This window comes from Dyadobacter sp. Leaf189 (genome assembly GCF_001424405.1).
Taxonomy (GTDB): domain Bacteria; phylum Bacteroidota; class Bacteroidia; order Cytophagales; family Spirosomataceae; genus Dyadobacter.
On sequence record NZ_LMPS01000007.1, the window covers coordinates 115,343 to 173,013 of the forward strand.

At 46.6% G+C, this 57,671-nt stretch carries 48 protein-coding genes (2 of these 48 running past the window's edge); 25 read left to right on the forward strand and 23 right to left on the reverse strand.

Annotated features, from left to right (window positions below; genetic code table 11):
• On the forward strand, nucleotides 1-3,558 hold the 3' portion of the coding sequence (locus ASG33_RS22050) for an alpha-2-macroglobulin (RefSeq protein WP_056290837.1). Its footprint begins 1,896 nt before the window's first position; 3,558 of the gene's 5,454 nt are visible here — the last part of the coding sequence; the start codon falls outside the window, past its left edge; the stop codon is at nucleotides 3,556-3,558.
• 5 nt (nucleotides 3,559-3,563) lie between these two features.
• Here the strand turns inward: ASG33_RS22050 and ASG33_RS22055 are convergent, their stop codons facing one another.
• The gene (locus tag ASG33_RS22055) at nucleotides 3,564-4,304 is read right to left on the reverse strand and encodes an MIP/aquaporin family protein (RefSeq protein WP_056290839.1); all 741 of its coding nucleotides are present in this window, start codon (nucleotides 4,302-4,304) and stop codon (nucleotides 3,564-3,566) included.
• A 155-nt stretch (nucleotides 4,305-4,459) separates the two neighbouring features.
• Here ASG33_RS22055 and purB point away from each other — a divergent pair, with 155 nt between their 5' ends.
• Nucleotides 4,460-5,815 carry an adenylosuccinate lyase gene (gene purB, locus ASG33_RS22060; RefSeq protein WP_056290841.1) on the forward strand — a complete coding sequence of 452 codons (1,356 nt, stop codon included), beginning with the start codon at nucleotides 4,460-4,462 and terminating at the stop codon, nucleotides 5,813-5,815.
• Between the two features lie 83 nt (nucleotides 5,816-5,898).
• Here the strand turns inward: purB and ASG33_RS22065 are convergent, their stop codons facing one another.
• The 5 genes from ASG33_RS22065 to ASG33_RS22085 all read right to left on the reverse strand — a co-directional run bounded on the left by ASG33_RS22065 (nucleotide 5,899) and on the right by ASG33_RS22085 (nucleotide 12,536).
• A complete protein-coding gene (locus ASG33_RS22065; protein ID WP_056290843.1) occupies nucleotides 5,899-8,451 on the reverse strand; it encodes an adenosylcobalamin-dependent ribonucleoside-diphosphate reductase in 2,553 nt (850 codons plus the stop codon).
• Between the two features lie 268 nt (nucleotides 8,452-8,719).
• Nucleotides 8,720-9,769, reverse strand: a complete 1,050-nt coding sequence (locus tag ASG33_RS22070) for a hemin-degrading factor (RefSeq protein WP_056290844.1) — start codon at nucleotides 9,767-9,769, stop codon at nucleotides 8,720-8,722.
• Nucleotides 9,770-9,793: 24 nt separating this feature from the next.
• Nucleotides 9,794-10,597 carry a heme ABC transporter ATP-binding protein gene (locus ASG33_RS22075; protein WP_056290847.1) on the reverse strand — a complete coding sequence of 268 codons (804 nt, stop codon included), beginning with the start codon at nucleotides 10,595-10,597 and terminating at the stop codon, nucleotides 9,794-9,796.
• On the reverse strand, nucleotides 10,594-11,700 hold the full coding sequence (locus ASG33_RS22080) for an iron ABC transporter permease (protein ID WP_056290849.1): 1,107 nt from the start codon (nucleotides 11,698-11,700) through the stop codon (nucleotides 10,594-10,596). Before ASG33_RS22080 ends, ASG33_RS22075 begins: the two co-directional genes overlap by 4 nt.
• Before the next feature lie 5 nt (nucleotides 11,701-11,705).
• Nucleotides 11,706-12,536 carry a hemin ABC transporter substrate-binding protein gene (locus ASG33_RS22085; RefSeq protein WP_056290851.1) on the reverse strand — a complete coding sequence of 277 codons (831 nt, stop codon included), beginning with the start codon at nucleotides 12,534-12,536 and terminating at the stop codon, nucleotides 11,706-11,708.
• A gap of 230 nt (nucleotides 12,537-12,766) precedes the next feature.
• Between ASG33_RS22085 and dctA the strand changes: the two genes are divergently transcribed.
• From dctA to ASG33_RS22125, 8 genes are all read left to right on the forward strand, one after another.
• The gene (gene dctA, locus ASG33_RS22090) at nucleotides 12,767-14,038 is read left to right on the forward strand and encodes a C4-dicarboxylate transporter DctA (RefSeq protein WP_056290853.1); all 1,272 of its coding nucleotides are present in this window, start codon (nucleotides 12,767-12,769) and stop codon (nucleotides 14,036-14,038) included.
• 38 nt (nucleotides 14,039-14,076) lie between these two features.
• Nucleotides 14,077-14,307 carry a DUF433 domain-containing protein gene (locus ASG33_RS22095; RefSeq protein WP_056290856.1) on the forward strand — a complete coding sequence of 77 codons (231 nt, stop codon included), beginning with the start codon at nucleotides 14,077-14,079 and terminating at the stop codon, nucleotides 14,305-14,307.
• Nucleotides 14,304-14,654, forward strand: a complete 351-nt coding sequence (locus tag ASG33_RS26320) for a DUF5615 family PIN-like protein (RefSeq protein ID WP_056290858.1) — start codon at nucleotides 14,304-14,306, stop codon at nucleotides 14,652-14,654. Before ASG33_RS22095 ends, ASG33_RS26320 begins: the two co-directional genes overlap by 4 nt.
• Nucleotides 14,655-14,696: 42 nt before the next feature.
• Nucleotides 14,697-16,430: a M3 family oligoendopeptidase gene (locus ASG33_RS22105; protein WP_056290859.1), complete on the forward strand. Its 1,734-nt coding sequence runs from the start codon at nucleotides 14,697-14,699 to the stop codon at nucleotides 16,428-16,430.
• A gap of 78 nt (nucleotides 16,431-16,508) precedes the next feature.
• Complete coding sequence (locus ASG33_RS22110; RefSeq protein ID WP_056290861.1) at nucleotides 16,509-16,760, forward strand: hypothetical protein; 252 nt, start codon at nucleotides 16,509-16,511, stop codon at nucleotides 16,758-16,760.
• Nucleotides 16,761-16,986: 226 nt separating this feature from the next.
• A complete protein-coding gene (locus ASG33_RS22115) occupies nucleotides 16,987-18,063 on the forward strand; it encodes an NAD-dependent epimerase/dehydratase family protein (protein WP_056290864.1) in 1,077 nt (358 codons plus the stop codon).
• A 57-nt stretch (nucleotides 18,064-18,120) separates the two neighbouring features.
• Nucleotides 18,121-19,068 carry a glycosyltransferase gene (locus ASG33_RS22120; RefSeq protein WP_056290867.1) on the forward strand — a complete coding sequence of 316 codons (948 nt, stop codon included), beginning with the start codon at nucleotides 18,121-18,123 and terminating at the stop codon, nucleotides 19,066-19,068.
• 6 nt (nucleotides 19,069-19,074) lie between these two features.
• Entirely contained in the window at nucleotides 19,075-20,688 is a 1,614-nt protein-coding gene (locus tag ASG33_RS22125; protein ID WP_056290869.1) for a hypothetical protein, read from the forward strand.
• Here ASG33_RS22125 and ASG33_RS22130 read toward each other — a convergent pair.
• From ASG33_RS22130 to ASG33_RS22145, 4 genes are all read right to left on the reverse strand, one after another.
• Nucleotides 20,680-21,120 (reverse strand): Rrf2 family transcriptional regulator, encoded by a 441-nt coding sequence (locus ASG33_RS22130; protein WP_056290871.1) that lies wholly within the window; start codon nucleotides 21,118-21,120, stop codon nucleotides 20,680-20,682. The genes ASG33_RS22125 and ASG33_RS22130 overlap by 9 nt on opposite strands.
• A gap of 165 nt (nucleotides 21,121-21,285) precedes the next feature.
• Nucleotides 21,286-23,691, reverse strand: coding sequence for a 3-hydroxyacyl-CoA dehydrogenase/enoyl-CoA hydratase family protein (locus ASG33_RS22135; RefSeq protein WP_056290873.1), 2,406 nt, complete (start codon nucleotides 23,689-23,691; stop codon nucleotides 21,286-21,288).
• A gap of 37 nt (nucleotides 23,692-23,728) precedes the next feature.
• A complete protein-coding gene (locus ASG33_RS22140; protein WP_056290875.1) occupies nucleotides 23,729-24,199 on the reverse strand; it encodes a MarR family winged helix-turn-helix transcriptional regulator in 471 nt (156 codons plus the stop codon).
• Nucleotides 24,200-24,337: 138 nt separating this feature from the next.
• The gene (locus ASG33_RS22145; RefSeq protein ID WP_056290876.1) at nucleotides 24,338-25,582 is read right to left on the reverse strand and encodes a TlpA disulfide reductase family protein; all 1,245 of its coding nucleotides are present in this window, start codon (nucleotides 25,580-25,582) and stop codon (nucleotides 24,338-24,340) included.
• A gap of 139 nt (nucleotides 25,583-25,721) precedes the next feature.
• Between ASG33_RS22145 and rsmH the strand changes: the two genes are divergently transcribed.
• From rsmH to mraY, 5 genes are all read left to right on the forward strand, one after another.
• Complete coding sequence (gene rsmH, locus ASG33_RS22150) at nucleotides 25,722-26,654, forward strand: 16S rRNA (cytosine(1402)-N(4))-methyltransferase RsmH (protein ID WP_082489373.1); 933 nt, start codon at nucleotides 25,722-25,724, stop codon at nucleotides 26,652-26,654.
• 22 nt (nucleotides 26,655-26,676) lie between these two features.
• Nucleotides 26,677-27,090: an FtsL-like putative cell division protein gene (locus ASG33_RS22155; RefSeq protein ID WP_056290878.1), complete on the forward strand. Its 414-nt coding sequence runs from the start codon at nucleotides 26,677-26,679 to the stop codon at nucleotides 27,088-27,090.
• 48 nt (nucleotides 27,091-27,138) lie between these two features.
• Nucleotides 27,139-29,283, forward strand: a complete 2,145-nt coding sequence (locus ASG33_RS22160; protein ID WP_056290880.1) for a penicillin-binding protein — start codon at nucleotides 27,139-27,141, stop codon at nucleotides 29,281-29,283.
• 7 nt (nucleotides 29,284-29,290) lie between these two features.
• A complete protein-coding gene (locus ASG33_RS22165; RefSeq protein WP_056290882.1) occupies nucleotides 29,291-30,772 on the forward strand; it encodes a UDP-N-acetylmuramoyl-L-alanyl-D-glutamate--2,6-diaminopimelate ligase in 1,482 nt (493 codons plus the stop codon).
• A 72-nt stretch (nucleotides 30,773-30,844) separates the two neighbouring features.
• Nucleotides 30,845-32,059, forward strand: a complete 1,215-nt coding sequence (gene mraY / locus ASG33_RS22170) for a phospho-N-acetylmuramoyl-pentapeptide-transferase (protein ID WP_056290883.1) — start codon at nucleotides 30,845-30,847, stop codon at nucleotides 32,057-32,059.
• 137 nt (nucleotides 32,060-32,196) lie between these two features.
• On the opposite strand, the gene ASG33_RS22175 is transcribed toward mraY, so the two are convergent.
• Both ASG33_RS22175 and aroB read right to left on the reverse strand, forming a co-directional pair.
• On the reverse strand, nucleotides 32,197-32,766 hold the full coding sequence (locus ASG33_RS22175) for a DUF4136 domain-containing protein (RefSeq protein WP_056290885.1): 570 nt from the start codon (nucleotides 32,764-32,766) through the stop codon (nucleotides 32,197-32,199).
• A gap of 94 nt (nucleotides 32,767-32,860) precedes the next feature.
• A complete protein-coding gene (aroB, locus tag ASG33_RS22180) occupies nucleotides 32,861-33,895 on the reverse strand; it encodes a 3-dehydroquinate synthase (RefSeq protein ID WP_056290887.1) in 1,035 nt (344 codons plus the stop codon).
• 276 nt (nucleotides 33,896-34,171) lie between these two features.
• On the opposite strand from aroB, the gene ASG33_RS22185 reads away from it, so the two are divergent.
• A complete protein-coding gene (locus ASG33_RS22185; protein WP_056290889.1) occupies nucleotides 34,172-35,227 on the forward strand; it encodes a VOC family protein in 1,056 nt (351 codons plus the stop codon).
• Here ASG33_RS22185 and ASG33_RS22190 read toward each other — a convergent pair.
• Nucleotides 35,224-36,216, reverse strand: a complete 993-nt coding sequence (locus tag ASG33_RS22190; RefSeq protein WP_056290891.1) for a 1-acyl-sn-glycerol-3-phosphate acyltransferase — start codon at nucleotides 36,214-36,216, stop codon at nucleotides 35,224-35,226. The two genes, ASG33_RS22185 and ASG33_RS22190, sit on opposite strands and share 4 nt — an antisense overlap.
• Nucleotides 36,217-36,369: 153 nt before the next feature.
• Here ASG33_RS22190 and ASG33_RS22195 point away from each other — a divergent pair, with 153 nt between their 5' ends.
• The 3 genes from ASG33_RS22195 (at nucleotide 36,370) to ASG33_RS22205 (ending at nucleotide 40,017) form a co-directional block, all read left to right on the forward strand.
• Nucleotides 36,370-37,410: a hypothetical protein gene (locus ASG33_RS22195; RefSeq protein WP_056290893.1), complete on the forward strand. Its 1,041-nt coding sequence runs from the start codon at nucleotides 36,370-36,372 to the stop codon at nucleotides 37,408-37,410.
• Nucleotides 37,411-37,443: 33 nt separating this feature from the next.
• On the forward strand, nucleotides 37,444-38,292 hold the full coding sequence (locus tag ASG33_RS22200) for a TIGR01459 family HAD-type hydrolase (protein ID WP_056290895.1): 849 nt from the start codon (nucleotides 37,444-37,446) through the stop codon (nucleotides 38,290-38,292).
• A gap of 183 nt (nucleotides 38,293-38,475) precedes the next feature.
• Entirely contained in the window at nucleotides 38,476-40,017 is a 1,542-nt protein-coding gene (locus ASG33_RS22205; protein WP_056290897.1) for a YifB family Mg chelatase-like AAA ATPase, read from the forward strand.
• A gap of 91 nt (nucleotides 40,018-40,108) precedes the next feature.
• On the opposite strand, the gene ASG33_RS22210 is transcribed toward ASG33_RS22205, so the two are convergent.
• The 3 genes from ASG33_RS22210 to ASG33_RS22220 form a co-directional block, all read right to left on the reverse strand.
• Nucleotides 40,109-40,897, reverse strand: coding sequence for a hypothetical protein (locus ASG33_RS22210; RefSeq protein ID WP_229238808.1), 789 nt, complete (start codon nucleotides 40,895-40,897; stop codon nucleotides 40,109-40,111).
• A gap of 193 nt (nucleotides 40,898-41,090) precedes the next feature.
• Nucleotides 41,091-41,912 carry an enoyl-ACP reductase gene (locus ASG33_RS22215; protein WP_056290901.1) on the reverse strand — a complete coding sequence of 274 codons (822 nt, stop codon included), beginning with the start codon at nucleotides 41,910-41,912 and terminating at the stop codon, nucleotides 41,091-41,093.
• A 79-nt stretch (nucleotides 41,913-41,991) separates the two neighbouring features.
• On the reverse strand, nucleotides 41,992-43,032 hold the full coding sequence (locus tag ASG33_RS22220; RefSeq protein WP_056290903.1) for a carboxylesterase: 1,041 nt from the start codon (nucleotides 43,030-43,032) through the stop codon (nucleotides 41,992-41,994).
• Nucleotides 43,033-43,093: 61 nt separating this feature from the next.
• On the opposite strand from ASG33_RS22220, the gene ASG33_RS22225 reads away from it, so the two are divergent.
• The 3 genes from ASG33_RS22225 to ASG33_RS22235 all read left to right on the forward strand — a co-directional run bounded on the left by ASG33_RS22225 (nucleotide 43,094) and on the right by ASG33_RS22235 (nucleotide 46,491).
• The gene (locus ASG33_RS22225) at nucleotides 43,094-43,780 is read left to right on the forward strand and encodes a response regulator transcription factor (protein WP_056290905.1); all 687 of its coding nucleotides are present in this window, start codon (nucleotides 43,094-43,096) and stop codon (nucleotides 43,778-43,780) included.
• 130 nt (nucleotides 43,781-43,910) lie between these two features.
• Nucleotides 43,911-44,891, forward strand: coding sequence for a porphobilinogen synthase (hemB, locus tag ASG33_RS22230; RefSeq protein WP_200942853.1), 981 nt, complete (start codon nucleotides 43,911-43,913; stop codon nucleotides 44,889-44,891).
• 76 nt (nucleotides 44,892-44,967) lie between these two features.
• The gene (locus tag ASG33_RS22235) at nucleotides 44,968-46,491 is read left to right on the forward strand and encodes a M20/M25/M40 family metallo-hydrolase (protein WP_056290907.1); all 1,524 of its coding nucleotides are present in this window, start codon (nucleotides 44,968-44,970) and stop codon (nucleotides 46,489-46,491) included.
• Between the two features lie 75 nt (nucleotides 46,492-46,566).
• Here the strand turns inward: ASG33_RS22235 and ASG33_RS22240 are convergent, their stop codons facing one another.
• From ASG33_RS22240 to ASG33_RS22255, 4 genes are all read right to left on the reverse strand, one after another.
• Nucleotides 46,567-48,747, reverse strand: a complete 2,181-nt coding sequence (locus ASG33_RS22240; protein WP_056290909.1) for a DPP IV N-terminal domain-containing protein — start codon at nucleotides 48,745-48,747, stop codon at nucleotides 46,567-46,569.
• A 54-nt stretch (nucleotides 48,748-48,801) separates the two neighbouring features.
• Nucleotides 48,802-48,984, reverse strand: coding sequence for an Arc family DNA-binding protein (locus ASG33_RS22245; RefSeq protein WP_056290912.1), 183 nt, complete (start codon nucleotides 48,982-48,984; stop codon nucleotides 48,802-48,804).
• 1 nt (nucleotide 48,985) lies between these two features.
• Nucleotides 48,986-49,849, reverse strand: coding sequence for an SPFH domain-containing protein (locus tag ASG33_RS22250; protein ID WP_056290913.1), 864 nt, complete (start codon nucleotides 49,847-49,849; stop codon nucleotides 48,986-48,988).
• Nucleotides 49,850-49,981: 132 nt separating this feature from the next.
• Nucleotides 49,982-51,430 (reverse strand): energy transducer TonB, encoded by a 1,449-nt coding sequence (locus ASG33_RS22255; RefSeq protein WP_056290916.1) that lies wholly within the window; start codon nucleotides 51,428-51,430, stop codon nucleotides 49,982-49,984.
• Nucleotides 51,431-51,606: 176 nt separating this feature from the next.
• Between ASG33_RS22255 and ASG33_RS22260 the strand changes: the two genes are divergently transcribed.
• Together ASG33_RS22260 and ASG33_RS22265 are read left to right on the forward strand one after the other, a co-directional pair.
• On the forward strand, nucleotides 51,607-52,470 hold the full coding sequence (locus ASG33_RS22260; protein ID WP_056290917.1) for a UDP-2,3-diacylglucosamine diphosphatase: 864 nt from the start codon (nucleotides 51,607-51,609) through the stop codon (nucleotides 52,468-52,470).
• Between the two features lies 1 nt (nucleotide 52,471).
• On the forward strand, nucleotides 52,472-53,638 hold the full coding sequence (locus ASG33_RS22265; protein WP_082489374.1) for a glycosyltransferase family protein: 1,167 nt from the start codon (nucleotides 52,472-52,474) through the stop codon (nucleotides 53,636-53,638).
• A gap of 81 nt (nucleotides 53,639-53,719) precedes the next feature.
• On the opposite strand, the gene ASG33_RS22270 is transcribed toward ASG33_RS22265, so the two are convergent.
• From ASG33_RS22270 to ASG33_RS22280, 3 genes are all read right to left on the reverse strand, one after another.
• Complete coding sequence (locus ASG33_RS22270) at nucleotides 53,720-54,949, reverse strand: serpin family protein (RefSeq protein WP_056290919.1); 1,230 nt, start codon at nucleotides 54,947-54,949, stop codon at nucleotides 53,720-53,722.
• Between the two features lie 120 nt (nucleotides 54,950-55,069).
• Complete coding sequence (locus tag ASG33_RS22275) at nucleotides 55,070-56,557, reverse strand: outer membrane beta-barrel protein (RefSeq protein ID WP_056290921.1); 1,488 nt, start codon at nucleotides 56,555-56,557, stop codon at nucleotides 55,070-55,072.
• Nucleotides 56,529-57,098 carry an RNA polymerase sigma factor gene (locus ASG33_RS22280; protein WP_056290923.1) on the reverse strand — a complete coding sequence of 190 codons (570 nt, stop codon included), beginning with the start codon at nucleotides 57,096-57,098 and terminating at the stop codon, nucleotides 56,529-56,531. Before ASG33_RS22280 ends, ASG33_RS22275 begins: the two co-directional genes overlap by 29 nt.
• 280 nt (nucleotides 57,099-57,378) lie before the next feature.
• Between ASG33_RS22280 and ASG33_RS22285 the strand changes: the two genes are divergently transcribed.
• On the forward strand, nucleotides 57,379-57,671 hold the 5' portion of the coding sequence (locus tag ASG33_RS22285; RefSeq protein WP_056290925.1) for a muconolactone Delta-isomerase family protein. 4 nt of this gene lie beyond the right edge of the window; only the first 293 of its 297 coding nucleotides appear in the window; it begins with the start codon at nucleotides 57,379-57,381; its stop codon lies off the right edge, out of view.

The following is a 57,671-nucleotide window of genomic DNA, read 5'->3' on the forward strand; positions in this document are numbered from 1 at the left end:
CAGGGTGCTGTAGAGACTGAAGTGCAAATGGACAGGGCTGCATTAACCGGAACTTACGTTTTGGAAGTTTATAATGCCAATGATATTCTGCTCGGCTCGCATTCAATAAGTCTGGAAGAATTTATGCCCGACCGGATCAAGGTTGACCTGAGTGGCGCAAAGAAGGAATATGTTTCCGGAAGTACCGTTTCGCTTACAGCCACAGCCGTCAATTTGTTTGGTCCGCTTGCGGCAAACCGTACTTACGAAATGGAGTCGCAGCTTTCACGAAAGAGCTTTTTTGCAAAAGGATTTCCTGAATACACATTCGATATACCCGCTGAAACGTCATTTGCAAAAGAAACCCGGCAGGGTAGTACCAATGAGAATGGCCAGGCAAGCGAAAACTTTGTATTAGGTGCCGGGCTGAAAGACATAGGTGTGCTGGAAGGGAAAATTTACGTGACTGTTTTTGATGAAAATGGCAGGCCCGTAAATCGCATGCAGCGGTTCGACGTATTTACCCAACCTGTGTTTTATGGCATCCGCCTGCCTGATACCTACGTGGGTACCAATGCGCCCGTCCAGGTGGAAATCGTAGGGGTAAATGGAAAGGGGCAGCTGCAAAATGGAAGTAGTGTAAATGTGGAGGTGGTGAGACTGGAATACCAGACTGTGGTAGAGAAAAAATATGAACAGCTGCGGTACACCTCCCGAAAAAAGGAAAAGCTCGTTTATTCCAATACAATGCGTTTGCCTGGTGGGAAGGCTACTTTCCGGTATGCGCCCACTGTTTCAGGTGAATATGAAGTAAGAGTAAAAAGGCCTGGGGCAGAGCACTATACGCTAGCCAGCTTTTATGCTTATGGTTACGGGAATACGCAGTACTCCTCATTTGAGGTAAGCAATGAAGGGAGGGTTTTGATGGAAACCGACAAAGCAGTTTATAAAACAGGTGAGGAGGCGAAAGTGCTGTTCAAAACACCTTTCGACGGCCGGTTGCTTGTAACCGTGGAGCGCAATCAGGTTTTGGAACAGCATATCCTTACTACCGACAAAAAAGCAGCAGAACTTACCTTTAAAATCAAGGATGAACATTTACCGAATGTGTTTGTTACAGCCACGCTGATCCGCAAAATGGAGGATTCTGATATGCCGCTGACCGTTGCGCACGGTTTCACACCTGTGGTAGTGGAAGATCCCGACCGAAAGCTGCCGGTTTCCATTTCAGTAGCTGAAAGCTCACGTTCGAAAGTCCGGCAGCAGATCAGGATTAAGACCGCTCCCAATGCACAAGTCACGGTGTCAGTTGTGGATGAAGGGATATTGCAGATCAAGAATTTTAAAACGCCTGACATTTATAATCATTTTTATCAAAAAAGGGCACTGGAAGTAACCAGCCATGATTTATATGCGCAATTGTTCCCTGAGCTTTCATTAAGTAAGTCCAGTTTCGGGGGGGATGGTTTTGACCTTGAAAAAAGGATTAATCCGCTGAGTAATGGAAGGACTGAGCTGGTTTCTTTCTGGAGTAAAATCATTACGGCCAATGGAAGCGGCGAAGCTAATTTCAACATTGATGTGCCTCAATTCAGCGGCGACTTGCGGGTAATGGCGGTTGCATACAAAGACAATGCGTTTGGCTCGGCGGCGAAGAATATGAAAGTGGCAGATCCGATTGTGATCAGCGCAGCCGTACCACGGTTTTTCAGTCCGAGCGACGAGCTTATGCTGCCGGTAAATATCAGTAACACGACCAAAGCAGCTGCGAATGCAACCGTGACTTTGCAGTTGCAGGGCCCGCTGTCGGCTGGTGCCCAGCCTGTGCAAACGGTCTCAGTACCCGCAGGTAAGGAGAGCAGGGCTATATTTTCGGTGAAAGCCGCGCAGGCAATCGGACTGGCAAAGCTGACGGTAAAGGTGAATGCATTCGGTGAAACTTTCGTCAATGAGACGGAAGTGACAATCCGCCCCGCTTCACCACTTTTGAAAACAAGCAAATCCGGCCTGATAACGGGTGAAAAGCAAGGATTGGTCGATCTGAGCTCATCTTTTATTCCTGCCACAAGCCGCAGCCAGATTGTGCTGAGCCGGTCGCCGCTTGTACAGGGCGGCGGGAAGGCGCTCTCGACGCTGCTCGGCTACCCTTATGGTTGTCTGGAACAAACGATTTCAAAAGCATTCCCGCAGCTATACTTTGCCGATCTTGTCAAAGCAATGGCGGCACCGGTGTACATGGTGCGGAATATGGAAAGTGATTTTAACCCCATGACCAATATTCAGCAGGCGATTAGAAAGGTTGAATCGCAGCAGCTTTACAATGGCGGAATGGGAATGTGGCCGGGCGCGACGCAGGAAGATTGGTGGGCTACTGCCTATGCCGTGCACTTTCTGGAAGAAGCAAGAAGGGCAGGGTTTGAGGTTAATCCAAAAACCGTGAGCCGCGCGCTGGAATATCTGAAAATGCAATCCGGAACAACGGCAAACAAGGAAGTAGTAATTGCATCTACGGGAGACGGGCTGGCTTATGAAGGTCGGCCGACCGGCACGCAAACGCGCAAGCTGGTAGCGCGGCGTGAAGCGATTTACTCCCTGTATGTACTCGCATTGAATGGAAATCCGAATCGCCCTTCAATGAATTATTACAAGCAGAATGCCCGGCTCCTGACCACCGATTCCAAATACCTGCTGGCCGCAGCTTTCCAACTGGCGGGAGACGCACGTAGTTTTGCTGCATTAGTACCAAAGAAATATGTTCCTGAGCAAGCGGGACAAGGTTTGGATGATAGTTACTCCTCCCCACTCCGGAACATGTCGCTCGTATTGAACACATTGCTGGAAGCTGATCCGGGTAATCTTCAAATCCCGGCACTGGGTCGACAGTTATCGCAGGCTGTTCAATCAGCATCTTACCTCAATACGCAGGAGGCTGCTTTTACTGTACTTGCATTAGGCAAGCTGGCGAGGAAAAGTGCGGGTTCAACAGTAACTGCATCTGTTTTTGCGGGGAATAAACAAGTGGGGACTTTTAATGGTAAAGAGCTGAAAATATCGAAAGGAGTAACAGGTCAGAAGGTTTTGATCAAAACGCAGGGAAAAGGCGATCTGTATTGGTTTGCGCAAACGGAAGGAATGTCGGCAACGGGTACTTATACGGAGGAAGACCAGGGAATGCGCATTCGTCGCCAATTCCTGACCCGCAATGGAACACCCGTTGATGCTTTTCATCAAAACGACCTGGTTGTGGTAAAGCTTACTTTGAGCAGTACAAATGGGTTACCGATCGATAATGTAGTGGTAACTGATTTGTTGCCTGCCGGGTTTGAGATAGAAAACCCGCGCATTACCGAGCCGCGCGACATGCCCTGGATCAAAGATGCATCTGTACCCGAATACTACGATATCCGCGATGACAGGATTCACTTCTTCACGACAGCGGACAAGCAGCCTAAAACCTTCTATTATCAGGTAAGGATTGTGTCAAAAGGCAACTTTACAGTTGGTCCGGCGGCGGCCGACGCTATGTACCGTGGCGAATATCGGAGCTATTCCGGCGGCGGCAAGATCAAGGTAGACTGAGTGGCTTAAAACGAAAAAGAACGGAGGATCAAGCCTCCTATGACAGCTCCGGCAATGGGCGCGACAACTGGAATCCAGGCGTAGCCCCAGTCGGAGCTGCCTTTGTTTGGGATAGGTAATATGGCATGCGCAATCCTTGGTCCCAGATCACGCACCGGGTTGATAGCGTAGCCTGTTGTTCCTCCCAATGAAAGTCCGATGCTCCACACCAGCATTCCGACGAGATAGGGCGTTACGCCCGATGGAATTCCGCCTTTTTCAGGATCAGAAGTGCCCGCGTAACCGATTGCGACTACGCCGATAATCAGTATGATCGTTGCGATAAATTCACTGATAAAGTTAGGCCCTGTGGATCGCAGTGCAGGATCTGTGGCGAAGCAGGCGAGTTTGGTACCTGCGTCTTCGGTTACTTTCCAATGCGGCAGGTATTGCAGCCACACAAGTATTGCACCCAGAAATGCGCCGATAAGCTGTGCCGGAATGTAGCTGGCAACCAGGCTGTAATCGTTTTTCAAAACAGCCAGGCCAACTGTTACTGCGGGATTAAGGTGTGCAGCTGCACTTCCGAATGCATTGGCAGTGAAAATCCCGATCATTACCGCGAAACCCCAGCCGGCTGTGATCACAATCCAACCTGCATTTGCACCCTTTGTACTTTTCAAGATCACATTGGCCACAACGCCGTTACCAAGTAAAATGAGAATCATAGTTCCGACTAATTCTCCAACAAAGGGTGAAGGCTGCATAGAAATGAGGTAAAAAGGTTTAGACCGCGAAATATGCGAATAGTTTTATATAATCTGTCTCTGATCCCAAAAAGAATATTTCGTGTCCTTTTTACCATTTTCCCACGACGAATTCCACTAACTTTGCGCGATAATCAATTTCTGTATTGAAAATCATGTCTTTAAATCAACTCACAGCGATCTCTCCAGTTGATGGCCGTTACTACAAACAGGTATCAGAACTATCGACTTATTTCTCTGAGTACGCCCTCATCTATTACCGGGTATTTGTTGAAATAGAATACTTCATCGCATTATGCGAGTTGCCGCTCCCCCAGCTTTCAGAGTTTGACAAAAAGAAATATCCATCGCTGCGCAAAATCTATGAGGATTTCAGTGAGCAGGATGCACTACATATCAAGGATATCGAGAAAGTGACCAACCACGATGTAAAAGCGGTTGAGTACTTTATCAAGGAGCAATTCGAAACTTTGGGAATTGCTGCTTACCAGGAGTTTATCCATTTTGGTCTTACATCTCAGGATATCAACAATACCGCTATTCCGCTTTCATTGCGGGATGCATTGGAGCGCCAGATCAAGCCGCTGTTCCGTCAGGTTTTATTTGTATTGAAAAGAATGTCCATTGAGTGGAAAAACGTGCCGATGCTTGCATTCACGCATGGTCAGCCGGCTTCTCCGACACGCGTAGGTAAGGAATTCCTGGTTTTTGTGGAGAGGTTGGAGCGGCAATTGGAAATGCTCGACAAAATCCCTGCATCGGCTAAGTTCGGCGGGGCGACAGGTAATTTCAATGCGCACCATGTGGCTTACCCAAAACAGGACTGGATGGCGTTTGCCAATCATTTCGTGGAAGGTTTAGGCCTGAAAAGAAGCAGGCACACGACGCAGATCGAGCATTATGATAACCTTGCAGCTACTTTCGACTGTCTCAAGAGGCTTAATACGATTTTGACGGACCTTAACCGGGATATGTGGACTTACATTTCCATGGGTTATTTCAAGCAGAAGATTAAGGCTGGTGAAGTGGGCTCGTCGGCGATGCCGCATAAGGTGAACCCGATCGATTTTGAAAATTCGGAAGGTAACCTGGGTCTGGCTTCGGCATTGTTTGAACACTTTGCTTCCAAATTGCCAATTTCGCGTTTGCAGCGTGACCTAACGGATTCTACTGTTTTGCGGAATATCGGTGTCCCGCTGGCGCATTTGGCAATTGCCTTGAATTCCTTGCTGAAGGGATTGGGTAAAGTGGAATTGAATGGAGAAATGCTTAAAGCAGATCTGGAAGATAACTGGGCCGTTGTGTCCGAAGCAATCCAGACTATCTTACGTCGCGAGAGTTATCCAAAACCTTACGAAGCATTAAAAGAACTAACCCGCACCAACGAAAAAATCACCCGCGACTCCATTTCCCGTTTCATTGAAACGCTCGACGTTTCAGAAAAAATCAGGGAAGAACTGAGGGCGCTGAGTCCATTCAACTATTTAGGTGTTGTAGAAGATAATATTTAGTACTTCGGCTATCGGCTTTCGGCTATCAGACTGGATGTTTCGATTCCAGGTCTGATAGCCGAAAACTGACGGCCGAAAGCCCTCTATCCACATTTCGAAGAGCCGCAATCTTTGCAGGTCAGGCAGCCTTCCTGGTATTGGAGGTTGGTCGAATTACAGTTCTGGCATTTTTGCTTTCCAGCTTCTGTTCCGTCCGGAATGTACCGTTTTAAAGCCCTCGCTACTCCCGCTTTCCAGGTGTTAATTGCTTCATCCAGCTGTAAGCTACCAATCAGGTCCACTACTTTTTCAATCGGCATTCCGTGGCGCAAAGTGCTGGAAATAAGCTTCGCATAATTCCAGTATTCCGGGTTAAACTTGTATGAAAGACCTTCGATCGTCGTTTTATAGCCCCTCGTGTTTTTGTATTGAAAGTCGTATCTGGAAGTACCGTCGCTTTCGCGGTTTTTGATAATATAACCATCATTAACCCAGCGCGGGATCAGGATACCATCCTCATCGTCGGCGAAACCGGTGAAGATCTCGTAAGGCCGGCCGTCGATTGTTCCGATAAATGCGATCCATTTGTCTTTCTTGTTTTGAAAACGCACCACATCCGCTTCCAGGGTTTGTGGCCTTTCGGTAGGGAATGGCGCAGGAGAGTCGGCAGATTTATCTTCTTTTTTCTCCTCATTTGAAATCAAAACACCGGATCTTGATCCATCCCTGTAAACGGTAACTCCTTTACAGCCCGCTTTCCAGGCTTCCATGTAGCATTCGCCCACCAGCTCCTCGGTTACATCATTCGGCATGTTGATCGTCACACTAATTGAATGATCAACCCACTGCTGGATTGCACCCTGCATTTTTACCTTTTTAAGATAATCTACATCGTTGCTGGTTGCTTTGTAGTAAGGTGATTTTTTAACAAGATCATCAAGCTCTTTCTGAGAATAATTTTTTGTTAAATCGTGGCCGTTGATTTGCATCCATTCTTTAAACCGATGATGAAAAACGACGTATTCTTCCCAGGAATCACCAACTTCATCCACAAAATCCACCCGCACATCTTTATCGTTTGGGTTGACTTTTCTCCTCCGTTTGTAAACGGGCAGGAACACAGGCTCAATACCCGAAGTGGTTTGCGACATCAGACTCGTGGTTCCCGTCGGTGCAATGGTAAGCAGTGCGATGTTTCTGCGGCCGTATTCAAGCATTTCATAGTAAAGCTGCGCATCCGCCGCTTTCAGGCGCAGTATAAAAGGATTGTTTTTCTCCCGCTCCGAATCAAAAATGGCAAATGCGCCACGCTCTCTCGCAGTGTGTACAGAGGCACGGTAAGCTTCCAATGCAACAGTTTTGTGAATTTCAACCGCAAAATCATTGCCCGCATCGCTTCCATACCGCAAGCCCAATGCAGCCAGCATATCTCCCTCAGCTGTGATACCAATACCTGTCCTGCGACCTTCCTGCGCCTTTTTCTGAATGTTCAGCCACAGGTTTTTCTCTACCAGCTTAACTTCCTCACTTTCCGGATCTGCGTCAATCTTTTGTATAATCGCGTCGATTTTTTCAAGTTCAAGATCGATGATATCATCCATCATGCGCTGGGCGGCGGCAATGTGTTTTTTGAACAAAGCCCAGTTGAAACTTGCTGCGTCGGTAAATGGATTTTCAACGTAAGAAAACAGATTAATCGCGAGCAGGCGGCACGAATCGTAGGGGCACAATGGGATTTCACCGCAAGGATTGGTTGAAACAGTTTCGTAGCCCAGATCAGCATAACAATCCGGAACAGACTCGCGGGTAATGGTATCCCAGAACAAAATGCCGGGCTCGGCAGACTGCCACGCATTATGCACGATTTTCTTCCAGAGTGCTGTCGCGTCAATATCTTTGATGTGTGTCGGCGTGGTACTTTTTACCGGATATTGCTGTCTGTAAGTGGATTGCGACTCTACGGCTTTCATGAAATCATCATCAATCCGCACAGAAACGTTGGCGCCGGTTACCTTGCCCTGCGTCATTTTCGCGTCAATAAAGTCTTCTGAATCCGGGTGGCGGATTGCCACTGAAAGCATCAATGCGCCCCGGCGGCCATCTTGCGCTACTTCCCGTGTTGAATTTGAAAACCGCTCCATAAAAGGCACGATACCCGTGGAAGTAAGTGCCGAATTTTTGACAGGCGAGCCTTTCGGGCGAATGTGCGACAAGTCGTGGCCCACGCCACCGCGCCGTTTCATCAGCTGAACCTGCTCCTGGTCAATCTTCATAATACCGCCGTAAGAATCAGCAGCGCCATTATTTCCGATCACGAAACAGTTGGAAAGGGAAGCGATCTGATACGGGTTACCAATGCCTGTCATCGGACTGCCCTGTGGAATGATGTATTTAAAATCTTTAATGAGGTCAAAGATCTCATCCTCACTAAGCGGGTTTGCGTATTTGTGTTCAATTCTTGCAATCTCCCTGGCAATGCGGCGGTGCATATCGTCGGGTGTAGCCTCGTAAATCGCGCCGTAAGAATCCTTTAATGCGTATTTAGTAACCCAAACCCGGGCCGCCAGATCGTCGCCTTTAAAGTATTGAAGGGAAGCCTGGTAGGCTTCTTCGGACGTGTAGGTCCTTTCAGATTGCGAGGACTGAATTGTTTCCATTTATGATTTTGAGTATAGTGGAAAATATTTTGAAGTACTCAAATGTAAGAAAATCCGGCTTCATATTATTTAAAAAAGTTTACAAAAAATTATACATAAAAACCTAATTTACAGTTTATTAAGAATTTATGGTGTAAAGAAACTTAGCAAATATTTTATTCTTTGATAATCCATTTAATTTCATTATAAACAAAAAAACCGGCTCGAATCGAAACCGGTTTTCTTCACTACTATGGCGAAATTTTATCTTGAAATCATTTGACTGAGCTTAGTTTAACTTAGTCACGGCACGTTCCAGCAGCTCCGGCCATTCCTTTAACTCAGGTATGCCCGGTTTTCTTTTCCCAAAAAATTGGTTGAACATCACACCCTCTTTGTCGATCAGTTCAATGCCCGTAACAATACCGTCTTCTGTCGGCTTGCGCACAATCCAGGCTTCGTCTATGGCGTCTTCCCGTAAATGCAGGTTGAACTCCGGGTCCATGATGTTGAGCCAGGGACCCATTACAAAAATCTTATTGATCGTTCCGGTGTGGATCTGAATGCAATTAGGGTTTGAAACAAAAACCATAATGGGAAGTCCTGTTTCTGAAACTGCGTCGAACACGGGTTTCATACTTGCCGGTGTGATCCGGAAGGCGTAACCCTCGGGCGCGAGCCGCAGCGCCTGTTTGCGCGAGAGTTTGTATTTGCGCAACAATGTGAAGAAATCGTGCGTGTCTTTCAGGGCCAGCCACTCAGACTGAAATGCGGCAACATCAATGTCCGGCGCGGTTTCTGGTTCCGCGCTTTTCTCAGGTTTTGGTGAAACTATCAAATTAACTTCCTGATCAGCAGCCGTGTATTTCGTTACAAGCGCATGATAAGCTTCCTTATTACTCTTTTCGGTCAGGTAAATTTTATGTGTTGCCTCACCAAAGCTGTTGAAGAATTGCAGACTATGCCTGTCATTTTCCGAAACGGCAAAGCCAAATTTCCAATCACCCAGGAAGAGCCTGAGATCAATATCCTCGCCCAGAACAAGCCCAACGTGGTTATTGAATGATATTTTTTCATAAATACCCTTTCGCTCATGCACCACGTGATCATTGCGCGTAAGTGCCATTACGTGTCCGAGTGAACCAACTTCTTTGATCAGCTCCCTGAAATCACCGTCCAGCAAAGTCGCAGTTTCGCCTATTCCGGTCGCTACAAGCTCGGCCTCACTGGTATTCAACTGCTTTGCAGCGTCGCGGATTCTGGTTTTGGGATTAATTGCCTTAAATTCTTCCCAACGTTCTTTGAGCTCAGTTCTGTCTGGTGAAAGGGTTGATTTCATAGTCTTGTATTGTTAGAGTGATATTTAGATTTGAGGAATACCCGGTAAAACCGATGCCGCGTGCGGCACAATAATCGGGAATGGCAGGTTTTCAGCCTGTATAAGCTGCACGGGTAATCCGAATGCAGCTTTGATATACTTTTCATTTAATACTTCGCCTGGTGCGCCCGTTGCAAAGCTTTCGCCGTTTTTGAGCATTAAAACTTTGTCTGCGTACTGCAAAGCCTGATTGAGATCGTGGATTACGGCAACTACCGCAAAACCTTTTGCCGTCATTTCTTTCGCCAGCTGAAAAGTTTCAAACTGATGCAGCAGGTCCATTCCGGTTGTTGGTTCATCGAGCAGTAAAAGTCCGTTTTCCACTTCCCATATCTGAGCCAATGCGCGGGATACCTGCACCCGCTGCTGCTCGCCACCGGAAAGTGTCGGGTATAAACGCGATTTTAAATGCGCTATCCCTACTTTTTTCAGACACATATCTACAATCGCCAGGTCCCGCTGTGAAGGTTGGGAGTCATAGAAAGGGTATCTGCCCATTAAAACAATTTCTTGCACGGTAAATGACAATGCGATTGAATTATGCTGGGTAAGTACCGCCCGTTGCCGCGCCAGTTCACGCAACTTGTACTTTCCAAGATCTTTTCCCCTGAATATGATATTGCCTGCAGCAGGTGTTAGCTCCGAGGACAACAGCTTGATCAATGTCGATTTGCCGGCACCATTTGCACCGACAATGGCCCAGAACTCGCCCGGATTTACCGAAAAGCTTACATTATGTAGAAGCCTGCGGCCGCGCACTTCAAAGCCCACCTGATTGATCTCCATCATAGCCTTTTTCGTTTTTGGTCCCAAAGAATATAAATGAAAAACGGGGTACCCAGTAGCGAGGTAAGTATCCCGATGGGCAGCTCAGAAGGCGCTACGATGGTTCTCGACAGCGTGTCGGCGAGGGTGAGTACAATAGCCCCCGCTATCGCAGAACCGATGATGAGCGTTTTATGATTGGGGCCGAAAGTTGTGCGTATAATGTGAGGGACAACAAGTCCCACAAAGCCGATTGTGCCAGCTACTGCCACAGAGGCGCCGACGCCCATTGTTGCAAGGATAATCACTTTTCTTTTAAGCAATTTCATGTCCACGCCCAGACTGGCGGCCTGGCTTTCTCCTAAAACCAGCAGGTTCAATGCTTTGGATAGGTAGGGCATAAATAAAACAGAGATACCTACAAATGGCGCTACCGCCAGCACGGAAGTCCACGTAGCGCCGCCGAGGCTGCCGAGGTTCCAGAATGTAATGCTGCGTAGCTGCTGATCATCGGCCAGGTAAGTCATTAATCCCGTAATCGCGCCAACAAATGCATTGATCGCAATCCCGCAAAGCAGGAGTGTGGTTACGCCGCCTTCGCCCGCGACTTTTGACAATTGATATACAAGAAATGTGGTAAATGCCGCGCCAAGAAATGAGACAAATGAAATGCTGTAAACACCCGCGAGCTCATTGAGCATTCCGAGGTATTTGACATTGAGCATCAGCACAAATACTGCAAAAAGGGAAGCGCCGGAGGTAACACCAATGAGCGTGGAGTCTGCGATCGGGTTTCGGAAAAGCCCTTGCAGGGAAGCGCCGGCAATCCCCAGCCCGGCGCCAATCAGCACAGCCAGACAAACCCTGGGCAGGCGGATTACCCAGAAAACGATGGATTTTTGCTCTTCCACAGAAGTTTCCCGGATCAAGCCCATCTTCAATGCAACTATTTCGGTCAGCTCCTTCATTGAAATGGAAAGCGCGCCGGTACAGGCGGAGAAAATAATGCTGGCAAGCAGTATCAAACCCAGTATCCAGGCCATTTTCCCGGTCGAAGACGGCAGGATGAGCCGCTCTTCTGCGGCTGGCTTTTCTGTATCAGGTTCTTTGACGATCTCGGCCAGCATAACACTTAGTTAACTTTTTGCGACAGTTCCAATGCAGCTTTACCGAGCCTCGGTCCGAAGCCGGTAAGGAACTGTCCGTCCATTGTGACTATTTTTCTGTTTTTTCCTGCATTGGTATTGGCAATTCCAGGGACTTTCAAAAGTCCTTCTATTCCTTCCAAACTTTCCAGACCACTTGAAAACAAGACGAGCACATCCGGGTTTGCGGTAATCAGCGACTCAGCGGTGAGAGGTTTGAAGTCGGTAAATCCCTGCACTGCATTTTTGTGGCCGGTTAGCAGGAACATCTTGTCGAGCGAGGTGCCGGTTCCTGAAACCATCAATGTGCCCGTGCCTCGGGCGTATATAAACAGCAATTTTTTCGGCAACTTCGTTGCCTTGATCCTGGCAAGGTCATTTTCCAGCGCCTTCACCATTTTCTCTGCCTGCGGCTTTGTATTGAAATAAGCGCCCACTTCCCTGATCAGGTTGATTGCACCTTCTTTGGTATACTCGTGCCTGAATTCCACCAGCTTTTTTCCTGAACTCCCCAGCTGTTTCAGAACAGCAGGTGGTATCATACTTTGGTTGGTGTAAACGATAATGTCGGGATTTAGCGAGAGGATACCTTCTGCGGCAATTGTGCGGTTATGTCCGATCTTCGGGATTTTGTCAAGAGGCGCTGGGAATGTGCTGGTTACATCCACGCCGACGATCTGTTTTTCCAATCCCAGGCCGACGAGGATTTCACTTAATGTCCCATTGGTAGAGACAATGCGCCCCGCATTTACATTGGATATCGTGTAAATGGCTAATAGAATGAAGACACTTAATCTTTTGATAAATCCGTAGCGCATAGCCTCTTGTTTCTCCGGAACATCCTTCTGAATGCACTTACCGGAATGGTCAGGCGCAAATATATGGCATTAATTTAGACCAAGTATAAATAGTCAAGAAAAAAAAGACTTACCCGCGACTAAATCGGCAGCTGCAATCTTTATTATTGTAAATTCATCAAATGCGCAATTGTCTGTTTACCTGCTTTGTGCCTGATTAATCTGTTCCTAACTCTTATATCCTGCTAATCTTGAAAAAATTATTTACCAATCTTACCTTCTGGGTACTTACCGCCATTACGGCGGGGGCTTTGCTCGGACACTATTATCCGGCGCAGGGAGTTGAGATGGAGTTTTTGGGCAAAGGCTTTATCCAGATCGTCAAGATCTTTATCAATCCGATCATTTTCCTGACAATTACGCTCGGAATTATCGGAATGGGCGACTTGAAAAAAGTGGGCAAAGTGGGTGCCAAAGCGCTCATTTACTTTGAGGTAGTTACAACGCTCGCACTTGTTGTTGGTGTGGTTGTTGCCAATATTATCCAGCCGGGAAAGGGAGTTGTTACAAGTAACTTGCAAAAAGGGGACATTTCGGTTTATGCAAATAAGGTCGGCGATTTCAGCTGGCTGCAATTCTTTCTCGACAACGTTACCTTGCAGGTTTTGCTGTTCTCGCTTGTTCTGGGAACTGTGCTGAGCAAGTATTCAGGAAAGGATAAGGTCATTCACTGGCTGAATTTTATATCAAAATATGTTTTCCGGGCATTGCACCTGGTGATGATTTTCGCACCGATCGGCGCATTCGGCGGAATGGCTTACACTATCGGAAAATATGGGATCGATACGCTGCTGCCGCTTGCCAAGTTAATGGGGACGGTTTATGCAACAATGGCAATTTTCATTTTCGGGGTACTTAGCCTGGTTTTGAGAATGTACAAAGTCAATCTCTGGTCTTACCTGAAATACATTCGCGAGGAGCTGCTGATTGTGCTCGGCACATCGTCGTCGGAAGCCGCATTGCCTTCTTTGATGGTCAAGCTGGAACGGATGGGCTGCTCCAAACCGGTGGTTGGACTGGTGGTGCCGGCAGGTTACTCCTTTAATCTCGACGGTACAACGATATACCTTTCCATGGCGACGATCTTTCTGGCGCAGGTATTTAATGTACACCTGACTTTCGGACAGATACTTTCATTGATCGGGATTTTGATGGTTACGTCAAAAGGCGCAGCTGGTGTAACAGGAAGTGGCTTTGTGGTACTTGCGTCGACATTGACGGCAATTAAGGTTATTCCGGTTGAAGGACTTGCATTGCTGCTGGGAGTTGACCGTTTCATGTCCGAAGCCCGAGCGATTACCAATTTCATCGGAAACGGCGTCGCGACGATCTGGCTGGCGAATAATGAAAAGGAGTTTGACAGGGATAAAATGAATTATGCATTTGAGAACATCAGGGAAACAGAGAATGTTGTAACAGACAACCTGAGCGATGTAACCCAGCCAACGGAGACGAAGTTGTAGGAATTTTGTTATTTTATCGAACGACAAAAGTTGAGGTCATGAACTATAAAGCATTTATTGTTTCCGATCATAGGGTTATGCTTGGGAAACCTGTTATTAAAGGTACGCGCTTGTCCGTTGAGCTCATTTTGCGGAAGCTGGGGGAAGGAGTTACTATGAACCAGCTGTTGGAAATGTACCCTGCTCTGAATCAGGAATCTATTCAGGCAGTCCTCCAATATGCAGCTGAGTTGGTCGCCAACGAAGAAAGTCTGGAAATTGCCTCGTGATCCTGGCCGACGAAAATATCGATCACAGCGTGATTGAGGCAATCAGAAATGAAGGCTTTGAGGTATATTCTATTTATGAATCAAACAGAGGATTTCTGGACGAAGAGATCATTGAATTTTCGAGGAACCCTCCCAGAATAATTTTAACGGAAGATAAGGATTTTGGGGAGTGGGTTTATGCACATCATATATCCGGCATTAGCGTCATTTTTCTTAGATACCATTTTCTTGAAACAGAAGCAGTTACTAAAATTCTGATCAAACTTCTGAATGAGCGCACGGATGAGCTTTATGATCATTTTACGACAATTACAATAAAGAAAATCAGGTCGCGGTCTTTCTTATAAGACTACGCGTTAAACGATAAGTATTACCACTATTATAAAATCATGATTGAACAGGAAACAGTACATATACCAACCCGGGCGGGCCGGGTTTTTATCGGCGAAGAGTTTGATTTAAAGAGCTGGAATGATGTTCAGCCCTTTTTTGAGAATCTTAAAAACCGTGAGATCAACTCGGCAGAAGATTTGAAACAATGGTTTTCAGACCGCAGTGAAATAGAATCCTACTTATCTGAAAACTTTGCATGGCGCTATATCCGGCAAACCTGCGATACTGCTAACACCGGGCTGATTAATGCATTGCAGTTTTTTATAACAGAAATCCAGCCCAAGCTGGCGGAATACGGCAATGCTTTAGACAAAAAAGTGGTAGATAGTCCTTTCCTGAACGAGCTGACAGAACCCGGGTTTGAGATCACATTAAGGGGAATGAAGAAAGCGATCGAGATTTTCCGCGATGAAAATATCCCGCTTATCACCGAAATGCAGACCGAAGAGAGAAAGTATGGCGCAATTGCAGGAGCTATGACGGTCACACTCGACGGGGAGGAAATGACTTTGCAAAAAGCATCAGACCGGCTGCAATCCACAGATCGTGTGATCCGCGAAGAAGCCTGGCGCGCCATCAGCGAGCGGCGGTATCAGGATCATGATAAATTGGACGAACTGCTGAATTCGCTGATTACGCTGCGTAACAAAGTCGGGCAGAATGCCGGTTTTGACAACTACCGCGATTATATGTTCGCTGCAATGGGCCGCTTTGATTACACGCCAGAGGATTGCTTCAACTTCCACGGTTCCGTCAAAAAAGCCGTGGTACCCCTGCTGAATACCATGGCAGGTGCCAGAAAAGCTTCCCTGCAGGTTGATTCGCTTCGTCCGTGGGATACCAAAGTAGATCCGAAAGGTTTGCCGCCGTTGAAACCATTTGCAACAGGAGAGGAGCTTTTGGACAAAACAATCCGCTGCTTTACCCGTCTTGATCCATTCCTGGGAAATTGCCTGAAAGTAATGAAGGCTATGAACCACCTCGATCTGGAATCGCGGAAAGGAAAAGCGCCGGGAGGCTATAATTATCCGCTCGATGAGATTGGGGTGCCTTTCATATTTATGAATGCAACTTCCAATCTGCGCGATATGGTTACGTTGCTCCACGAAGGCGGCCATGCAGTGCATTCATTTGTAACCCGCGATCTGCCCTTGAATTCATTCAAACATACTCCTTCCGAAGTGGCGGAACTGGCTTCGATGTCAATGGAGCTGATTACGATGGATTTCTGGGACGAGTTCTTCGAGAATGAGCATGATTTGAAAAGGGCAAAAATCCAGCATCTTGAATCTATCATCGAAACGCTGCCGTGGGTGGCTACGGTAGACAAGTTCCAGCATTGGATGTATGAAAATCCAGCACATACAGCAACGGAACGTCAGGCTGTCTGGGTCAGGATTTATGAAGAATTTACGGACTCGATAATGGACTGGACCGGGCTTGAAAACTTCAAAAAATATCTTTGGCAACGTCAGTTGCACATTTACGAAGTTCCTTTCTATTATATCGAATACGGAATTGCGCAGCTCGGCGCGATCGGCGTTTGGAAAAACTACCGTGAAAATCCGGAGGCAGGGCTCAAAGGGTATCTTGATGCGCTGAAACTCGGCTACACGGCCACAATCGGCGAAATATATCAGGCAGCGAATGTTCCTTTCGATTTTTCGGAGAAGAATATCACCGAGCTGATGCAGTTTGTCAGCAACGAACTGGAAGCGCTAAAAAAATAACAATCCGTTTATCAACGATTTGGTGGTTATAAAAATGGCCGCTATTTTTGCGCGTAATACAATTGAACTGTCAAAGAAATGAAACTATATAGAATTGTTGCATTTGTAGCTTGTGCGGCTTTGCTTACTTCCTGCGAATACCAGAAGTATAACCACATTGAGCAAAAGGATCTGAATACCGGAAATGAATACGTTTACGGTGTAAGTCCGGACTCATTGCCACGCCAGATGTCATACAAATACGAAGCGGACCCTGAGCTTGATACGCGTGTAAATAACATCAGAGCAAAGCTTTACGGTGGAATCACTAGTTCTGTAGTGAAACAATAACAGCATTTCTGTTAAATTATATAGAGATATCCCTGCCAATGCGGGGATATCTTTTTTTTGATCCTGTATTGAATATTTTCAATATCGGTCCTTACGGATAGCCTGTTTGCGGCCGCCCATTCGATAACCGATGTTGCGAGATTTTGAACATTTTTAATTTACTTTACGTATTCGAGGCAAGTAGATCTGGTATTATCAAGAAATAAGTAATTAAAAATACACTAACATGGATATAGCTTTGGTAACCGGCTCGGCTGGATTAATAGGAAGCGAATCGGTTGCTTTTCTGGCTGGCAAATTTGATCTTGTCATCGGTGTTGACAATAACCTGCGTCAATACTTTTTCGGAGCTGATGGAAATACAGAGTGGAACCGTAACCGTATCCAGGAAGCTTTCGGAAATTATAAGCACTATGCAGCAGATATCAGAGAAGTAAGTGAACTGGAGCCGATTTTTAAAGAATACGGTTCTGATATTAAAATGATTGTTCACGCAGCTGCACAACCAAGCCACGACTGGGCAGCCCGTGAGCCGTTTACCGATTTCGGTGTAAATGCGGTAGGTACGCTGAACATGCTTGAAATGACCAGACTGCACGCTCCTGAGGCAGTATTTATATTTACATCAACAAACAAGGTTTACGGAGATAACCCTAACTATTTGCCACTCGTAGAGCTGGAAACGCGTTGGGAAATCGACGAAAGTCATCCTTATTTCGAGAACGGTATCGACGAAAACCATAGCATTGACCACACAAAGCACTCTATTTTCGGTGCTTCGAAAGTGGCTGCGGATATCATGGTTCAAGAGTACGGCCGCTATTTCGGTATGAAAACTGCCGTGTTCCGCGGAGGCTGTCTGACGGGCCCGAATCACTCAGGCGCACAGCTGCACGGGTTTTTGGCTTACCTGATGAAATGTGCCATTACCGGCAATCACTACACCATTTTTGGTTACAAAGGCAAGCAGGTACGTGACAATATCCACAGCCACGACCTGGTAAATATGTTCTGGCATTTTTATCAAAACCCACGTCCGGGCGAAGTATATAACGCAGGCGGCGGCCGTTTTGCTAACTGTTCAATGCTGGAAGCTATTGCATTGTGCGAGCAGATCACCGGAAACAAGCTCTCTTACTCTTATTCAGATACTAACAGGATCGGCGATCACATCTGGTATGTGAGCGACCTTTCCAAATTCAAGTCCCACTATCCGGATTGGAACTGGGAGTATGGTCTTGTAGAGACTTTAACTCAGATCCACGACGGTATATCTTCCCGGTTGGGCTTAAAAACGGTTTAATTGTATTTTTGAATCTCCGGAGCATTCCGCTTCGGAGATTTCTATTTTCTCCCCCCAATGTCAGAAAACTTTGTCATCATCATTCCCCAATTCAACGACTGGGAGGCGCTGAACCTGCTGATACAAAAGATAAATGCCGACGTTGAAACGTCCATTCTGGCAAATACAACCTTACTTGTTGTCGACGATTGTTCGTCCAGGCTGCGGAAACTTCCCTTTGCGCCGTTTGGTGGCAAAGAGATCAAAGTTTTGCGACTGTACCGTAACCTCGGGCACCAGAAGGCAATTGCAATTGGACTGTCTTATGCTGCCGAAAACCTCAATGCTGATAAGGTGATTGTAATGGACGCAGACGGAGAGGATGCGCCTTCGGATATCAACAGCCTCGTACGCAAATCGCTCGAAGTACCGGATAACATCATTTTTGCGGAAAGGAACAAGCGGACAGAAGGTCCTGTTTTTAGGATTTTTTACGTGATTTATAAATTGATATTCAAGCTGTTAACTGGCAAAGTTATCACCTTCGGAAATTTCAGTCTTGTTCCCCGGAGCCGCCTGCAAAATCTGGTGCGTGTCTCCGAAATCTGGAACAATTATCCTGGTGGGGTTATCAAATCACGCATTCCGTACGATTCTGTACTTACCAATCGTGCAAAAAGACTTGCGGGCGAAAGTAAAATGAACTTCGTTTCCCTCGTTTTACACGGTTTGAGCGCAATTTCTGTGATGATCGATACCACGGCGGTTCGCATTCTGATCTTTTCTATTTTCATGTCGGGGCTGGCAATCGCATTCATTTTTGTGATCCTGTTCCTGAAATTAATAGGTAATGCGACGCCTGGCTGGACTTCTACTTTAGGAAGTACCCTGATGATCCTAATGCTGCAGGCATTTCTGATCTCCCTTTTTCTGGTGTTTATGGTATTACAATACCGTTCGCAGCAACACTTCATTCCGGCCGTGCATTACCGGGATTTCGTAGAAAAGGTAGATACTATCAGCTAGCCGCCTATGTTTACTTTCGATCATTCCCCGACAGTCTATTGGTTGATCGGCTATCTGCTGGCCGGAATGATTGTATTATCTGCGGGTTATAAAAAGCTGCCTTCCGGCGCATTTGTTCTGCTCGGGATCTTGCTGCTTTTTCTGATGCGTATGCCCGTGATCGTGTTCAATCGCGAGCTCAATCCGGATGAGAGCCAGATGCTTAGCCACGCAATCACACTGTTCCAGGATCCTGTTTACTGGCGCTCGGTGGATGGTACTACTATCGGTCCGCTCGATAATTACCTGCTCGTTGTCCCTCGCCTCTTTGGCTTCGAGATCAACTACACCTCCGGTCGGTTGATGGGGCTGCTTTGTTCTGCGGGCTCCCTGCTTTTCCTCTTTTTCTCATTAAAAAACTGGTTTGGCGAGAACACAGCCCGTCTTGTCTGGACCGTGCCGCTTGTTTTACTATCTTTTACGCAGGAAGTTGATTTCGTTCATTATTCCAGTGAGCAATTCCCGGTATTTCTTCTGGCGCTCTGCATTTGGCTGCTATCGAGGATCAGTGTCCAAAATGGAAGTTTGAAGACCAATGCTTTTGTACTCGGGTTGGTTGCAGGCGCTGTTCCGTTTGCCAAATTACAGGCAGTTCCGCAAGCTTTTGTCCTCGTGTTCGCAGCCTTGTTTTATGTATATCAATGGTTCAGAAACCGACACGACACACTGCCGCTGATTTTGCTGCTCCTGGGCGGCATTACCTTTCCATTGATTACCCTGATCTGGACTTTGACTCACGACGTTTTCAGTGATATGATCGATTTTTACCTGTTGGGAAATGCGATTTACGCGGGTGGAAAAGGGTTTTTCGGTATTCCCCGCCAGTTCTGGCGCATTTTCAGTTTATCGCCCGATTTTCAATTTTACACCTTCGCACTTATCCTTCCGATATTGGTTGGTGTTGCCGAGATTATTAATGCAAAAAAGAGGGAAAGTAGCTTTATTGTCTCTCTGACTATTCTTTTGCTGCTGCTGGCGGGCATTTATGCTGTTACCAAATCCGGAAATGACTTTATCCATTACCTCAACTTCTGCATTCTCCCCTGGACCTTACTAGCCGCCGCGGGTATTCAGAGAGTCAGCAAGTTTGCCCTTATTTTTCCTGCTGCGTTTTTGTTATGGTTTGCAGGAAATGATGCAGCGGGTTTCTTGAAGGAAAGGAAAGTCAATAACTTTTATTCTGTGGACGCAACAACACTGGCACAAAGCCCGGTTGTGAAGGAGCTGAAAAAGTACAGTTCCGATGCCGATTACATGATTGTGTGGGGCTGGCAATGCCGGTATTACGTGGAAGCGCAACTGGCGCAAGGTACCGCCGAAAACCATTCTGAGCGATCTATATTCGAACATCCGATGCGGGAAGTTTACCGCACGAGGTATATGTCTGATCTGGAACGTACCAAACCTGCATTTATTCTGGATGCCGTCGGGAAGAACAGCTTCTGGGTCCAGGACAAAAAAGCGCAGGGCATTGAAAGCTACCCTGCGCTATTGACTTACGTCCAAAACAATTACAAGTATATCGGAGACTTCGACGGTACGCGACTGTTTGTCCGCAATGACCGGGCGGTATTAAGGTAAAATTTCTGACCCTGCATTTTCAGCACGCAGCAGGTCCGTCAGTGTTGTTTTATCCAGGACGGCCAGGTTAGCGTCGCGCCACCTTTCCAGCACAGTGCGCAGGCTGCACGTTTCTTCGTCTTTGCAATCATCACAACGACCATAAAAGAACATTGAAACGCACAAAGCGGGTGCGATTGGCCCGTCGATAATCCGCAGTACTTTGGAAAAATTGACTTCTCCCGGCGGCATTCTCAGCAGGTATCCGCCGCCTTTTCCTTTTTGACTTTGTAAAACACCATTATTGCGCAGGTCGAGCAGAATCGCCTCCAGGAACTTCTTCGGGATTTTCTCCTTCTCTGCAATGTAAGATATCAGTACAGGACCTTTTCCATATTGCTCCGCTAAAACTTTTAGGGCTTTCAGCGCGTATTTGGCTTTTTTCGAAATCATTGTTGATTATAAGGCTCTTCTTGTGGTTGGGATCGGCGCAAAGATTAAATGGTTTTAGAAAAGATTTGAGTTGATCAATTCTAAATATCGAATTTTTGGGCGAAAATCCTAATATTCAAAAACACAAATTCGCCTGCTTATAATTCCATTTCGGGAATGCAGCAGCTAGTTACGCGGTGGCTTGCCTCCATTTAGCAGTCCCTGCATTCTTTCCAGCGTTTTCTTTTCGCCGCAGAGTGAAAGGAACGCTTCGCGTTCAAGGTCAAGCAGGTATTGTTCCGTAACTAGCTGAGGATAACTCAGATCTCCTCCATTGATGACGTACGCCAGCTTGTTAGCAATTTTTGCATCGTGGTCACTGATGTAATTGGCGAGCCGCATTTGTGCGATCCCAGCCATAAACAGCGCCATTCCGGTTTTGCCCTGCACTTTGATATCATTGCGCTGCTTGGGCTGCGTATATCCATTATCCGCCAGGTCGAGCGCAGCCTGTTTTGCTTCTGCGATGAGCCGTGAGCGGTTGAGTACGATCTGGTCTTTTTCCTGCAGATAGTTCATTTCAAGTGCCTCCTGCGCCGATGTGGATACTTTGGCCTGCGCAATGTTCATAAATGCAGTCTGCAGGATATTGAGTTCGGGATCCCCCGCTTTATACAGATCTGAGCAGCGCAATGCCATTTCTTTGGTTCCGCCACCGGCTGGAATTAATCCCACACCCAGTTCAACAAGACCAATGTAGGTTTCTGCGTGTGCCACGATCTTGTCTGCATGTAAGTTGAGCTCGCAGCCGCCACCCAACGCAAGTGTATGCGGTGCGGTTACAACCGGGATAGACGAGTAACGTGCGCGCATCATCGTTTGCTGGAACTGCGCAATTACCATATTGATCTCGTCAAATTCCTGCTCTATCGCAAACATGAAAAGCATCGCCAGGTTTGCGCCAGCTGAAAATGCTTCGCTGGATTCGTTGCCGATCACCAGTCCGCGGAAATCTTTTTCTGCAATGCTGATCCCCTTTTGAATGCCCTCGATCACTTCCGCGCCCATGGTATTCATTTTGGATTTGAATTCCAGGTTCAGAATTCCGTCGCCCAGGTCGTACAGGTTGGCGCCTGCATTCTTCCAAACCATGTTTTGGGACAGGTTACTCAGGATTACAAAGCTGTCCTGACCTGGGATCCTCCGGTAAGATCTGGACTGGATATCATAATACAGCCGCTTTCCATTCTCTATTTTATAGAAAGATTCATTCCCCGCTTCCACCATCTCGTACACCCAGGCGGCAGGTTTTTGGTCAAGGCTTTCCATGATTCCTAGCATGTTTTTCAGCCCGATCGCATCCCAGGTTTCAAACAGACCATACTGCCAGCCAAAGCCGGAAGCTATCGCCTGATCAATGCGGAATATCTCGTCTGATATTTCAGGAATGCGGAAAGTGGCATAGCGGAAAATGTCAGCGAAGGTTTTTCTGTAAAAATCACCTGCTTTATCCTGGCCGGCGAGCAGTACCGGAAACCGCTTCCAAACATCGCTGATCGCCTTGGTACCTTCCAATGTGGCAAACTTTACCTTTTCGGAAGGTTTGTATTCCAAAGTTTCAAAGTCCAGCGCCAGGATTACAGACTTGCCTTTTTCGTCTTTTACTTTCTTATAAAATCCCTGGCCGGTTTTGTCTCCCAACCATTTGTTATCAAATAATTTCTGCATAACAGAAGGAAGGACAAATGCGTCGCGCGATTCGTCTTTTCCTTCTCCCGAAGCGTATAAGTTGTTGGCAACGTGCACTGTGGTATCCAGGCCGACTACGTCGGAAAGCCGGTAAGTACCCGATTTAGGGCGACCGGCGATGGGGCCGGTAAGCTTATCCACTTCATCCACGCTCAGGCCCATTTCTTCGGCCACACGGATCGTCTGGATCAGTGCGTAAATGCCGAGGCGGTTGGCAATGAAGCCGGGTGTATCTTTACAGAGAACGGTTGTTTTACCTAAAAACAAATCGCCGTAATGCATTAAAAAGTCAATTACCTGCTGATCCGTTTGTTGGGTAGGGATAATTTCGAGCAAGCGAAGGTATCTTGGCGGATTGAAGAAGTGGGTGCCGCAAAAGTGCTTTTGGAAATCCTCACTGCGGCCCTCCGCCATCAAATGGATGGGGATGCCCGAAGTGTTGGAAGTAATGAGGGTACCCGGCTTGCGAAGCGCATCCACTTTCTCGAAAAGGCTTTTTTTAATGTCCAACCGCTCCACTACAACCTCGATTACCCAATCATAATTCTTGATATCAGCCAGGTTATCTTCAAAATTTCCGGTTTTGATGCGGGAGGCAAATGGCGGACTGTAAAGCGACGCGGGAGTTGCCTTAAGCGTTTGCTGCAGCGATTCGTTAACAATTTTATTTCTGAAAGCAGGGTGCTCAGCAGAAATTCCCTTTGCCTTTTCAGCTTCGGAAAGCTCTTTTGGGACAATATCAAGCAAAAGCACTTCCACACCGATATTGGCAAAGTGACAGGCGATCCTGGAACCCATGATGCCGGAACCCAGCACAGCTACTTTACGGATTGAACGATTCATCAGTTAAAGATTTTGGTTTTTAGAATAGCAGCAAAAGTCAGAATGCTTCTTCCGCATCGCCTTCGCCGGCTTTAAGTCTCTGGTTTTCTTCCTCTACCAGCCTGTTAATGTCTTTTATTACATCAAAAAACGTGACCAGCTTTTCAAGCGGTATCTTATCCCTCACCATTGTATTAAAAGAAATGACGCCTTCCCGGGCCAGCTCGCGTTTTTCCTTGCCCAGCTCGGTCAGTACAATCCTTACAAAACGTTTATCATTTTCACTCACCTCCCGCTTGATCAATCCCTTCTCTTCCAATGTTTTGAGCATCCTGACGAGGCTTCGTGGCTCCATTCCGAGCAGCGGGGCGATCTTGGTGGCAGGTGTACCGTTTTCAATGTCAATATTCAAAAGCACATAGCCCACCGACATGGTTGTGTCGTAACGCGCCGCATAAGCATTGTACATTCTCGATATAGAATGCCAGGCCCGTTTTATCTGAAAATCAACCGTTTTCTCTTTCCGCATTGGTCTTGATCTGCTAAATGATATCAGTTAAGCCTTGTTCACAAATGTAAAAACCGCAGTAGTATTATGCAAGCATACTATTTTTTGGTCAAAAAAGTACACCGCGTTGGCTGGTCGCGGTGTATCGGGTATAATAACTTACTTTTCGCTGATCAGCTTGTCCATAAGCGTATTGAACTCAGTGACAAACTCATCGTAGTACTTTCCGGTACCCGGACCTGAGAATCCGGTGTGTATCTCGCGTACTTTCCCTTTTTTGTCGAGGAAAATGGTAGTCGGGTAGGACATTACTTTGTTGAGCATAGGGAGCGCTTTCGCGGTAGCTTCGTCGGTGCTTGTGCCGGCCAGCACAACGGGGTACTGAATGCCGAAACGCTCAACCATTTTGGTGATTTTAGGATTAGCCACTTCCGGTTTGTCCGAACGTTCGAATGCAAGCCCGATGATCTCTACGCCACGGTCTTTATTCTTTTCGTACCAGGGTTGCAGGAAGTTGGTTTCGTCCATACAGTTGGGGCACCACGAGCCGAGGATCTGGATAATAACCGGCTTACCCGCGAAACGGGGATCTTTCAAGGTCCATTCCTTTCCGCTCGGATCTGCAAATTTGAAGTCAACTGTTTCGAATCCGGGTTTCATGAAGGTCAGCTTCACAGGATCGGGTAGTATCGCATTGGGATCGAGAGTCGCGTTCCAGCTTCTGAAACCTTTAATCCCTGACCATAAAGACCCGCTCATTTTTCCGTCTTTTACCGCGGCCTTGAAAAGTTTTGCATTGGACCCGTCGAATGTGGATAAGTACAAACTATCGCCATTCACACTGCCGGTTAAGTAACGGTAGTCTCCTGTAGTTGTCAAAAATGAACCTGTTACTTCTGTTCCTTTCTGCGTCAAAGTCCCGAGCGCCTGGGTAGAATCTCCGGTTTCGTCATTGATAAAAACCGTGGCCCATTTACCGGAAACATTCTGCGTGCTCTTCGCTTGTCCCTCTTTAAAGAATGTATATTTCTCGCCAAATTTTGCTTCAAATGGAAGCGAACCGGATACAGTTCCGTTTGCGAGGCGGTAGTAAGTGCCTTTTAAATGTTCTTCTTCTGCTTTTGCAACGATTTTGGCATCAAAAAGCTGCATGGTAATAACGAGTGAATCGTTCTCGAAATAGGCAGTGTCCATACTGAGTTTTTCTGCATCGTTCAATGCATAAACGTTGTACGTTTTCCCGTCGGCGTTTTTGGATATATCGAGCAGGAACGGAAGCTCCTGATTGTCACGGTTGAGCGTAGCTCTCCAGATGCCATTTTTAAGATTGGCTTCAGAGGCAGATTTGCAGCCGATTTGGAATACTAAAAATAATAGCGAGGCTGCCGAAATGATTGCTCTCATAAACAGTTTGTTATAGTATAAATGTAAGTGCGGCAAGAAAATTAAATCCGATGTAAGGCGCAATTCCTACGATCTAAAATTGCTAAGTTTGTAACTGCCGCCTGGCAAAAATTAGTTCCTAAAAACGTTTCTTTTCACAATGGATCAACCAAGTACCTATCACGAACCTGTTATGTTACAGGAATGTCTTGAGGGATTGCAAATTGATCCGGCCGGTATTTATGTCGATGTCACTTTTGGCGGTGGCGGGCATTCCAGGGCAATACTTGATCAGCTTACTACCGGTCACCTGTTTTCATTTGACCAGGATCCCGACGCGGCGGTGAATGCACAAGCCTTCAAAGGCGATCCCCGCTTTACATTTATAGCTGCCAATTTCAGGCATTTGAGGCGCTATCTCAAATTGCACAAAGCCGAAAAGGTAAATGGTATCCTGGCCGACCTGGGCGTTTCTTCACACCAGATCAATACACCCGAAAGAGGGTTCTCCACCAGATTTGAGGCTGACCTCGATATGCGGATGAACCCGGGTGTTGACAAAACGGCCCGCGAAGTCTTAAATTCGAGGTCGGCGCGGGAGCTGCAGCGCATTCTGGGAATGTACGGAGAAGTAACCAATGCCAGAACAGCGGCCGATGCGATCTTTGCGGCGCGCTACAATACACCCATTGAAACGGTCAATGATTTAAAAAGCATTCTGCTTCGCTTTGCGCCGAAACACCGTGAAAACAAGTATTTCGCGCAAGTTTTCCAGGCATTGCGGATTGAAGTAAATGACGAGTTGCTGGTACTTGAAGAGTTTCTCTCACAAGTTCCCGAGGTGCTTGCTCCCGGTGGCAGACTGGTGGTTATGTCGTACCATTCGCTGGAAGACAGGCTTGTCAAAAATTTTATACAAAAGGGAAAGTTTGACGGTGAAGTTGAAAAAGACTTTTACGGAAATGTTTTAAAACCTTTAAACAGCGTTACCAGAAAGCCTGTGGAGGCAACTGAGGAGGAAGTAGCGAGGAATCCGCGTGCAAGAAGTGCGAAGTTGCGGATCGCCGAAAAAGAGCAGGTTTTTGCTGAGTGAACGATAATTTGGAGGAATTAGAATGGCAGAGAACAAGAGAAAACCGAAACCGATTGCGCCCAAACCGCCTAAAAAGAAGCGGGAATACCACCTTTTTAACTGGCTTAATAAATTTTTACCCCTCGATAAGGTCTTTGGTGATAAAACACCCGGACGTGAAGAGCGGCTTCCAGTCAAATATTTCTACTATTTTGGCTGGGTTGTGATCCTGCTGGTCGCTTACGAGCGGATCGGATTTCAGTCTGAGCAGTATGTGCGGAATAGTATCAAGCTCAAAAAGGAAGTGGACGATCTGCGGGCCGAGTACCATTCGGTCCATTCCGAATATCAGAAAAGCAAAAAACAGTCGGTTATTATCGAAAAAGTAAAGGCGACCGGCCTGGAAGAAAACCTGACCCCTCCTAAAAAGATCTTTGTCAAGGCAGACGAATATTAATCCGCATTCAACTCTGAAAATCGTCAAAAGTAATTTTTTCTTCCCGGTATGAAGAACGAAATCGAAAGTGGTCAAAACAACAAGAAGGCACTTATTAACAGGGCGCGGACTGTCGGCTGGCTGTTGTTCGTGCTGGCTATACTTGTTTTCGTAAAGCTGATCCGCGTACAGTTTTATGACGAGTTCAAAGGCAAAACCTGGGCTGAGTATTCTGTAAAAAATGACCTGAAACTCGACACGATCCCTGCAATGCGCGGGAATATCTATTCCAATGATAAAAGCCTGCTAGCCACTTCGCTGCCTTACTACTTCGTTGGTCTGGACACGAAAGTAGCCGACTCTACCTACTTCTACGATCACCTGGATGAGCTCGCTTCCTTGCTCGCCAGGAGCTTCAAAGAAAACACAGCAGCGGGTTACCGCAGTAAGATCCTGAAATATCGCGTAAGCAAATCGAAAAGGTACCTGCGCCTGAAAAGTCGTGAGATCAGTTACCTCGAACGCGAGAAGATCAAGCAGTGGCCGTTTTTTGCCAAAAACAGAAAAGGCGGTGGAGGTAAGTTTGAAACGATCTACAAACGCTACAAACCATATAGTCCGATGGCGGACCGCACGATCGGCGGGATCGATCCGAAAACCGGGCGGGGCTATATCGGTCTTGAAGCCAGTTTTGACAAAATCCTGGAAGGAAAGTCGGGGATAGGCTGGGTAGAAATGGTCGAAGGCGGAATGAAAATCCCGGTGGGGGACGCGTTGAATGTACAGCCGCAGGCCGGCCGGGATGTGTACACTACCCTCGACATGAAGATCCAGGATATGGCCGAGATTGCATTGCGCCGGAAGCTGACGGAAATGGATGCAGACTTTGGTTCTGTGGTGATCATGGAAGTAAAAACAGGTGAAATCCGTGCTATGGCGAACCTGACCAAACGTGGCGACAATAAATACGAAGAGGTTTTCAACTATGCACTGGCCGGCAGCAATGACCCGGGTTCGACTTTCAAGCTGGCTACGATGATGGCGCTTCTCGAGGAGACGCACATGGACCCTGACAAGATCATGGTGAATACGGGAAATGGTGCAATGCGGTTTCGGGCTAATATCATCCGCGATGCACACCGTGGTGGCTTTGGGACGATCACAGCCTCGCAGGTTTTGGAAAAATCGTCGAACATCGGGATTGTACAGCTGATGATGCGGTATTTTGCCAATAAACCTGATAAGTACCTGGCTTACCTCAAACAATTTCACCTGACGGAACCTACCGATATCCAGATGAAAGGCGAAAAGCCACCACTGATACGTACTCCTGCTTCAAAGCAATGGAGCTCTTACTCGATGTACTACATGGCGCATGGTTATGAAATGCAAATGACGCCACTCCAAACGCTGGCACTCTATAATGCAGTGGCAAACGATGGTTACTGGGTGCGGCCGATGATCGTGAAAGAAATCCGTAATGCGGAGGAGATCGAAGATAAAATGGAGCCTTATGTAACGGAAAAGCCGATTTGCTCGCCTGAAACAGTCCGCAAAGTGAAGAAAATGCTGGAAGGTGTTGTGAATAACGGTTTGGCAAAACACATAAAAAGCGACTTGTACCAGATTGCGGGAAAAACCGGAACCGCCAGGAAGCTGATCAATGGCATTTATACCGAAGGAAAGAACTATACTTCGTTCGCAGGTTACTTCCCTGCTGATAAACCCAAGTACAGCTGCATTGTGGTAATTGACAATCCCAAGAGCTCGGGTGCAGACTATACCCGGTATGCGGGTAGTGTAGCGGCGCCGGTGTTCAAAGAAGTAGCCGACCGCATTTATGCTTCCGAAGTGGGCATTCAGAAGCCGGTTAAAGATTCCATTCCGGAAGAATCCAAGCCTGTTAAATGGGCGGGCAGAACTTCTGATCTGAGGGTGATCAGCAAAGAACTGAAACTTACACCTGCGCCGGAAGATGCGGAATACGCGGCTGCTTCCCTTTACAAAAAGGGGAAAACAAACTGGCGGTCTGCCGATGTACTATCCAAAGAAGTGCCCGATTTGCAGGGAATGTCGATGCGGGATGCGCTTTATCTGTTGGAGAACAAAGGGTATAAAGTAACTTTCAAGGGATCGGGTAAGGTGGTGGAACAATCGTTGCCGCCAGGTGCCAACAAGGAGGGAATTAAAACAATACTATTAACCTTACAGTAGCCTCTTGATGGACAACAATCAGGATAAAAAACTAAGTACGCTTCTTTCTGACGTAAACGGTGCCCAGGTAACGGGTTCTGATGATATAACGGTCAATGCACTTGTACTTGACTCACGCAAAATTCTTCGCGGCAGTCTGTTCGTGGCACTCAGAGGAACGCAGACAGACGGGCACCAGTATATTGGGAAAGCAACAGAAATGGGCGCGAGTGCCATTTTATGTGAAGAACTGCCCGTGCAAATCAGTGAGCACGTCACCTATATCCAGGTAGAGGACTCGGCGGCAGCAATGGGACTCATCGCCTCTGCTTTTTACGGACATCCTTCCAGAAAGGTAAAACTGGTGGGAGTGACAGGGACCAATGGAAAAACGTCGGTTGCGACCTTCCTTTTTCAGCTGTTCCGCGCGCTGGGCTACCGGTGCGGGCTGCTTTCTACTGTTCAAAACCAGATCGAAGACGAGGTAATCGCCTCTACGCATACCACGCCTGATTCCATTGCATTGAATCACCTGCTTTCGCAAATGGCGGCTAAAAACTGCACGCACGTGTTCATGGAAGTGAGCTCGCATTCAGTGGCGCAGCACAGGATTACAGGTCTTCAATTTGCCGGTGGTATTTTTACCAACATCACCCACGACCATCTTGATTTCCATAAAACCTTTGACAACTATATCGCTGCCAAAAAAGGCTTTTTTGATCAGCTGCCGAAAGGTGCTTTTGCATTGGTGAATATCGACGACCGCAGAGGAGCTGTAATGGTGCAGAATACAAAGGCGAGAATTGAAACCTATTCTTTGCAGACGCTCGCGACTTTCAAGGGAAAGATCATTTCCGATACGCTGGCCGGCATGCATATGGATGTGAACAACCAGGAAGTCTGGTTCAGGGTGATTGGCCGGTTTAATGCATACAATCTGCTTTCAGTATACGGGGCGGCGGTTTTGCTGGGTGAGAAGGAAGATCTGGTACTGACCGAATTGTCTAACCTGAAAAGTCCTCCCGGCAGATTTGAGCAATTCCATTCTGCCGATGAGATCGTCGGGATCGTGGATTATGCACATACCCCCGATGCACTTGAAAATGTACTGGAAACAATCACGCATTTACGGAATGGAAATGAGCAGGTGATTACCGTTGTGGGCTGCGGAGGAAACCGCGATGCTGAAAAGCGGCCGAAAATGGCTGCTATTGCATGCAAGTTCAGCAATAAGGTAATTCTGACTTCGGATAACCCGAGGTTTGAAGATCCAATGGACATTCTGGAACAAATGCAAAAGGGAGTACCGCCACTGGACTACAAAAAAACAACTACCATTGCCGACCGCCGGGAAGCAATTTTCAAAGCCGGACTGGCGGCAAATCCAGGTGACATTATATTGATTGCAGGAAAAGGCCACGAGAATTATCAGGATATACAGGGCGTCAAACACCATTTTGATGACAAGGAAATATTGCTCGAAGTATTCGAAAAGCGGTATTCCAATTAAAAACACAATGGCTTTTTGCGTAGTCTTGGAAAAGCCCCAACTTTGCAGCCGTCACCCCCAATAAGCTTTTTCATGCTCTATTACCTATTTGATTATCTGGACAGGAACTTCAATATACCCGGCGCGGGGGTGTTCCAGTACATTTCTTTCCGCGCATTGGGAGCAACTGTGCTGTCACTTTTTATTGCTGCCACTTATGGTAAGTCGATAATCAATTTTTTGAGGAGAAAGCAAATGGGCGAGTCGATCCGTGACCTTGGGCTGGCCGGACAAATGGAAAAAGCGGGTACTCCAACAATGGGCGGCTTTATCATCCTGGCTTCGCTGCTGATCCCGGTAATCCTCTTCGCAAAACTCACCAATGTTTACATTGTATTGCTGATCATAACTGCCATTTGGACTGGTTTGATCGGGTTTATAGACGATTATCTCAAGAAATTCAAAAATAACAAAGACGGGCTGCATGGCCGCTTCAAGATTGTTGGCCAGGTGGGATTAGGTATTATCGTGGGTGTCACGCTGTCTTTTAATGACAGCGTGCGGATCAGGATATATGATCAACCGTTACTTAGTTCAAGTTTAGGCGAAATCCAGCGCTACCGCGACATTATTCACCCGACAGTCACGACAATCCCTTTTACCAAAAACAATGAATTTGATTATAAGACATTGCTTTTTGGTTGGCTGCCGGAAGAATATACCTGGGTGATTTACACGATCGTCGCCATTTTTATCATTACCGCCATTTCGAATGGGGCGAATATAACAGACGGAATTGACGGCCTCGCGGCAGGTGTTTCGGGTATTATTGCATTGACGCTCGGGGTACTGGCTTATCTTTCAGGTAATACCAAGTTCTCGCAGTATCTGAACATTATGTACATTCCAAACTCAGGTGAGCTGGTGATTTTCTGTGCGGCATTTATAGGTGCCTGTGTCGGGTTTTTATGGTATAATGCATACCCCGCGCAAGTATTTATGGGTGATACGGGCAGCTTGATGCTGGGCGGGGTAATTGCTGTAATTGCGCTCGCAATCCGTAAAGAATGGCTTATTCCTATTATGTGCGGCATTTTCATAGCTGAAAACATGTCGGTGATCATGCAAGTCAGCTATTTCAAATATACAAAGCGAAAATACGGCGAAGGCAGGCGCATATTCCTGATGTCGCCCCTGCACCATCATTATCAGAAAAGGGGAATCCACGAGTCAAAAATCGTAACCAGGTTCTGGATCGTAGGAATTATCCTGGCAATCCTAACGCTTGCGACGCTGAAGTTACGGTAAAAGGTGAGCCCTTTTTTGTTTTAAGCCTTAGCTTAGAGCTCGCTAGTTTCAAGCCGTCGGCTAAAGCCGACGGTAAAAGATTAGCAAGTTCCTGTCCGTCGGCTTCAGCCGACGGCTACCGGGCTAAAGCGGACGGCTTAGCGCCCTACGGCCTCGCTGTATCTTCTTGGATCGTAGCCTTTCGCGAAAAGTGGATATTGATCAAAAATCCGCCTTACGACGCTTCTGTAATGGTTATTTGAGTTTTCAACCCCTTTGAAGATTCCCGACGCATAACCTCTCCAAACTACCTGGTCGCTCTCCGCGTCGATTAGCGACACGATCAGTGTTCCCTTGTCTAGTGCATATTTGATAGGTTCATAGCGGAAGCCGTCATTTTCAGTATCCACCCAGTTTTTAATAACCGGCTGCATATAGCCCTGATAGCGAAGGTTATCGTAGAAAATTCCGTAGTTAACCAGCAGCGTAGGTTTGTCTGCCGTGAGTTTGTACCCACGCACCTGCATTTGCCGGCGAATCGCTTCGTAGATCTCGGTACAAAGGTTGTTGGTATCACGTTCACATTCCAGGAACGTATAGGAAGAGTAATCTTTGAAATTGGTTTCGTAACTGTAATCGTGCTCAACGAACACTTTCCGGCCGCTGGAGCAGCCCGCTATGATCATTACAAGAAGTAGTGCAGAATAGATAGAAATAGACCTCAGCATAAGCGTTTAATTTGTCAGGTTGAATAAAATATATCTGTAATCGTTTGATACAAAACATTCTAACCAATAACTTATAACTGACTCCTGGTAAAAACTATCCCAAATAATAAGCTATTGATTTACGCATTTCAGGAGCTGTAACTACTATATCATACGCACATTGCCCTGCTCCTTTCAGCAATGAAAACCGCACTTCTTTTCCTCTGTTCTTTTTATCCTGCTTCGTCAATGCAATGATTTCCTCGACATCTTCGCTACTGATCTTCACTTTTCCGTAAGTCGCGAAAATGAATTCTTCGATCTCGGTCAGCGTATCCTGTGTGATCATTTTACGCTCAAACGACAGATAACTTTCCATGATCATCCCGATTGCGATCGCTTCGCCGTGGTAAAGCCTTTTATTTGCCGATTTGTTCAAGAAGCAGGTTTCTACCGCATGCCCCAGCGTATGTCCGAAATTCAGGATCTTACGCAGCCCTTTCTCAGTTGGATCCTGGTCTACCACGTTCTGCTTGATCTTTACGGAATGCGCGATGAGGTCAGGCCATTTCTGCGTTTCAAAATCTTTTTGTCTGATTTCGTCCCATTTCGCAGCATCTGCAATCAGACAGTGCTTGATGATTTCTGCGAATCCCGACCTAACTTCTCTCTCAGGTAAGCTGCCTAGAAAAGAAGGGTCGATCAAAACACTTTTTGGAATATTAAAAACACCTAAGTGGTTTTTAAAACCCTGAAAATCAATTCCCAATTTCCCTCCGACACTGGCATCAACCTGTGAAAGCAAGGTCGTCGGCACCTGTATAAAATCTATTCCACGTTTGTAAACTGCCGCGCAAAAACCACCCATATCTCCGATCACCCCGCCACCTATATTGATGACTAATGCGTGCCGGTCAAGTTCTTCTTTTGTCATTGCCTCCCAGATCTTCTCACAGGTCGACAAAGTCTTATTCGCTTCGCCGCTTGGAACTGTGACGACGGTATGTTTTGGTAAAACCTCTTTCAAAGTCGGATAACAATACTTTTTGGTATTACTATCGGCAATAACAACGACTTTCGAATAATTGGCGGCACTTAAAAAATCCGGCAAGCTTTCGCTTATCGGCGCAATGATAACTGACTGATTCATTCCAGGTTGAATTGAGACAAGCTCATCACAGATACGATGAGCGCATCCAAATGGATGCGTAGATTTCACGTTTTTTGAAATAAAATTCTGGAAATCTCATTTAAAGATAGGAATTATAATGTTCATCAAAGAAAGCTTTCAGCTTTGTTGATCAGAAAAATTTTCCACACTCCACATTTTGCCGGCAACTGTGCCACACGGCCGCTGGTTTGCGTTTTATTTCGTAAAATTGCCTTTCCAAGTTTAAGCAATTGATCCAATTTTTTCCCTCAACGAATGAGTGCTGCACTGATCTCAGGAATCCAACAAGTAGGAATAGGTGTTCAAAACGTGCCCGACGCATGGAAGTGGTACCGGCAGGTACTGGGCTTTGACGTACCGGTTTTTGACGAAAAGGCAGAGGCTCCTTTGATGATCCCCTACACGGGCGGAAAAGTACATCAGCGGCATGCTGTGCTCGCCATCAATATGGCTGGCGGAGGCGGGCTGGAAATCTGGTCATTCACCAGCCGCCAGTCTCAGCTACCTGGCTTTAAGGTCGAGCCAGGCGATCTGGGGATCAATGCGATCCGCTTCAAGGCGCCTGACGTTCATAAAGCGCATGCGTGGATAAAAAGTCAGTCGAAAGAGAAAGTAGGACCGATTGTGAAGCTGCCGGAAGGCGAAGGTTTCTGGGGAAATGATCCTTACGGTAATATCTTTCAGATTACAACAGACAATACGTGGTTTCAAAAAACGGGCTCGCCGATAGGAGGAGTTGCGGGTGTGGTAGTGGGCGTTTCAGATATTGATCAATCCCTTGCCTTTTATAAAAGCTTGTTACAACCGCTGGAAGTGGTTTATGACGAAACCGGCGTTTTCTCGGATATACCATCGTCCCTGCCAAACCAGCAATTCCGCAGAATGCTGCTCCGCAAGAAATTTACCCCTGAAGGTGCATTCAGTAAGTTGTTGGGCGATATTCAGATCGAGCTGGTCCAGGCGCTGGACCGGACTCCCAAAAAAATATTCGAAAACCGTTACTGGGGAGATTGCGGCTACATTCACTTGTGCTTTGACACACTTGATATGAATGCCCTAAAAAGCAAGTTGCAATCGCAGGGTTACCCATTCACAATCGACAGCGAAAGCTCTTTCGGAATGGAAGCAGCGGCCGGGCGTTTTGCGTATCTGGAAGATCCTGACGGCACATTGATCGAGCTGGTAGAAACACATAAGGTACCAATCTTGAAGAAAATCGGCTGGTTTATGGATTTACAAAAACGAAAAACGCAGAAGCCGCTCCCCGACTGGATGTTGAAAACAATGGGTTTCGGCCGTGTGAAAGATTAATGTTTGATCACTTTGTACCTGCTGCCAATCCAGGCAAGCAGCGGCAAGCCGAAAAAGACGATTAATGCAGTCGACCACCCAGCAAATGCGCCGATAATCAATGCGAGGAGCGTGACGATTACGGGATACAGGTACATCAGCATTCCAAATAATACGGAATCGTAAAATACAGACCGTCCGGTTAACTGGGCGGTCTTTTTTGTGAAGAATGAGTAAAGCGGCGCGTGGATCATCCTGCCGATCCAGCCTAATCCTCGCATAACAGGATTGGTGCGCGGCGGAACTGTGCAGTCGCTGAAAAAGGAATCGAGTATTCTGTTGCGCTCCTGTACCGAGGCTTCTGCCGGGATTGTGAGGATTACCTCATTCATTTTTCGTTCCAAAATCTCATTGAACTCCCGGAGCCACTTTTCATATTCCTGCGGACTGGTATGAATCTCGTCCTGACTGATTGGCTGACCGAATTTCAATGCGACACGTTTATGAGGCCCGCGAAAATTCTCATAGTTGAGCCCGGTCGGTATTACTTTCATTTGCGGCAATGCATCTTCTCCGAACCAGATTTTATACGCCATTCGGGCCGTGCCTTTTCCCAGCGGGCGCAAGCGCCATTCATTGACACAGATACCTTCTGAAAACACCACAACAGCATCATTTTTCTTTAATGCATCGTGACTTTCCTGGGCCGTCACATCGTGATTTTTGACGTACTGCCGCCCTTCCGAGCCACGGAAAACAGGTATCAGGTTGATCTGCCTTAACCAGAAAGCAGCAGCTTTTTTCTTGAAAACATCCCCGCGTGTCAACGTATGAATTGGCTGGCTCAGCACCGAGCCGATCACAACCGCATCGAAAAAAGAATCAGGGTGATTGGAAGCCAGAAGCAGCGGCTTTCCTTTTGGCAACCTGTCGAAATGCGAGACGCAAAGCTTTCTTAAATAAATCGGCAATGCCAGACGAACGAGAAAACGGGAGAAGTAGTAAAACAAAATGAATGCGGTAAGTTTTTACAAAATTATGTGATTATTTTTTTATTTATCCAGTCAGCTTTCCTTATAGGCGCATTGAAGTTGCTAACTTTGAAAAACTGCTTGTAACTGGCAATAAGAACATCGACAGGCTAAATTGTAACATATAAAGCAATGCGTTTAAAAGATTATCCGGCAATTATCCGTCAGGCCTGGGCTGGTTTTGATAATTCGATCGGTGTCAAGTTTGTAGAAGATATCAGTGCGAGGGTATCTACCAACCATGTTTTCAGGGTAACACTGGACAATGATGATAAAGTAATCGCCAAGCTGTCATATTTTGGTAAATACGAGCATTTCAAGGAGGATCATCGCATTATACAGGCGCTTTCCAATAACCTGCTTTACCCTTTTGAAAACGTACTCGCCAAATCACTTTTTAAGAACAATCAGGTTTATACATATCGTTACCAGGAGGATTTTGTGGATACCTGGGTCGTTTTTTACAATCCGATCAGGGCGGCTAACCGTTTGCCCCGCCGGTTGAATGAAGACCAGATCAGGAAGCTGGGTGCCGAGGCCGCGAAGTTCCACCAGGCGTGTTTTCGAGCAGGCCGGTCTATTCCCAAATCTTCCAAAAACCTGAGGACCGATATTCAGCACTTGCTGGATATTCTTGAAACGGATACGGGGCAGTATGAACACCGTGGCTATATCAACATCCTCAAAAGGCAATGCGATATATTTATGAAAAATATACAGCGCCTCAATGTAAGCGGATTCGATCTGATGCCCGTTTTCGTAGACTGGAACATCGGGAATTTTTCGGTAACAGACGACCTGAAACTCTTTTCAAGATGGGACTACGACTGGTTTCGTGTCTCGTCCAGGGTAATGGATTTCTATTTCTTCAGCCGGGTTTGTTCCAATGTGGGCGACAAGACGGTTTTCAGTTATCTGATCGGGCCGCTGATGGAAGAACGCTTTATGATTTTCCTTGAAGAATACCATAAGATATATCCATTAACGGAGCGTGAGGTGCGGTTTATGAAGGAAGCTTACCGGTTCTTTATCCTGAATTATGTGATAAAATACGGGAAATACTTTTTCCACCGGGCTTACTGCGCCAAGCTTCAGAAAGAAGCTTACGAGCTTTATTTTCCGTCCATTGATGGTTTTGACGCGGACAAAATTCTCAAAAGATTAAATATATAGGCTTTCGCAGGCCACACTTTCACTTCCTTTACTATGGTTCTTGACAATTTCAGATCAGTTATTTCCAAATATGATGTCATATTCTTTGATGCCTTCGGTGTTCTAAAAACTTACAACGGGTTGATTCCGGGGATTGAGAAAACTTTTCAGTACCTGAACGATACCGGGAAAGATTTTTACGTGGTGACCAATGATGCTTCCCGCAGTCCGGAACAGCTCGCTGATTCGTACTTCAAAATGGGTATCAATGATGTGACAGCCGACCGGATCATTTCTTCGGGAATGCTGGCCCGTGAGTACCTCGACTACAAATTCCGTGACGGGCTCGTGGCTTATGTGGGTACCGACAATTCTGCGCATTACATTGAAACGCTAGGGTTAAAAACCATTTCAATCCGCCAGGTGAACCTTGACGAGGCAGCCAGCATTAATGCGCTTGTTTTTCTGGATGATGAAGGTTTTGACTGGAACACGGATTTGACAAAAACCCTGAACCTGCTTCGTAAACGAAACATTCCTGTCATTGTAGCCAATACTGACAAAACATACCCTGCTTCAAAGAACCGCCTTTCCATCGCAGTAGGTGCATTGGCAAAAATGATTGAAGACACGATCGGGAGACAGTTCATCCGCTTTGGAAAACCTGATCCGCAGATGTTCATTTTTGCTTATCAGCACATTAAAAACTATCCGAACGTAAGCAAGCGGAACATTCTCATGGTGGGAGATACCCTGCATACCGACATTCTCGGAGGTAATAAATTCGGGCTTGATACCGCGCTGGTACTGACCGGGAATACACAGGCCGAAGATGCCGAGGTGCGTATCAGGGCTACGGGTATCATTCCAACCTATATCTCTGTGTCTGCAGTGGTTGAATAAGTACATTCAGGGAAGCTACGCAGCTTCCGAAGGTTAATCCATGCGCCCCATTTGCACATCTGTTCCAGCCGTTGACTATCGGCTGTGAAGGTTCCTTGTTGTCTGGACCTAAAATTTCACTTGGTTTGTACTATGCAGGCTGTTTGCCTGACTTAATCTGTTTTTACTCAAAGTAACACACACATGTTAGCTAAAACTTACGGAAGCGCCGTGTTCGGCGTAGATGCTACCATCATCACCATCGAAGTTAATGTAGGGCAGGGACTCGGCTTCTTTATGGTCGGGCTGGCGGATAGTGCGGTGAAGGAGAGCCAGCAGCGGGTGGAGGCGTCTCTCAAATACTTTGGTTATAAAATGCCGAGGCAGAAACTGGTCGTTAACCTCGCGCCTGCCGATATCCGTAAAGAAGGTTCTGCATACGATCTGCCGATTGCACTTTGTACGCTACTCACCTCCGAGCAGCTGACCTGTGAGCGGAGTTTGGAAGACTATATCATCCTGGGGGAGCTTTCGCTAGACGGAATTCTGCGGCCAATAAAAGGAGTGCTCCCGATCGCCATTGAAGCACGGAAGCAGGGTTTTAAAGGAGTGATCCTGCCCGCTGAAAATGCATATGAAGCCGCAATTGTCAATAATATCGATGTGATACCCGTCGAAAATCTGCCCGATGCAATCGCGTTTTTTGAAGGAAAGCTGGATATACCACCTGTAAAGGTTGATACGCGCGATTTGTTCTTTGCCAATCAGAACGAGTATGATGCTGATTTTGAGCATGTGCAAGGTCAGGAGAATATCAAGCGCGCACTTGAAATTACGGCGGCGGGCGGGCATAATGCGATCATGATTGGTCCGCCGGGAGCCGGCAAAACAATGCTGGCAAAACGGATACCCAGTATTTTGCCTCCACTCAGTTTGCCCGAAGCATTGGAAACTACCAAAATCCATTCAGTAGCAGGCAAGCTGGGGCAGCGCGCTACCCTCGTTTCGCGCCGGCCGTTTCGTGCGCCGCACCATTCGATCAGCGACGTTGCGCTGGTGGGAGGAGGGAGTTACCCGCAGCCCGGGGAAATATCACTCGCGCATAACGGCGTGCTGTTTTTGGACGAGCTGCCCGAATTCAAGCGAACAGTGCTGGAAGTAATGCGGCAGCCGCTGGAAGAAAGAAAAGTATGCATTTCCCGAGCCAAAATGGCGGTGGAGTACCCGGCCAACTTCATGCTCATTGCAAGTATGAACCCCTGCCCTTGCGGCTACTACAATCACCCTGACAGGGAGTGTGTATGCGGGCCGGGAGTTGTTCAAAAGTACCTCAACAAGATCAGCGGTCCATTGCTTGACCGCATCGACTTGCACGTGGAAGTTACGCCGGTGTCGTTCGACCAGATATCATCTACCCGGAAATCTGAAAGCAGCGCCGAAATACGGGAGCGTGTGATTCGTGCGCGGCTTATGCAAACGGAGCGTTTTAAGGACAAAAAAGAGATTTATTCCAATGCGATGATGACGCCGGAAATGGTGAAGGAAATCTGCGTGATTGAAGAAGCAGGCAAGACGCTTTTGCGTAAGGCAATGGAAAGACTGGGGCTCTCAGCCCGCGCCTATGACCGCATTCTGAAAGTCTCCCGCACAATCGCCGATCTCGCCGGCAGTGAATCAATCAAAGTAGAGCACCTCGCCGAGGCGATCCAGTACCGCAGTCTGGACCGGGAGAACTGGGCTGGGTGATAGCTAAAATTACTAAACATAAAGGCAATTTTCGACGAGGAGGAAAACCAGAAAATACTTCAAAGCTTTCTGGCTTCCCCTTCGGTTTAACTCAAAGCTCCTCTACACTCACCCCACCCAGCTCCTGAAATAGCGTTTGCCAGTAATGCGTTACGTGCGGGTTGTTTTCTTTGGTGGAAGCAGTTGGTTCAAATGGTGACACAATCGTAACCTGCGGCGAGCCTATCGCATATTGAGCCAGCTTTTTAGTATCTGCCTTTGCATCTGCCTCTGCCTCGGCGTCAGTTTTTGGCGGCTGAATGTGGAAATCCCTGCGGTCTGCACCCTTTACACTTTCCACCATATCACTGAAATAGTAGACCTTTACTTCCGATCCGCTTTCGCCGGCTTTGGCAATTACAGGCAAGCTTGCCCAAATATCCGTTTGCAAGTTGGAAGCGCCTGTGTTCTGCTGGTTTAATTTGGCCAGTAACTGCCTCAAATATATCCCCTTTTCTTTTTGAAGTGCGAGCTGGAATGCAGTCTCAATGCCCTCACGGTCGGTTGCATTTGCGCTTTCCATATCATCTTTCTCACTTCTTACAGTCAGCGACAACGCGCGTGCTTTTGAGGTATTTTCGTGGATAAAATACACTTCCAGCTTATCGCCTTTGTTCCGCATGTTGGTTTCTACAATATCTGTCAGCGTCTGCCGGTACTTTTCATTGACATAGTTCCTGTCTACATGCACGCTCTGTGTTTTATCCAAAAAAACCAATGTATAGATAGGGGTATCAGGAGCTGACTTCGTTTCTTCCTTCTCGCCGCCACAGGAAAGGAATGAAAAGGAAGCAGTGAAAAGCAAAAGAGCAGCCAATAGCCGCGCTTGTTTTCTATTCAAAATACGATCTGAAAAAAGCCGATTTATCCGAGGTTTCATAGGGTCAATTTAATTTGGCTAAAACTAATCTGTTCATAAATAGCACACAACGGCAAACGGGTGAGTGGTGGAAATATTTTAAGTAAAAACAGAAAACCCTTCAAAACGTGTGCCTTGAAGGGTTTTACTTATGATGTTCTGTGTGATCAGCGGATTATTTATGTTGCTCCTGGATCAGCTCAACCAATTCTTCCGAGATACCTGTCGATGAGTAACCGCCGTCGTGGTAGAGGTTCTGCATGGTAACAAAACGGGTGAGATCGGAGAAGAGCGTGATCGCATAATTGGCGCAATCATCTGCCGAAGCATTCCCCAGCGGACTCATTTTATCTGCAAAATCATAAAATGCATCAAATCCCGCTATTCCCGAACCAGCTTTTGTTTTGGTAGGAGACTGTGAAATCGTATTTACGCGAACGTTCTTCGCTTTTCCATAACGGTATCCATAGCTGCGGGCAATGCTTTCCAGCAATGCTTTCGCCTCGGCCATATCATTATAGAAAGAGTAGGTTCTTTGGGCTGCAATGTAGGATAATGCAACAACTGAACCCCATTCGTTCAATGCGTCCTGCTTCTCGGCCACCTGCATGAATTTGTGCAGTGAAAGTGCAGAGATATCAAGTCCTTTTTGAAACCATTCATAGTTCAGATCGCCATATTCTTTGCCTTTTCTCACATTCAGAGACATTCCGATTGAATGCAGCACAAAGTCTATTTTGCCACCCAGTACTTCGGTTGATTTGCTGAAAAGGTTTTCTATATCCTCAATAGATGTAGCATCGGCAGGAATGATTTCGGCTTCACATTGTTTGGCCAGCTCGTTGATCGCGCCCATACGCATTGCGATCGGCGCATTGGTCAATGTGAACGTAGCACCTTCTTCTTTTGCTTTCAAGGCTACTTTCCAGGCGATCGAGTTTTCGTCCAATGCACCTGAAATAATTCCTCTTTTTCCTTTTAATAAACCGTAAGCCATATTTTCCTCTCTATTGATTAATTAGGATAAGTCCGTTTAAGGCGGCAAAGTAAAGCATTTTTGGTTGGTTATGCCAGATTTAGTCAGCCCAACTAACAGTATTAGGCTGGGTTACTGCCGATTCTACTGGTTTTAAATGGAGCTTTTCCTGAAAAAACCTGTCAGTAGCTTCGTACACGCCTTTTACGTCTTTAGAGCGTAGCCGTGAAGCAATTACATGGTCGCCGCTTTCCGGAAATGCCTTTTCAACTTTCGATGTTTCCGGCGTACCCAGCAGTGGTGCCATATCTCGGATCGCTTTTACAGAAACCACTGGATCCTGTTCTTTTTCATTTTTGTAATAATAACCTACAAAAACGGGCATTTTAATGCGCTCGTAAACTTCACGTCGCGAAATCACGTCCATCATCTGCTGCAAAGTGACCAGTCCATTGGTATGGTAACCCTGCAACCAGAACTGCGCGCGCTCGGGAATAGAGTCCCTGCCTTTGCTGTGCTCGCCAATGACCTGGTGCAGGATTTGCTTGCCCCAGGGTCCGGTAATCAGCTTCAAGGTAGGATTGGCCACTTCTATGCAGGGCGAATAAAGTACCAGTCCCTTGATTTCCGGGTGTGTCGAAGCGAGGTATACCGAAAGCAAACCACCCGCAGAAGTACCTATTACGATCACACTGTCACCCAATGCTTTCCCTATCGCCAATGCGCGTTTGGCCCCGGCCAGAAAGTTGTTCGGAGTGAGATCATCAAATGCGCTGGTATCAGCTATACCTGCGTCGTGCATGCGCGCCAGGTATAAATTCGCGCCATATCTTTTTGCCAAATCCTTGTGCACAGGATCGCCTTCTGCCCAGCTTGCGCCGAAGCCGTGGATATATACAATACTGTAAGGCGTCTTTTCCTTTTTGCTGCTGTCTGCCCAGATAATGCGGGCTTCATTGTCTTGCTTAATGTGGGCAACTGCTTTTTCGGACTGGTTAATTTCCTGTTCGAGTTTGGGGAGGTCAGTGGTAATGGTGGGTAAAACGGGTGTTAAACGTGCTTCCGGCACCTTCGGTCCGGCATAGTAAACAATGCCCGTGAGGACGACGAATGCGACAAGCCAGACCAGAAATTTTAACATTTTTTATAAGTTAAGAAGGTTTATCAATACTATCTTGCAAACATAATTTAATATCCTTTCTATGCCCAACCTGCTACTAGTTGAGGACGATGCAAATCTGGGATCGCTGCTTCAGGAATATCTGATCGATAAAGGCTATTCTACTGATCTTGCTACTGATGGACAGAAAGGATGGCAGGCTTTTGTCGATAAAGAGTACGATTTATGCATTTTCGACGTGATGATGCCTAAAAAGGATGGATTTTCTCTGGCAAAAGAAGTTAGGATGAGTGGACGCGATGTTCCCATCATTTTCCTGACTGCCAAATCAATGAAGGAAGATACTATGCAGGGTTTTCGTGTCGGGGCCGATGACTATGTTACAAAGCCCTTTGACCGGGAGGAATTGCTCCTCCGGATAGAAGCAATTTTGCGCCGGTATAAAAAACAGCCTGATACTAAGGAAGAACTGAAAGTGTACCAGATCGGGCAGTATCAGTTTGATTACAGTCACCAGCAGCTTTCCGCAAATGACAAGTCAGCCCGGCTTACCAGTAAAGAATCCGAGCTGCTCCGCCTTTTTTGTCAAAACCTCAATCAGCCGATCAGCCGCAGCTATGCATTGAAAACCATCTGGGGAGACGATTCCTATTTTAATGCCCGCAGTATGGATGTGTACATTACCAAACTACGCAAATACCTTCGCGAAGATCCTTCCATTCAGATCATGAACCTGCACGGGGAAGGGTTTAAGTTGATGGTGGGGTGAAGGGGAGGAAGTAGGAAAAAGGAGGGTTTGCGAAACTGAAACGGGAGCTGCATGGTTTTTTATTTGCATTAAGTATTTAAGTAGCTTACAAAAAAGCCGACAGCCGACAGCTGATCGCCGACAGCCAATCATGATCAATATATCCCGTCGCCCGAGACGTAATAGAAAATCCGCAGGAATCAGGGATCTGGTTCAGGAAACGACACTTCAGGTTTCCGATTTCATTTACCCGATGTTTGTCCAGGAAGGCTCCAACCAAAAGGTGGAAGTCAAATCAATGCCCGGTATTTATCGGTTCTCTCTTGACAATTTGCTCGAAGAATTAAAGGAAGTAACGGATCTCGGAATCCGCGCCATCGACCTTTTTCCCAATTATCCCGAAAGTAAAAAAGACAAAGTTGCCTCGGAAAGTTACCGCGAGCATACCTTCTATCTGAAAGCGATCACCGCAATCAAGGAGCGCTTTCCCGAGCTGGTGATTATGACCGACGTGGCAATGGACCCGTACAGTTCTGATGGTCACGACGGACTGGTTGAGAATGGCAAGATTTTGAATGATGCTACATTGGAAATTCTTGCCAACATGTCGCTCGCTCAGGCGAAAGCGGGCGCAGATATCCTTGGACCAAGTGATATGATGGACGGTCGGGTAGGTTATATCCGTCAGCACCTGGACTCGCACGGGTTTTCGGATGTGAGTATCATGTCGTATTCTGCCAAGTATGCGAGTGCATTCTATGGTCCGTTCCGCGATGCGCTTGAATCGGCACCTAAGTTCGGGGATAAGAAAACATATCAGATGAACCCGGCCAACAAGCGCGAGGCATTGCTGGAAGCGCAGCTTGATTTCGCGGAAGGAGCGGATATGCTGATGGTAAAACCCGCGCTTTCTTATCTGGACATTATTCGTTTGCTCGATGAGAATTTTGATATTCCCATTGCGGCATACAATGTTTCAGGTGAATACGCGATGATTAAGGCCGCTGCACAAAATGGCTGGCTGGACGGTGACCGCGCCATGATGGAAGTACTTACCAGTATCCGCCGCGCCGGTGCCAAATGCATTCTGACCTATTTTGCGAAGGAGGCAGCTGTGATTTTGAATGGGTAATATTCCTCAAGACCTTATCGGAAATTGTAAGGATTATTTTACATTCAATTTCTTAAAACGATATCTGAAATTATAAATGAATAAGTCATTCTTGCTGGCGCTTGCTTTAAGCTTACACTTCCAGCCTTCCTTCTCACAAAAGAAATCACCTGCATTACCTGAATTTCAGGTGAAGAAATCCGAAGTGGAGGCGCATATGCGGTTCCTGGCGGCGGATGAATTGATGGGGCGGCGGACTGCGGAAATGGGCAATCTTGTTGCTGCCCGTTACATTGCAGAGCAGTTCCGGAAGCTGGGCCTGAGTGCTGTGGCAGGTACAGGAACCAATAACAACACTTATTTCCAGAGTGTCCCTTTCGAGAAAATGGGAGCTTCTGCTCCCGGCGAAATCACTGCTGATGCGGAAATCATGAAGGCGGGACAGGACTGGATCCTGATGAACGGAGGAGAAACAAATCTCAAAGCGCCGGTTGTTTATGCCAGCTTTGGTCTTGAAAATGCAGCTAAAAGCTGGGACGATTACAAAGGCCTGGATGTAAAAGGCAAGATCGTGCTCGTGGAAAGCGGCACGCCCGAGACTCAAACACCGGGCGAAATCATTGCGACATCTATCGCAAAAAGAAAGCTCGCCGCTGAGAAAGGTGCTGTAGCTGTTATTGAGCTATTCAATGCGCCCATTCCCTGGAACATTGTGCTGCGTAACTTTGCTGGCGAAAAGTTATCCCTTTCGGAAAGTGATAAAGGCTCTTTGTCCTCCATTCCGCACGCGTGGATAAATGGTAAGGAAGCAAAATTTGCCCGGGCATTGCGCGGAGCTAAAGAAATAGACTTTAAAACAGCCGGCCGGAAAACGCAGCAGGTCAATAGCTATAATGTAGTCGGTTTAATTCCAGGATCTGATCCGAAGCTGAAAGACGAGTATATATTGCTGTCAGCGCATTATGATCACGTGGGTGTAGGCAAGCAGGGTGGCCAGCCTTTCACAGCTGAGGACAGCATTTTCAATGGCGCGAGAGACAATGCATTCGGGACTGTGGCTCTGCTGACTGCGGCCGAGGCCTTGTCTAAAAATCCGCCGAAAAGATCAGTTTTGATCGTTGCACTGACAGGTGAAGAGATAGGTTTGCTGGGAAGTAAATACTACGCGTCGCATCCGCTGCTGCCTTTGAACAAATGCATATTCAACCTTAATTCTGACGGTGCAGGTTATAACGACACCACGATCGTGGCTGTAATGGGCCTGGACCGCACAGGCGCACGCGCGGAAATTGAAACTGCGAGTAAAGCTTTCGGTTTGGGCGTTTTCGCAGACCCTTCGCCGGAACAAGGTCTTTTTGATAGATCGGACAATGTGAACTTTGCCAAAGAGGGAATTCCTGCACCTACTTTCACACCCGGCTTCAAGGAATTTAATGGTGATATCATGAAAAACTATCACCAGGTTTCAGACAATCCCGAAACGGTCGACTTTAACTATCTTTTGAAATTTAGCCAGGCTTATACTTATACGACCCGCCTGATCGCCGACAGAAAAACAGCTCCTCAATGGTCAGCTGGTGACAAATACGAACCTGCTGCCAAGAAGCTTTACGGTAAATAGAAAAGAATCATAACCAATAAAAAAGAGCTGGATCCAATGTGAATCCAGCTCTTTTTTGTTGGTTATAACCTGAATTTACTTTGCTCCCGGAGGGCAGTTCTTTTTCAGATAATCGGTGAATAAGCTTCTTAAATGCGCTGAGGTACCCTGGCCTTCGCTGATGCTGTGTGAGCGGTTCGGGTATGGCATGAATTGGAATACCTTGTTTGCCCTGATCAGTTCGTTGACAAGCATTTCAGCATTTTGATAATGCACATTATCGTCTCCCGTGCCGTGAATGTAAAGCAGGTTACCCTGTAGGTTTTTTGCGTAGGTTATCGGCGATCCTTTTACGAAATCCTCCCGGTTTTCTTGCGGGATGCCCATATACCGTTCCTGGTAGATGTTATCGTAAGTAAGCTGGTTTCCAACAGCGGCTACAGCGATACCTGTTTTAAAGTGCTGAGGATATTGGAAAAGCAGGTTTAAAGTAGAGGAACCCCCGCCGCTCCATCCGTGCACAGCTACTCTTGAAGTGTCAATGAATGCATATTTTTTGAACATTGCAGTAGCTGCTCCATCCATATCCTTGATGTTGATCGTCCCGATGTTCTTGTAAATGGCTTTTCTCCATTTCGCGCCCTTTGGAGAAGGTGTACCGCGGTTATCAATAGATGCATAAATGTAGCCGTCGTCTGCCATACTGCCGTTGTACAATCTGTTGCGGCCTGTTCCATAGGTATCTTTCACAGTACTTGAAGCGGGTTCTCCGTACACGGTGAATACAATCGGGTACTTCTTGGAAGCGTCAAAATTGATTGGTTTCACGAGCCAGCCATCAATTTCCACACCTTCGTCCGTAGTTACCTTGAAAAATTCAATGTCCAGCTTGGCGGAATTGATCTTGCCTGCTGACTGTGCAATAGAATTCGCGGGATCAATGGAAGTGTGTTTCGGGAGCGAAATCCATTCGGTAAGCGGCGCAGTTTTCGCATTGGAAAAACGGTGCATTGCAAATTTCGCCAGGGGTGAAATTTCGTACACATGCGATCCCTGCTGATCTGCCGGCGTTATTCTCACTGGCTTGCCTTTTCCATCAAGCGTAGTTTTGTATAAATAGCTCTGCGTTGCATTGTCGGGAGAAGCAATGAAATAGTATGCATTGTTTTTCTCGTCGATTCTGACAGGATTGATCATATCAAAATTCCCAACCGTGATCAAAGTCTCCTTTTTACCGTCGCGACTTACGCGGTAAGTGTGGCGCCAGCCGTCTTTTTCACTTACCCACAAAAACTCCTTCCCATTGTTGATCCAGTCCCAGCCCATCGGGTCATTTTCCCAGCGGCTCTTGATATCGATCCACGCCTCGTCTTTTTCAGTGTAAAAAGGCTTGGCAGATCCGTCGGTTGTATTGACGTAAAGCAGGGTACTTTCGTTTTGCTTGCGGTTAAGCTGCTGTATAACAAGCTCATTTGGCATACCCGACCATTCCATTCTGGGGACATAGGTGTTTTGCGGATCACCCGGAATGTTCATCCATTTAGTCTGGGAGCCAGCGATATCTACCACACCAATTTTGTAAGGCGAAGGTGTTTCTCCTACTTTCGGATACTCAACAGGTACATTGAAAGAGTAAATGGAATCTGTCGTATTGATCATCAAAAAGTTGCGGATCTTGGTTGCATCCAGCTGCCAGTAAGCAATGGACTTGCTGTCGTCGCTCCACCGGAAGCCGTCGCGGCAATCAAATTCCTCTTCATATGCCCAATCGAAAGTACCATTGATCACACGATCAGTACCGTCTTTCGTCAGTTGCTTCACTTCTCCGCTCTGCAGATCCTCGGCATATACATTGTGCTTGCTTACATAGGCTACATGTTTTCCGTCTGGAGAGAACTTTCCAAACATCAGTGACGAAGCCGGCAAGCCTTTGCCAAGCTGTTTCAGAGTTTTGGCAGTAATATCAAAAACCCAGTAATCGCCGCGGGTATCATATCTCCACACTCTTTTGGAGTTGGTATAAATCAAAACCTTATCTCCTGACTTGCTCATCGTGTAGCTTCTGATTGGAAGAGGGCTGCCTCCTGCAGGAGTTATCTGCGCTTTTGAAACAATGACCTTGGGCGTATTCGCTGGCAAGGTTACTTCCACAATATCGTTTTCACTTACATCGCGATAGCCACTTCCATCGGGAAGCCACTGAAAAGTATCGGGGATTTGGGCTGATAGTTGGAGAGAGATTATGGCGAATGCCAGAATCCTGATGACGTGCTTCATGTTCGGCTTAAAAATTGGTAGAACAACTATTGTAATGCAATGTTAACATTTTCTTTATTCTTTTCCTTCCTCACTATCATTGCTTTGCTTCTTGCTCCGGCGCTGTTTTTTCAGTGCCTCGCTGAGCAGGTATTCGATCTGACCATTTAAGCTACGAAAATCCTGCTGTGCCCAAACTTCGAGTTCTTTGAGCATATCAGGATTGATCCGTAAAACAAATGCCTTTTTTTCTGACATATCAGGGGTACAAAGTGCCAGCGTTCAAAATAGGCGTCGCTGCCTTTTCACCGCATAATACTACCAATAAATTACTTACCATAGCGGCTTTCCGCTCCTCATCCAGCTCCACGATCTGCTTTTCAGACAGCATGGCGAGCGCCATATCCACCATTCCTACTGCGCCGTTTACGATCTGTCTGCGCGCGGCCACTACTGCGGAAGCTTGCTGTCTCTGCAGCATTGCGCCGGCAATTTCAGGCGCATAAGCCAGGTGACTAATCCGGGCTTCGAGGACTTCAATGCCCGCCCTGCTCAGCCGCTCCGTAAGCTCGCCTTCCAGCATTTCGTTGATTTTACCACTTCCGTCGCGCAGGGTAACTTCCTGTGCTGCCAGGTCATCGTCTTCCATGCTGTCGTATGCATAAATGCCTGCCAGGTGGCGTACAGCCGCTTCCGATTGTATTTCCACGTACTTTACATAATCATCTACCTCAAAGCAGGCTTTCACTGTATCGCCTACGCGCCATACAACCACGGCAGCGATTTCAATGGGATTACCCAGCTTGTCGTTCACTTTCAGCTTCTGTCCATTCAGGTTACGCGCACGCAGGCTGATCTTCTTCTTCTTAAACAGCGGGTTGACCCAGCTTAGTCCATTCCGCTTGATCGTTCCCTGATAATCCCCGAAAAATGTGGCTACAACTGCTTCGTTCGGGTTGATTACTGTAAACCCGAGTATCAGAAAAAAGCCGGGAATAAATAAAATTACGCCGGGAAGCGAGTTGTTCAATCCGGCCGAAAGGGCACCTCCTGCCAGCATCAGCAACAAGCCGAGGCCGAGCATCGTAGCCCCTGATTCAGTACCTAGTTCTTTTTCATTCATAGCCTTGAAGTTGATATTAAAATGATATCACAATATTATCAATTACCGGCTAAATGCATTACAATTCAGGATAAAAAAAATCCCAAAACACTTGAATGGTTTTGGGATTGGATAAACGGTTTCCTGGTGAAATCAATCCATCTGAAAATTGATAGGCACGTTATAACGAACCCGCACCGGTTTGCCCCGCATTTCTCCCGGTACCCAGTGCCCGTCCATTTTCTTGACAACGCGCAGCGCTTCTTCATCAAGGCCAAAACCGGCGCTTTTTTCAACTTTATATTCACACAAACTGCCGTCTTCACACACTACAAATGACAATTGCACCCTCCCAGTAACTCCACGACGGGAGGCTTCTGTTGGATATTTTATGTTCATTCCAAGGAATCTGTAAAATGAATTAAGGCCACCTTTGAACTCAGGCTGGACCTGTGGCTCGGTATACTCGCTTTTTGCGCCGTCATGGTATGCTATTCCTTTTTGTAGCGTTCCATTTTCGTACAATTCCTCATAATGCAGGGTACTATCGGCCCACTTACCTGTCCATTTGCCAGTTTTGCCACCCGCTGTAATGCGGCCGTTTTCGGTGAGCCACTTTCCATTATAGGTTTTCTCGGTTATTGCCCAGGTACCTTCGCCGGCCTTGGTAAGCTGCGTTCCGTCCTTTTTCCATGCATCGAGATATACAATTCTCGGAATTTCGGTTGGCTTGGCGCTCATGATTTCTGTCACGGATTTGATCTGGCCGTTTTCGTACCATTTTACTTCCGTTTTCACGCTGTCGGTATATAGCTGCAATTCACGCACCATTCCATTCAGATCATACAATTTATGCAGGTAGGCTTTGTTGTTGGCGCCATACTCCGTGTATTCCAGCAAGCGTCCATTCATCTGAAATGTACCTTCCGCAGCGTGGCTGGCCATATTCTGGTCTCTCGCAGAAATGGAATACACTTGTATGGAATCGGTATTTGCAGGCAGGTAGTCAGACCTGAACCAGCCATTATTCCTGGCAAATGCAGCTGCACCCATTCGTTTCCATTTGTTCCCCTGGCGGTTTTCGTACACAACATCGCGCGCTACAAACCCTGTCTCGTCTACTGGCAGGATCTTCCTGTACTCGGCCTTGTTCGGGTCGGAAGAAGGAGCATATTTCCCGTCGTAGTATTCAACTATCGCTTTGCTCGTACTGTCATATCCTGCCTGCGGCGCGATTTTGAAGGTCACCGGATAAGAAATGGACTGTCTTACCGGCTCACCTTTGACCGTAGCCGGTTTCCATGCCTGGTAGAGTTTGAAAACGCGGAGTGCTTCCTGGTTGCATAGTGAATCAATCCCGCGTGCTACCTCCACGTTGCTGACACTCCCGTCTGTCTCGACCACTGCTTTTACGTACACCCTTCCATTGATACCTTTGAAGGCGCTTTTAAATGGGACTTGCAGGTTGGTGTTGATAAACTGAGTCAACAATGGATTTCCGCCTGCGGGCTCGGCTACTTTTTCAACCTCATGAGGAAGGTGGATTTTTTGTGCAAATGCACCGAATGAACATGCGAGAAGAAGGGTAAAAAGTGCTCTCATGGCTTGGTTTGTCGATTTTTTGAAATATAAATATCTGGGCTTTTTTCTTAAATAACCAATGGTGACGAGCAGAAATTGTGTATCGATATTTGTAGAAATAGTTTTTAGTATAAAACTTAACTCACTGATAAACTGCCAGTAACATCCAGGTAATATAAAATGAGAAGATTTGTATCATGGGAGATACAACTCACTTTCGTACAATCATCATTTCTGATCTGCATTTAGGCGCCGGAGGTTCCAAAGCGGAGGAGGTGACAAACTTTTTGAAGAGCTATACCTGCAAAAAGTTAATTCTGAATGGAGACATCATCGATGCGTGGCAGTTGAAAAAATATGGTGTATGGAAGCGAAAGCACACTATGTTCTTTAAAAGGGTGCTGAAAATGATTGAAGAGCACAAAACAAAGGTGATTTACATCCGAGGTAACCACGATGACTTCCTGGACCAGATCATTCCGCTGCGGCTCGGCAAGCACTTTCAGATCAGAAAAGACTACATTCTAAACTCGGGTACCCAGCGTTTTTACGTTACCCACGGCGACGTTTTCGATTCCATTACGACGCATTTGAAATGGCTTGCGTACCTCGGTGATATGGGGTACACATTTTTGCTTTGGGTCAATAAATTTTACAACAAATACCGTGAATGGAGAGGCCTGTCTTACTATTCACTTTCCCAGCGGATTAAACAATCCGTAAAAATGGCGGTTAATTACATGACCGACTTTGAGGAAAAACTGACAGAGCTGGCGCGCTCCCGCAGCTGCGACGGCGTGATATGCGGGCACATTCACCACCCTGCTATCCGCGAGATTGATGGGATCATGTATATGAATTCGGGTGATTGGGTCGAAACGCTCAGTGCATTGGTAGAGGATTTTGACGGAAACTGGAGTCTGCTGTATTACGATCAGCAGGAGGTTATTCAAAAGCCTGTAAAAACGAAAGCGAAGGTTATTACTGAGAACTTCACAGTTTCTGAGAAGCAGGTTGCATTCACGGGCTTGTTAACCGGCCGGAACCAACGCTATTTATAATATGAAAATCCTGTTTATGGTGCAGGGCGAGGGTAGGGGCCACCTTACCCAGGCTATTTCGCTTGGACAAATCCTGCGATCGGCCGGTCACGAAGTCGTGGGTGCGCTGGTAGGAACTTCGCCGGGCCGGCAGATACCTGCCTTTTTCAACGAGTCCATTCATGCTCCGGTGTTTCATTTTGATGCACCTAATATCATTTACAAAGCACAGGGCGGGGGAATGAACCTGCGGCGGACTTTGTGTACCCATTTAGCCAATATCCCAAAATACCTCCGCAGCCTCCAAAGGATACATCGAACTGTGAGACAGATCCGACCAGACCTGATTGTCAGTTTTTATGATACCTATGGCGGCTTGTACAATCTGATGTACAGATCGGAAATCCCGATGGTTTGCATTGCACATCAGTATTTGCTTCTGCATCCCCGATTCGTTTTTCCTGAACAAAGCAGGGTAAGTCGGTTTTTGATCAATTTAAACTCAAAATCCACTTCCTGGTTTGCCGGCAAGAGGCTTGCGTTGTCATTCCGTGAAATTCCGTCGCGACCTGATCTTAAAATCACCGTGGTACCGCCGCTTTTAAGGCGCGAGATCGGCAGGCTTGTGCCTCGGAAAGGCGACTATTTCCTGGTTTACATGACACACCACAGTCTGAGCCAGCAAATCATCTCTTGGCACCAGCAACATCCCGACGTCAGGCTGCATTGCTTCTGGGACAATCCGAATGTTTCCGAAGAATTTGAGTACGATAAAACGCTCACCTTTCACAGGATCAATAGCGAAAAGTACCTGAATATGCTCGCAGGTTGCCTTGCATTGGTTACGACAGCCGGTTTTGAATCTGTTTGTGAGGCAATGTATCTGGGCAAGCCTGTGATGATGGTACCGGTACCCAATCATTTTGAGCAGGAATGTAATGCATTGGACGGCGTTATTTCAGGTGCGGGCGTAACTTCCAAATCCTTCGATCTCTCGATATTGCTTGACTACCTGCCTACTCACATTGACCAATCCGTAAAGTTCCGCGCCTGGTATCACAGCGGTAAAGCGATGTTTTTAAAAGAGATAGAAGCTTTTGCGGGTGGTAGCACTCACACGGCAGATACTGGTGCTTTTCACAATTCAAGGGAAACAAAATCGTCCGAAAGCAAGGCTCTCGGACGATAACGCACCCCGAAAATGCCGACATGGCCGGCATTTTTTATCTTTGATACTCTAAATGTCTGATAATGAAAGGTTCACTTAATGTTATTTGCTGTCCGGATTCTTAATCCTTCCCATAAACAAGATCGTATTCGATGTATTTTCACTGATGATAATCCCGAATGGCCGATCGCAGATGAATTTCGGCTCTTCGGGGCCCCAGGAGGTAGTCGACATTCCAATTGATGTTACAGCCGCTGCTTCCGTTCCTTTTTCATCAATCCCCAGGTAGGTATCCTGTTTCACAAAGTCTACCTTTAGCCCCGTATCCCGGTTTATTTTTCCAAATTCGGCTCCATTTGAAAATGCTCTTTTGATTCCCATTTGCATTAAAGTACCCTTCAGTAAAGCCGAATATTCGAGCTTAAATCTGGGCAAGCCAACTTTTATATTGCTGGTATTTGTCATGGAAGTAATTGTTTTCCATTCGTCCGCATCAAGTCCTGATAATATCCCGTCAATCGTAGCACTACCTTTTGGAAGCAGAATGGTCATGCTAAACTGCCCATTTCCGTATGGAAGCTTTACTGCACTGTAAGTTGCATCGCCGGCGGTAGTGAATGCACCCTTTACATTCATCATTTTAACCGTTTTTACAGTACCATCTTCCAATGTGAAGGGAGCGTCTGCTGTTTCTTTAGGTTCAAACTTTGCTTTCCAGTCACCTTTGAAGTACAGTGCATTCAGCAGGAACATCACGTGATCAGCCTGTATCTGCTCGATTACTTTCTTGATTTTTCCATTGGTTTTATCACTTGCCCATTGGTTAATCCTGCCGACAGCAGCAGCGTTAAAGGGTAAACCGGTTATCTCCGCGTGAAATGAATCGCGAAGTACACTCTGGAAATCTGGTGAGACATTAAATCCGGTTTTATACCAGATTGAATTGGCGAGACCTAATGTAACCTTTGAATCGGCAACCGGAAGATCATTGATCAGGGTCTGATATGCCTTGTTCAGGTCGGCCATTGACACACCCTGCATTTCAAGTGATTTCTGAATTTCCTGTGCAGTTTCACTTTCAGCGCCATTCAGCAGCATTCCAAGCGCCATATGCAAGCTCAATGGTGATACAAAGAAGTTGTCCTCAGGCTGTGTTTTTTGAAGGTTGTGTAAAAAGTTGAAGGCAAACCTGCTTGATCCGTCTGCTACTTCGGCAGGAATGATCACGGGATTAACCTCGTTGGAAGGGTTGACATCCTCATCGCTGGTACAACCTACCAAAGCAGAAGCCGCCAGTAAGGATGCAAAGAGTGACTTGGTTAAGATTTTCATGGCTAATAAATGTTAAGGTAAGCTAAGGAACAGATTCAAGAAGAAAGACTCCCTTTCAATGCATCAACACTTTTCAGATTCAAAAACCCTAACGAAGGTTGGAAGAGGTTTCGAACAATTTTAAAATGAATACCTGACTCCCCAGGACACTCCGTACAGGTAAGGATGTGCGTCCAGCGTTTGGTTAGATCTGAAACCTGATGAAACAGATCTCTGGTAAGAGCCCGTCAAACTCGCTTTCCACTGGTTGGAAAGGCGGTAATTGAACCTCAAACCAGTGGTGGCAGCCCAGTTCACACTTCTGTATATTTCGTCGCTGGCTGTGGTGGTGATAATCTCGCCCGAAGCGGCTTCAAGTTCATTGCTCAGGAAGAAATTCGCCATCATACCGCCCAGAAGAGAGTAGCTCAGTTTTCTGTCAGGATTGAGCGTAAAACCAGCTTGTACCGGCATTTGCAGGTATTGGTAATTGTTGCTAACCTTTTTGGCTACATCGATATAGGCAGTTCCATTGTTAAAGTTTTTCTCGGCTGAGAAAGACGGTCTCGGAGAAGCGTCGGCCAATGCATTTTCCAGTACGTTAGCCGATTGGTTATAAGCATTCAGCAGGTACCCGCCGCCTTCATAAGAAGAGTTTGCCTGCAGGTAGCTAAGACCAAGTTCCACCGACCAGTGTTTCGAAAACCGCATTCCGCCTTGTGTTTGCAAAGCATAAGAAGCACCTGCCTCACTGGAACCGGAAACCGCTCTCGCACTTGAAAGCGCCTGATAAGAAAAGGCTTGTGGCGTTTGCTTAACCTGCACGTCGGGATTAAAAGAAGCGGGCATTACTCCGATACCAGCCCAATATTCTTTGTGTTTTTTGGGCTTTATCTCTTCTTCTGCAATCACATCAGGTTTAAAGAATACATACCTTTTCTGGAAATGCACATCCAGGTCATTATAGGAACGCCCCGCAAGCACTTTCGGCGAAGCCGCATTTTGGTCTGTATTATTTTGTGTCAAAAGCGGAGCCTCAGGTTCACGGGCAGCTGGCGATACTGCGGCAATGTTTTCCTGCTCCGAGGGCAGAGTGTGTTTTGAGTAGGTATCCCTTCCGGAAGGCTGTACACCAGACCTTTCCGATTTCGCTAATGCATTGGTGCGGCTATTTTTCCAAGCCGGCGAATTACGTGCTGCATTTCCAGTGCCCGCAATGGCTGAGTTTTTATCAGAAATATCAGACTGCTTATCCGAAGAATTCTCTTCATTTCCAGCGGCTGCAATTGCCTCATTATCTTTAATGTCTGTACCTGAGGTATCAGAGTCAGCTGAATGTAAATCAGGCTTTACAGCTGATTTCGTGATAGCGAGATCATTTCCATGATGCGCATTCCTGAAATTGGAATACCACATTCCTGCACCTACGACCAGCAAAGCAGCAACCGATGCGGCAGCAAGCCACAACTTTTTTGACTGCCACCAAAGCGGAAGAACTGTCCCCTTCTCATTCTCTTCGTCGAGACGCGCTTCTATATTCTCCCAGATTGATTTCGGGGGAGTTTCAGAAGCATCGCTCAGCGCCTTTCGCCACTGTTCTTCAAAATTGTTTATTCCGGACGGATCCATCGTCAAATCTTGTTTCCTTGTTCAATTTTTGTTGAAGGAGTGTTCTTGCCCTCGCATATTGCGATTTGGAAGTTCCTTCTGAAATGCCCAGTTTTTGAGCTATTTCATTGTGTTGATAACCTTCAATGGCATAGAGGTTAAAGATCGTCTGGCAACCTGGCGGCAACTCCCTGATCAGCTCCAGTAATTGCTGCATCTGGAAATTACCCAGTGTAAACTCTCTGTCCGCAATCCCATTGAGATGGTAATCAATGTCATCCAGATCTTTCAGGTACTTCTGCTGCCTCAGGTGGTTGAGCGCGGTATTTACTACGACCGAGCGTAACCAGTATTCCAATGGACTGTCTGCCCTGAAAGAATCTATATTCTCATATATTTTTATAAAAGCATCCTGTAAAACATCCTCCGCATCAGCCCGGTTTTTGGTGTACCGAAGGCAAATAGCGAACAACTTTCCCCCAAAAACATCGTATAGCTGCTTCTGGGCGGTGCGGTTGCGCTGTTTACAGCCTCTCACCAGTTCCTGTTCGTTAAAGGTCATCCGAAGGTTGGGGGTGCTTCGTTCGGTTTATGATTTAAAATCAGCACCCTTACCCAAAGGTAGTCGAATACTGCTTCGATTTGGCTGGGTTTGAAATACTGAAAACCGCAATCCGTACATAATACGACACAGATCGCGTTTAAATGGTTGGAAAGTACTGGCCGGATTTTCCAGAATATTCGTATGTTGTTTTGAGGAACTAATAACCGGTGCATATCATTTTATAAACAGATCACACACAAGAAGAAAGGTATTTGTTGTAAACCTAACTTTATCACCTATGAGCCAATATATGGTTGAAATACAACTTCCGGCGGTGCTTACGGAGGATTTCACGGCAAAAATACCAGCACAGAAGAAGAAGATCAATGAGCTTATGGAAATGGGACGAATGATGTCCTATGCATTATCTGATGATTACTCCCGGCTATGGTGCGTCGTAAGGGCGGACAGTGAGTTTGAGGTAATGTCACTTGTATCCGAGTTTCCGCTGATTGACTATATGGATCCGAAAATCACGAAGCTGATGTTTAATAATGTTGTTGCTTTGCGACTGCCGATGTTCTCTTTGAA

Excerpts from the sequence above, each read along its gene's own strand:
- ASG33_RS22085 (WP_056290851.1), bottom strand. The coding sequence starts at position 12,536 with ATGCGCTACGGATTTATCAAAAGATTAAGTGTCTTCATTCTATTAGCC.
- ASG33_RS22235 (WP_056290907.1), top strand. The coding sequence starts at position 44,968 with ATGAATAAGTCATTCTTGCTGGCGCTTGCTTTAAGCTTACACTTCCAG.
- rsmH (WP_082489373.1), top strand. The coding sequence starts at position 25,722 with ATGGATCAACCAAGTACCTATCACGAACCTGTTATGTTACAGGAATGT.
- ASG33_RS22125 (WP_056290869.1), top strand. The coding sequence starts at position 19,075 with ATGTTTACTTTCGATCATTCCCCGACAGTCTATTGGTTGATCGGCTAT.
- ASG33_RS22130 (WP_056290871.1), bottom strand. The coding sequence starts at position 21,120 with ATGATTTCGAAAAAAGCCAAATACGCGCTGAAAGCCCTAAAAGTTTTA.
- mraY (WP_056290883.1), top strand. The coding sequence starts at position 30,845 with ATGCTCTATTACCTATTTGATTATCTGGACAGGAACTTCAATATACCC.
- ASG33_RS22200 (WP_056290895.1), top strand. The coding sequence starts at position 37,444 with ATGGTTCTTGACAATTTCAGATCAGTTATTTCCAAATATGATGTCATA.
- ASG33_RS22260 (WP_056290917.1), top strand. The coding sequence starts at position 51,607 with ATGGGAGATACAACTCACTTTCGTACAATCATCATTTCTGATCTGCAT.
- ASG33_RS22140 (WP_056290875.1), bottom strand. The coding sequence starts at position 24,199 with ATGCGGAAAGAGAAAACGGTTGATTTTCAGATAAAACGGGCCTGGCAT.
- ASG33_RS22115 (WP_056290864.1), top strand. The coding sequence starts at position 16,987 with ATGGATATAGCTTTGGTAACCGGCTCGGCTGGATTAATAGGAAGCGAA.
- ASG33_RS22195 (WP_056290893.1), top strand. The coding sequence starts at position 36,370 with ATGCGTTTAAAAGATTATCCGGCAATTATCCGTCAGGCCTGGGCTGGT.
- aroB (WP_056290887.1), bottom strand. The coding sequence starts at position 33,895 with ATGAATCAGTCAGTTATCATTGCGCCGATAAGCGAAAGCTTGCCGGAT.
- ASG33_RS22145 (WP_056290876.1), bottom strand. The coding sequence starts at position 25,582 with ATGAGAGCAATCATTTCGGCAGCCTCGCTATTATTTTTAGTATTCCAA.
- ASG33_RS22070 (WP_056290844.1), bottom strand. The coding sequence starts at position 9,769 with ATGAAATCAACCCTTTCACCAGACAGAACTGAGCTCAAAGAACGTTGG.
- ASG33_RS22135 (WP_056290873.1), bottom strand. The coding sequence starts at position 23,691 with ATGAATCGTTCAATCCGTAAAGTAGCTGTGCTGGGTTCCGGCATCATG.
- ASG33_RS22175 (WP_056290885.1), bottom strand. The coding sequence starts at position 32,766 with ATGCTGAGGTCTATTTCTATCTATTCTGCACTACTTCTTGTAATGATC.
- hemB (WP_200942853.1), top strand. The coding sequence starts at position 43,911 with ATGATCAATATATCCCGTCGCCCGAGACGTAATAGAAAATCCGCAGGA.
- ASG33_RS22245 (WP_056290912.1), bottom strand. The coding sequence starts at position 48,984 with ATGTCAGAAAAAAAGGCATTTGTTTTACGGATCAATCCTGATATGCTC.
- ASG33_RS22240 (WP_056290909.1), bottom strand. The coding sequence starts at position 48,747 with ATGAAGCACGTCATCAGGATTCTGGCATTCGCCATAATCTCTCTCCAA.
- ASG33_RS22055 (WP_056290839.1), bottom strand. The coding sequence starts at position 4,304 with ATGCAGCCTTCACCCTTTGTTGGAGAATTAGTCGGAACTATGATTCTC.
- ASG33_RS22265 (WP_082489374.1), top strand. The coding sequence starts at position 52,472 with ATGAAAATCCTGTTTATGGTGCAGGGCGAGGGTAGGGGCCACCTTACC.
- purB (WP_056290841.1), top strand. The coding sequence starts at position 4,460 with ATGTCTTTAAATCAACTCACAGCGATCTCTCCAGTTGATGGCCGTTAC.
- ASG33_RS22165 (WP_056290882.1), top strand. The coding sequence starts at position 29,291 with ATGGACAACAATCAGGATAAAAAACTAAGTACGCTTCTTTCTGACGTA.
- ASG33_RS22110 (WP_056290861.1), top strand. The coding sequence starts at position 16,509 with ATGAAACTATATAGAATTGTTGCATTTGTAGCTTGTGCGGCTTTGCTT.
- ASG33_RS22080 (WP_056290849.1), bottom strand. The coding sequence starts at position 11,700 with ATGCTGGCCGAGATCGTCAAAGAACCTGATACAGAAAAGCCAGCCGCA.
- ASG33_RS22105 (WP_056290859.1), top strand. The coding sequence starts at position 14,697 with ATGATTGAACAGGAAACAGTACATATACCAACCCGGGCGGGCCGGGTT.
- ASG33_RS22220 (WP_056290903.1), bottom strand. The coding sequence starts at position 43,032 with ATGTTAAAATTTCTGGTCTGGCTTGTCGCATTCGTCGTCCTCACGGGC.
- ASG33_RS22280 (WP_056290923.1), bottom strand. The coding sequence starts at position 57,098 with ATGACCTTTAACGAACAGGAACTGGTGAGAGGCTGTAAACAGCGCAAC.
- ASG33_RS22205 (WP_056290897.1), top strand. The coding sequence starts at position 38,476 with ATGTTAGCTAAAACTTACGGAAGCGCCGTGTTCGGCGTAGATGCTACC.
- ASG33_RS22120 (WP_056290867.1), top strand. The coding sequence starts at position 18,121 with ATGTCAGAAAACTTTGTCATCATCATTCCCCAATTCAACGACTGGGAG.
- ASG33_RS22275 (WP_056290921.1), bottom strand. The coding sequence starts at position 56,557 with ATGGATCCGTCCGGAATAAACAATTTTGAAGAACAGTGGCGAAAGGCG.
- ASG33_RS22160 (WP_056290880.1), top strand. The coding sequence starts at position 27,139 with ATGAAGAACGAAATCGAAAGTGGTCAAAACAACAAGAAGGCACTTATT.
- ASG33_RS22185 (WP_056290889.1), top strand. The coding sequence starts at position 34,172 with ATGAGTGCTGCACTGATCTCAGGAATCCAACAAGTAGGAATAGGTGTT.
- ASG33_RS22095 (WP_056290856.1), top strand. The coding sequence starts at position 14,077 with ATGAACTATAAAGCATTTATTGTTTCCGATCATAGGGTTATGCTTGGG.
- ASG33_RS22155 (WP_056290878.1), top strand. The coding sequence starts at position 26,677 with ATGGCAGAGAACAAGAGAAAACCGAAACCGATTGCGCCCAAACCGCCT.
- ASG33_RS22255 (WP_056290916.1), bottom strand. The coding sequence starts at position 51,430 with ATGAGAGCACTTTTTACCCTTCTTCTCGCATGTTCATTCGGTGCATTT.
- ASG33_RS22075 (WP_056290847.1), bottom strand. The coding sequence starts at position 10,597 with ATGATGGAGATCAATCAGGTGGGCTTTGAAGTGCGCGGCCGCAGGCTT.
- ASG33_RS22250 (WP_056290913.1), bottom strand. The coding sequence starts at position 49,849 with ATGAATGAAAAAGAACTAGGTACTGAATCAGGGGCTACGATGCTCGGC.
- ASG33_RS22270 (WP_056290919.1), bottom strand. The coding sequence starts at position 54,949 with ATGAAAATCTTAACCAAGTCACTCTTTGCATCCTTACTGGCGGCTTCT.
- ASG33_RS22065 (WP_056290843.1), bottom strand. The coding sequence starts at position 8,451 with ATGGAAACAATTCAGTCCTCGCAATCTGAAAGGACCTACACGTCCGAA.
- ASG33_RS22225 (WP_056290905.1), top strand. The coding sequence starts at position 43,094 with ATGCCCAACCTGCTACTAGTTGAGGACGATGCAAATCTGGGATCGCTG.
- ASG33_RS22215 (WP_056290901.1), bottom strand. The coding sequence starts at position 41,912 with ATGGCTTACGGTTTATTAAAAGGAAAAAGAGGAATTATTTCAGGTGCA.